54 protein-coding genes, 1 pseudogene, 1 riboswitch and 1 other annotated feature (1 of these 57 running past the window's edge) are annotated in these 57,671 nt (G+C 39.7%); of the genes and pseudogenes, 51 read left to right on the top strand and 4 right to left on the bottom strand.

Annotated features, from left to right (window positions below; translation table 11 throughout):
* From BM102_RS11800 to BM102_RS11765, 8 genes are all read left to right on the top strand, one after another.
* Positions 1–84, top strand: partial view of an HU family DNA-binding protein gene (locus BM102_RS11800; protein WP_044936413.1) — the 3' end only. 189 nt of this gene lie to the left of the window's left edge; 84 of the gene's 273 nt are visible here — the last part of the coding sequence; its start codon lies beyond the left edge, outside the window; its stop codon occupies positions 82–84.
* A gap of 74 nt (positions 85–158) precedes the next feature.
* Positions 159–398 carry an RNA-binding S4 domain-containing protein gene (locus tag BM102_RS11795; protein ID WP_033152845.1) on the top strand — a complete coding sequence of 80 codons (240 nt, stop codon included), beginning with the start codon at positions 159–161 and terminating at the stop codon, positions 396–398.
* Between the two features lie 21 nt (positions 399–419).
* A complete protein-coding gene (locus tag BM102_RS11790) occupies positions 420–728 on the top strand; it encodes a septum formation initiator family protein (RefSeq protein ID WP_033152846.1) in 309 nt (102 codons plus the stop codon).
* Complete coding sequence (gene tilS / locus BM102_RS11785; RefSeq protein ID WP_090482215.1) at positions 691–2,049, top strand: tRNA lysidine(34) synthetase TilS; 1,359 nt, start codon at positions 691–693, stop codon at positions 2,047–2,049. The genes BM102_RS11790 and tilS overlap by 38 nt, the downstream gene beginning before the upstream one ends.
* 4 nt (positions 2,050–2,053) lie before the next feature.
* A complete protein-coding gene (gene hpt, locus BM102_RS11780) occupies positions 2,054–2,578 on the top strand; it encodes a hypoxanthine phosphoribosyltransferase (RefSeq protein WP_044936405.1) in 525 nt (174 codons plus the stop codon).
* A 33-nt stretch (positions 2,579–2,611) separates the two neighbouring features.
* Entirely contained in the window at positions 2,612–4,447 is a 1,836-nt protein-coding gene (gene ftsH, locus BM102_RS11775) for an ATP-dependent zinc metalloprotease FtsH (RefSeq protein WP_090482226.1), read from the top strand.
* Positions 4,448–4,649: 202 nt separating this feature from the next.
* Positions 4,650–6,674 carry a glycoside hydrolase family 13 protein gene (locus tag BM102_RS11770; RefSeq protein ID WP_090482212.1) on the top strand — a complete coding sequence of 675 codons (2,025 nt, stop codon included), beginning with the start codon at positions 4,650–4,652 and terminating at the stop codon, positions 6,672–6,674.
* Between the two features lie 106 nt (positions 6,675–6,780).
* The gene (locus BM102_RS11765) at positions 6,781–7,230 is read left to right on the top strand and encodes a J domain-containing protein (protein ID WP_044936401.1); all 450 of its coding nucleotides are present in this window, start codon (positions 6,781–6,783) and stop codon (positions 7,228–7,230) included.
* On the opposite strand, the gene BM102_RS11760 is transcribed toward BM102_RS11765, so the two are convergent.
* Both BM102_RS11760 and BM102_RS11755 read right to left on the bottom strand, forming a co-directional pair.
* Positions 7,221–8,108, bottom strand: a complete 888-nt coding sequence (locus BM102_RS11760; protein WP_090482209.1) for an RluA family pseudouridine synthase — start codon at positions 8,106–8,108, stop codon at positions 7,221–7,223. The genes BM102_RS11765 and BM102_RS11760 overlap by 10 nt on opposite strands.
* A gap of 119 nt (positions 8,109–8,227) precedes the next feature.
* Complete coding sequence (locus BM102_RS11755; protein ID WP_090482206.1) at positions 8,228–10,663, bottom strand: glycoside hydrolase family 94 protein; 2,436 nt, start codon at positions 10,661–10,663, stop codon at positions 8,228–8,230.
* Positions 10,664–10,983: 320 nt separating this feature from the next.
* Here BM102_RS11755 and BM102_RS11750 point away from each other — a divergent pair, with 320 nt between their 5' ends.
* The 25 genes from BM102_RS11750 (at position 10,984) to BM102_RS11635 (ending at position 38,776) form a co-directional block, all read left to right on the top strand.
* Positions 10,984–11,997: a LacI family DNA-binding transcriptional regulator gene (locus BM102_RS11750; protein WP_044936394.1), complete on the top strand. Its 1,014-nt coding sequence runs from the start codon at positions 10,984–10,986 to the stop codon at positions 11,995–11,997.
* Between the two features lie 119 nt (positions 11,998–12,116).
* Entirely contained in the window at positions 12,117–13,514 is a 1,398-nt protein-coding gene (locus BM102_RS11745) for an ABC transporter substrate-binding protein (protein WP_090482203.1), read from the top strand.
* Positions 13,515–13,603: 89 nt separating this feature from the next.
* A complete protein-coding gene (locus tag BM102_RS11740; protein ID WP_044936390.1) occupies positions 13,604–14,512 on the top strand; it encodes a carbohydrate ABC transporter permease in 909 nt (302 codons plus the stop codon).
* Positions 14,513–14,551: 39 nt separating this feature from the next.
* Complete coding sequence (locus tag BM102_RS11735; RefSeq protein WP_044936387.1) at positions 14,552–15,412, top strand: carbohydrate ABC transporter permease; 861 nt, start codon at positions 14,552–14,554, stop codon at positions 15,410–15,412.
* Positions 15,413–15,580: 168 nt separating this feature from the next.
* Entirely contained in the window at positions 15,581–15,730 is a 150-nt protein-coding gene (gene rpmG, locus BM102_RS11730) for a 50S ribosomal protein L33 (RefSeq protein ID WP_028234592.1), read from the top strand.
* 18 nt (positions 15,731–15,748) lie between these two features.
* On the top strand, positions 15,749–15,946 hold the full coding sequence (secE, locus tag BM102_RS11725) for a preprotein translocase subunit SecE (protein WP_033152863.1): 198 nt from the start codon (positions 15,749–15,751) through the stop codon (positions 15,944–15,946).
* Positions 15,947–15,960: 14 nt separating this feature from the next.
* Entirely contained in the window at positions 15,961–16,491 is a 531-nt protein-coding gene (gene nusG, locus BM102_RS11720) for a transcription termination/antitermination protein NusG (RefSeq protein WP_033152865.1), read from the top strand.
* Positions 16,492–16,501: 10 nt separating this feature from the next.
* A complete protein-coding gene (rplK, locus tag BM102_RS11715; RefSeq protein ID WP_028234589.1) occupies positions 16,502–16,927 on the top strand; it encodes a 50S ribosomal protein L11 in 426 nt (141 codons plus the stop codon).
* A gap of 83 nt (positions 16,928–17,010) precedes the next feature.
* Positions 17,011–17,706 (top strand): 50S ribosomal protein L1, encoded by a 696-nt coding sequence (gene rplA, locus BM102_RS11710; protein ID WP_044936385.1) that lies wholly within the window; start codon positions 17,011–17,013, stop codon positions 17,704–17,706.
* Positions 17,707–17,735: 29 nt separating this feature from the next.
* Positions 17,736–17,870 (top strand) — a sequence feature (ribosomal protein L10 leader region).
* 39 nt (positions 17,871–17,909) lie between these two features.
* Positions 17,910–18,464, top strand: coding sequence for a 50S ribosomal protein L10 (gene rplJ / locus BM102_RS11705; protein ID WP_044936382.1), 555 nt, complete (start codon positions 17,910–17,912; stop codon positions 18,462–18,464).
* 41 nt (positions 18,465–18,505) lie between these two features.
* Entirely contained in the window at positions 18,506–18,880 is a 375-nt protein-coding gene (gene rplL, locus BM102_RS11700; RefSeq protein WP_028234586.1) for a 50S ribosomal protein L7/L12, read from the top strand.
* A gap of 225 nt (positions 18,881–19,105) precedes the next feature.
* Positions 19,106–23,011, top strand: a complete 3,906-nt coding sequence (gene rpoB / locus BM102_RS11695) for a DNA-directed RNA polymerase subunit beta (protein WP_090482198.1) — start codon at positions 19,106–19,108, stop codon at positions 23,009–23,011.
* Positions 23,012–23,030: 19 nt separating this feature from the next.
* Positions 23,031–26,702 carry a DNA-directed RNA polymerase subunit beta' gene (gene rpoC / locus BM102_RS11690; protein WP_090482195.1) on the top strand — a complete coding sequence of 1,224 codons (3,672 nt, stop codon included), beginning with the start codon at positions 23,031–23,033 and terminating at the stop codon, positions 26,700–26,702.
* A gap of 156 nt (positions 26,703–26,858) precedes the next feature.
* Positions 26,859–27,278, top strand: a complete 420-nt coding sequence (gene rpsL, locus BM102_RS11685; RefSeq protein ID WP_028234583.1) for a 30S ribosomal protein S12 — start codon at positions 26,859–26,861, stop codon at positions 27,276–27,278.
* Between the two features lie 149 nt (positions 27,279–27,427).
* Positions 27,428–27,898, top strand: a complete 471-nt coding sequence (rpsG, locus tag BM102_RS11680; protein ID WP_033152875.1) for a 30S ribosomal protein S7 — start codon at positions 27,428–27,430, stop codon at positions 27,896–27,898.
* A 15-nt stretch (positions 27,899–27,913) separates the two neighbouring features.
* Positions 27,914–30,031 (top strand): elongation factor G, encoded by a 2,118-nt coding sequence (fusA, locus tag BM102_RS11675; protein WP_044936376.1) that lies wholly within the window; start codon positions 27,914–27,916, stop codon positions 30,029–30,031.
* 108 nt (positions 30,032–30,139) lie between these two features.
* Positions 30,140–31,327 carry an elongation factor Tu gene (tuf, locus tag BM102_RS11670; RefSeq protein ID WP_015548549.1) on the top strand — a complete coding sequence of 396 codons (1,188 nt, stop codon included), beginning with the start codon at positions 30,140–30,142 and terminating at the stop codon, positions 31,325–31,327.
* 473 nt (positions 31,328–31,800) lie between these two features.
* A complete protein-coding gene (locus tag BM102_RS11665) occupies positions 31,801–32,304 on the top strand; it encodes a GrpB family protein (RefSeq protein ID WP_090482191.1) in 504 nt (167 codons plus the stop codon).
* A 152-nt stretch (positions 32,305–32,456) separates the two neighbouring features.
* Positions 32,457–32,594 carry a hypothetical protein gene (locus BM102_RS14360; protein WP_177194964.1) on the top strand — a complete coding sequence of 46 codons (138 nt, stop codon included), beginning with the start codon at positions 32,457–32,459 and terminating at the stop codon, positions 32,592–32,594.
* A 314-nt stretch (positions 32,595–32,908) separates the two neighbouring features.
* Positions 32,909–33,463 carry a hypothetical protein gene (locus BM102_RS11660; protein WP_143085490.1) on the top strand — a complete coding sequence of 185 codons (555 nt, stop codon included), beginning with the start codon at positions 32,909–32,911 and terminating at the stop codon, positions 33,461–33,463.
* Between the two features lie 16 nt (positions 33,464–33,479).
* Positions 33,480–33,995, top strand: a complete 516-nt coding sequence (locus tag BM102_RS11655) for a hypothetical protein (protein WP_090482186.1) — start codon at positions 33,480–33,482, stop codon at positions 33,993–33,995.
* Positions 33,996–34,219: 224 nt separating this feature from the next.
* Positions 34,220–36,211: a methyl-accepting chemotaxis protein gene (locus tag BM102_RS11650; RefSeq protein WP_090482183.1), complete on the top strand. Its 1,992-nt coding sequence runs from the start codon at positions 34,220–34,222 to the stop codon at positions 36,209–36,211.
* A gap of 14 nt (positions 36,212–36,225) precedes the next feature.
* The gene (locus BM102_RS11645) at positions 36,226–37,209 is read left to right on the top strand and encodes a sugar ABC transporter substrate-binding protein (RefSeq protein WP_090482180.1); all 984 of its coding nucleotides are present in this window, start codon (positions 36,226–36,228) and stop codon (positions 37,207–37,209) included.
* 141 nt (positions 37,210–37,350) lie between these two features.
* Positions 37,351–37,842 (top strand): GNAT family N-acetyltransferase, encoded by a 492-nt coding sequence (locus tag BM102_RS11640; RefSeq protein ID WP_090482177.1) that lies wholly within the window; start codon positions 37,351–37,353, stop codon positions 37,840–37,842.
* 43 nt (positions 37,843–37,885) lie between these two features.
* The gene (locus BM102_RS11635) at positions 37,886–38,776 is read left to right on the top strand and encodes a hypothetical protein (RefSeq protein ID WP_090482174.1); all 891 of its coding nucleotides are present in this window, start codon (positions 37,886–37,888) and stop codon (positions 38,774–38,776) included.
* Positions 38,777–38,829: 53 nt separating this feature from the next.
* Here BM102_RS11635 and sstT read toward each other — a convergent pair whose 3' ends face one another.
* Positions 38,830–40,083 (bottom strand): serine/threonine transporter SstT, encoded by a 1,254-nt coding sequence (gene sstT, locus BM102_RS11630; RefSeq protein WP_074790919.1) that lies wholly within the window; start codon positions 40,081–40,083, stop codon positions 38,830–38,832.
* 217 nt (positions 40,084–40,300) lie between these two features.
* Here sstT and BM102_RS11625 point away from each other — a divergent pair, with 217 nt between their 5' ends.
* From BM102_RS11625 to BM102_RS11540, 18 genes are all read left to right on the top strand, one after another.
* Positions 40,301–41,131 (top strand): hypothetical protein, encoded by an 831-nt coding sequence (locus tag BM102_RS11625; RefSeq protein WP_090482171.1) that lies wholly within the window; start codon positions 40,301–40,303, stop codon positions 41,129–41,131.
* A gap of 92 nt (positions 41,132–41,223) precedes the next feature.
* Positions 41,224–41,685, top strand: coding sequence for a LytTR family DNA-binding domain-containing protein (locus tag BM102_RS11620; RefSeq protein ID WP_044936362.1), 462 nt, complete (start codon positions 41,224–41,226; stop codon positions 41,683–41,685).
* The gene (locus tag BM102_RS11615) at positions 41,682–42,401 is read left to right on the top strand and encodes a LiaF transmembrane domain-containing protein (RefSeq protein WP_044936360.1); all 720 of its coding nucleotides are present in this window, start codon (positions 41,682–41,684) and stop codon (positions 42,399–42,401) included. Before BM102_RS11620 ends, BM102_RS11615 begins: the two co-directional genes overlap by 4 nt.
* Position 42,402: 1 nt before the next feature.
* Positions 42,403–44,346, top strand: coding sequence for an ATP-dependent helicase (locus BM102_RS11610; RefSeq protein ID WP_090482169.1), 1,944 nt, complete (start codon positions 42,403–42,405; stop codon positions 44,344–44,346).
* 17 nt (positions 44,347–44,363) lie between these two features.
* On the top strand, positions 44,364–45,929 hold the full coding sequence (locus BM102_RS11605; RefSeq protein ID WP_044936358.1) for an ABC-F family ATP-binding cassette domain-containing protein: 1,566 nt from the start codon (positions 44,364–44,366) through the stop codon (positions 45,927–45,929).
* Between the two features lie 147 nt (positions 45,930–46,076).
* Positions 46,077–47,495, top strand: a complete 1,419-nt coding sequence (locus BM102_RS11600; protein ID WP_044936356.1) for an amino acid permease — start codon at positions 46,077–46,079, stop codon at positions 47,493–47,495.
* A gap of 193 nt (positions 47,496–47,688) precedes the next feature.
* Complete coding sequence (locus BM102_RS11595) at positions 47,689–48,429, top strand: ABC transporter ATP-binding protein (RefSeq protein ID WP_090482166.1); 741 nt, start codon at positions 47,689–47,691, stop codon at positions 48,427–48,429.
* Positions 48,429–49,352, top strand: a complete 924-nt coding sequence (locus tag BM102_RS11590; protein ID WP_090482163.1) for a SufB/SufD family protein — start codon at positions 48,429–48,431, stop codon at positions 49,350–49,352. Before BM102_RS11595 ends, BM102_RS11590 begins: the two co-directional genes overlap by 1 nt.
* Before the next feature lie 143 nt (positions 49,353–49,495).
* Positions 49,496–49,855 (top strand): hypothetical protein, encoded by a 360-nt coding sequence (locus BM102_RS11585; protein WP_044936351.1) that lies wholly within the window; start codon positions 49,496–49,498, stop codon positions 49,853–49,855.
* Positions 49,856–49,955: 100 nt separating this feature from the next.
* Positions 49,956–50,507 carry a DJ-1 family glyoxalase III gene (locus BM102_RS11580; protein ID WP_044936349.1) on the top strand — a complete coding sequence of 184 codons (552 nt, stop codon included), beginning with the start codon at positions 49,956–49,958 and terminating at the stop codon, positions 50,505–50,507.
* A gap of 13 nt (positions 50,508–50,520) precedes the next feature.
* A complete protein-coding gene (locus BM102_RS11575) occupies positions 50,521–50,982 on the top strand; it encodes an S-ribosylhomocysteine lyase (protein ID WP_090482160.1) in 462 nt (153 codons plus the stop codon).
* A gap of 113 nt (positions 50,983–51,095) precedes the next feature.
* Positions 51,096–51,782 (top strand): 5'-methylthioadenosine/adenosylhomocysteine nucleosidase, encoded by a 687-nt coding sequence (locus tag BM102_RS11570; protein ID WP_033152898.1) that lies wholly within the window; start codon positions 51,096–51,098, stop codon positions 51,780–51,782.
* Between the two features lie 105 nt (positions 51,783–51,887).
* A riboswitch (THF riboswitch) is annotated at positions 51,888–51,983 on the top strand.
* 64 nt (positions 51,984–52,047) lie between these two features.
* Positions 52,048–52,566 carry a folate family ECF transporter S component gene (locus BM102_RS11565; RefSeq protein ID WP_033152900.1) on the top strand — a complete coding sequence of 173 codons (519 nt, stop codon included), beginning with the start codon at positions 52,048–52,050 and terminating at the stop codon, positions 52,564–52,566.
* Complete coding sequence (locus tag BM102_RS11560) at positions 52,566–53,849, top strand: bifunctional folylpolyglutamate synthase/dihydrofolate synthase (RefSeq protein ID WP_090482157.1); 1,284 nt, start codon at positions 52,566–52,568, stop codon at positions 53,847–53,849. The genes BM102_RS11565 and BM102_RS11560 overlap by 1 nt, the downstream gene beginning before the upstream one ends.
* A gap of 71 nt (positions 53,850–53,920) precedes the next feature.
* Complete coding sequence (locus BM102_RS11555; protein ID WP_090394786.1) at positions 53,921–55,603, top strand: phospho-sugar mutase; 1,683 nt, start codon at positions 53,921–53,923, stop codon at positions 55,601–55,603.
* Positions 55,604–55,743: 140 nt separating this feature from the next.
* Positions 55,744–56,478, top strand: a complete 735-nt coding sequence (locus BM102_RS11550) for a nucleoside/nucleotide kinase family protein (RefSeq protein WP_090482154.1) — start codon at positions 55,744–55,746, stop codon at positions 56,476–56,478.
* A gap of 170 nt (positions 56,479–56,648) precedes the next feature.
* Positions 56,649–57,125 carry a DUF2975 domain-containing protein gene (locus BM102_RS11545; protein ID WP_242942691.1) on the top strand — a complete coding sequence of 159 codons (477 nt, stop codon included), beginning with the start codon at positions 56,649–56,651 and terminating at the stop codon, positions 57,123–57,125.
* Positions 57,126–57,142: 17 nt separating this feature from the next.
* A complete protein-coding gene (locus BM102_RS11540) occupies positions 57,143–57,379 on the top strand; it encodes a helix-turn-helix domain-containing protein (RefSeq protein WP_090482151.1) in 237 nt (78 codons plus the stop codon).
* Positions 57,380–57,491: 112 nt separating this feature from the next.
* Here BM102_RS11540 and BM102_RS14540 read toward each other — a convergent pair.
* Positions 57,492–57,671 (bottom strand): annotated as a pseudogene (locus tag BM102_RS14540) (IS110 family transposase); the annotation flags it as partial.

The following is a 57,671-nucleotide window of genomic DNA, read 5'->3' as shown; positions in this document are numbered from 1 at the left end:
CAGACAGGCGCAGAGATGAAGATTCCTGCATCTAAGGCTCCTAAGTTTAAGGCTGGTAAGGCTCTTAAGGATTCTATCAACTAATTGAATGTATATTTTATTTAGATGATGGTTAGGGTTCGGTTATGCCGGGCCCTATTTTTTAATGAGGTGATGTAATGAGACTTGATAAATATTTAAAAGTTAGTAGACTTATAAAGCGTCGTACTGTTGCCAATGAAGCATGTGACAGCGGTAGAGTTCAAATCAATGGAAAAATTGCGAAAGCGTCCACCGATGTTAAAATTGGTGATATAATAGAAATAGCATTTGGAAACAAAAATGTTAAAGTGGAAGTTTTGGATATTCAGGACACCACAAAAAAGGATGCGGCAGCAGACTTATTTAAGTATATTTAATATCAGTTATCGAGGTATTTGATGGCAAGAGCTAGAAGAGTTAAAAGACGAAAGAAAACCTCAACAGGTAGAATATATGTTGCAGTTATCATGCTGTTCATGATTTGCGTTATGACTGTCCAGATGGTTCGTTTATACGATAAAAATCAGGACTTAAAGAAGCAGGAGGAATCTCTCCAAAGCCAAGTAGATGAAGCGAACGAAAAAAGTGAGCAGTTGAAGGAATACGAGGAATACGTTGGTACTGACGAATATATAGAAAGTGAAGCATCACAGAAACTTGGATTGACACATGACAATTGGATTATTTTTAAAGAAAAAGAAGATTAAAGAATATATTGAAAAATATAATATGCTAAACAAAGGCGATGGAGTCGTCCTAGGTCTATCAGGTGGACCTGACTCTGTGTGCCTTTTTTTTGTACTGTTGGCACTTAAAGAAGAATACAATCTGACTATATCAGCAGTTCATATAAATCATATGATTAGAGGCAAGGATGCAGACGAGGATCAGGAATATGTGGAAAGCTTATGCAAGGAATTCAATGTTCCTTTAAATGCGCTTAGAATCGATATTCCTGCGCTTGCAAAGGCATCAGGCCGTTCTATCGAAGAAGAGGCGAGAATTGCCAGATATGACGCTTTTGAGGAAGCTGCAGCAGCTTTTGAGGAGAAAGGGATACCAGCAAAGATCGCGGTGGCCCATAATGCTGATGACAATGCTGAAACTGTGCTTTTCCACATGGCACGAGGCACAGGATTGGATGGGGTCTGCGGAATCGCACCAAAGCGTGATAAAATCATCCGCCCACTGCTTACAGTTCCCAAGAAGGATATTTTAGAACTCCTCAATGAAAATGAAGTGGCATACTGCATTGACGGGACAAATGCCGAGATCGATTACGACCGCAATCGAATCAGACACAACATCATGCCTGAATTAGCCAAAATAAATGATAGAGCCCTGGAGCATATTTCAGATATGACAGCGCGACTATCTGAAATCGCGGATTATATCAGCCTGGAGTCCAATGGATTGCTTCAGATGGCTAAGCTTGATGGCGATAAGCTTAGAAAAAGAACTATTGCAACTGCACCACGTGTAATCGCCAGCCAGGCTATAAAGGATTATTTAAGCAAGTATATGCCATATCAGAAGGATGTGGCTGCTGTCCATGTGGATTCTATCCTGGACCTATTAAACGAAGATGGAGAGCGTCAAATTCAGCTTCCATACAAAAAGACCCTTATCATATCCTATGAAGAAATATACGTAATCGATACAGCGAATGAGGATAATCAAAAACAGATTAATCCTACTTTTAACTATCGAGAATTTGATTACAAAGAGGGCATGAAATACCCTACTGAAACCTATACGAAATGGTTTGATTGTGATAGAATAGGGGCTAATATTGTAATAAGAACCCGTGCAGAGGGTGACTATCTATGCATCGATTCAGATGGAAATCGCAAATCTATACAGGATTATTTTGTAGATGAAAAAATTCCACGACATTTAAGAGATGAGGTGCCACTTGTATGTGATGGAAATCATGTAATGTGGGTGGTCGGTCACCGAGTCAGCGAGTATTACAAAATTTCAAAAAATACCACTCGAGTATTAGAGATTAGTTATACGGAGGAATAGTAAAATGAGTGAGAACATCAGAGTTCTTTTGCCTGAAGAAGAATTGGCAGCACGTATTTCAGAATTAGGAGCACAAATCAGCAAGGATTATGAAGGAGAATCGGTATTTCTCGTTTGCATCTTAAAGGGCGCAGCATTCTTTGCTTGTGAGTTGGCAAAAAGAATCACGGTTCCAGTAATTATCGATTTTATGGCTACATCAAGCTACGGTAGCGGCACAGTTTCTTCTGGTGTAGTTAAGATTAAAAAGGATTTGGATTTAGATCCAACAGGCCAGAATGTTATCATCGTTGAAGATATCATTGATAGTGGAAATACATTAAACTACCTTGGTCAGCTTTTCAAAGATCGTGGAGCTAAGTCAGTTCGCATGGTTACAATGCTTGATAAGCCAGATCGTCGTGAGGTAGATGTGCATGTTGATTACACTGGGTTTACTATTCCAGATCAGTTCGTAGTTGGTTACGGCCTTGATTACGACCAGAAGTATCGTAACCTTCCATACATTGGCGTTGTAGAGCTAGACTAGGAGGCGGATTTGAAGAAAAACAGAGCTTCAGGAATGATTATCTATGCTTTGTTTGTAGTTGTTGTGTTAGCTATACTTTACACAAGCATGGGTAAATCAACTACCACATACACCCGAAAAGAATTTGACAAGGCCTTGGCAAGAGATGAGGTGAAATCAGTCAATATTACTCAGAATGAAGAGGTGCCAACTGGCGCAGCAGAAATCACTCTTACTGATGGTACAGAGGCTACTCTTTATGTTTCGGATGTTAACGAAATTCAGGAAGAATTAAAAGAAGCAAAGGTTGCCTATACTATTTCAGATATTCCACATGACAGTTGGATTTCTGAATTGTTACCAATGCTCATTGTCTTAGGCGCAGTATTCATTCTCTTTATGATTATGATGAATGCACAGGGCGCTGGTGGTGGCGGTGCCAATGCTAGAATGATGAATTTTGGCAAGAGCAGAGCTAAGCTTACAAACAAAGAAGATATCAACACTACTTTCGATAATGTAGCTGGATTAAAAGAAGAAAAAGAAGAAGTTGAAGAACTTGTTGATTTCTTAAAAGATCCTGCTAAATATACAAAAATCGGTGCTAGAATCCCTAAGGGCGTTATCTTAGTAGGCCCTCCAGGAACAGGTAAGACACTTCTTGCAAAGGCTATCGCTGGAGAGGCAGGAGTACCATTCTTCTCAATCTCTGGTTCGGATTTTGTTGAGATGTTTGTTGGTGTTGGTGCTTCTCGTGTCCGTGATTTGTTCCAGGAAGCAAAGCAGAATGCACCATGTATCGTTTTTATTGACGAGATTGATGCGGTAGCTAGACGCCGTGGTACAGGTATGGGCGGCGGCCATGATGAGCGTGAGCAGACACTGAATCAGCTCCTTGTAGAGATGGATGGTTTTGGTGTTAACGAAGGCATCATTGTTATGGCGGCTACAAACCGTGTAGATATTTTGGATCAGGCTATTATGCGTCCAGGACGTTTTGATAGAAAGGTTTATGTTGGCAGTCCTGATGTGAAGGGACGCGAGGAAATCCTCAAGGTACACGCTAGCAACAAGGCGTTGGCAGAGGATGTTGATTTGAAACAGGTTGCTCAGGCAACAGTTGGTTTCACAGGAGCAGATTTAGAGAATCTTCTCAACGAAGCGGCTATTCTTGCAGCAGGTGAAAAAAGACAGTACATCCTTCAGGAAGACATCAAAAGATCTTTCGTAAAGGTTGGAATTGGTAAAGAAAAGAAGAGCAAGATTGTTTCAGATAAAGAAAAGAAGATTACAGCATACCACGAGGCTGGACATGCAATTCTTTTCCATGTACTTCCAGATGTAGGGCCTGTATATTCAGTGTCAATCATTCCTACAGGTGCAAGTGCAGCAGGCTATACAATGCCTATAAATGAAAATGACGAAATCTTTAATACAAAAGGCAAGATGACCCAGGATATCATTGTTTCCTTGGGTGGACGTGTTGCCGAGGAACTTATATTTGACGATGTTACCACTGGCGCTTCTAATGACATCAAACAGGCTACAAAGATGGCAAGAAACATGGTAACAAAGTATGGATTCTCAAAAAATATAGGTATGATTCACTACGGTGATGACGATGAAGAAGTATTCATCGGCCGTGATTTGGCTCATACAAAAGGCTTTTCAGAAGCAACAGCTAAAGCTATCGATGAGGAAGTTAAACGCATCATTGATGAATGTTATGAAAAAGCTGTGAAAATTTTGCGAGAAAACGAACAGATACTACACAAATGTGCTAATCTATTATTAGAAAAAGAAAAGATAGGACGAAGCGAGTTTGAGGCCCTATTTGAATCTTCAGGTACGAATGAGACCGCTGTAGAGGGTATAAACTGGGGAGAATAGTGCAACATGCACAAAAAGCTTAGTTAGTATTTGTTATATTTGTGCACACTTAAGTATTGTGAGGTCATATAATAAACATCGTAAAAACCCCCCAATACATTATATAATTTTTACTAACCCCATAGTAAAAATACCTTCTCCTAAAAAGACAGCGATCGTTGCTGTCTTTTTTACTATCTAAAAATATCTAAGGGGAGTTGGAATGAACATCCAAGCTATTTACTCGGACGGTACAGCTGAATATAGAACTCCTATGGAACCGGAGCCTTTTGACTTAGTAACTATCAGACTGCGCGTTTACCATCAGGAAGACCTGGAGGCCTTTTTAGTATTTGGTGATAAGAATATAAGAATGCATCTAGAGAGAGCTCGTGGAGAGTTTGATTACTATGCATGCGACGTTAAGCTCGAAGATAAAGAGTTTAGATATCACTTTGAAATAGTCGGCGACTATGGCCTTTATTATTACGATAGAGTAGGTCTCTGGCGTGATCATAGAGAACATTATGAGTTTTCTATTATGCCAGGTTTTTCCACACCTTCCTGGTCGAAGGGTGCAGTTATGTACCAAATCCTTGTGGATAGATTCTATAAGGGCGACCCAAGCACAGATGTAGAAACAAATGAATATCATTATGTAGGAGCACCAGTTGAGCGTGTTGATAACTGGGATGCTATACCTGCAAATCTTGATATAGGAAGATTCTACGGCGGAGACCTAGAGGGAGTTAGACAGAAGCTCCATTATCTCAGAAGCTTGGGGGTTGAAGTAATATATTTCAATCCGTTGTTTGTTTCCCCTTCTAACCATAAATACGATACCTCTGATTATGACTATATAGACCCTCACCTCACCGTAATTAAAAAGGATGGGGGAGAGTGTTTAAAGGACGGGGATTATGATAATTCCCATGCCACTAAATACAAGCTTAGAGTGACCAATAAGGAAAACCTCGAGGCAAGTAACCAATTCTTTGCAGACTTTGTTAGAGAGGCCCATGAGAAGGGAATACGAGTGATTATTGATGGTGTATTTAATCACTGCGGCTCTTTCAACAAATGGCTCAACAGAGAAAAGATTTATTCAAAGGAAGAGGGATATGCTCCTGGAGCTTATGAAAGCAAGGACAGCCCATATCACAATTTCTTTTACTTTTATGAGGATACATGGCCAGACAACAAATCATATGATGGCTGGTGGAGTCATGATACGTTGCCAAAGCTAAATTATGAGGAGTCACCTGAACTGTGTCAGTATGTCCTCAATATAGGCAAAAAATGGGTTAGTGAGCCATATAATTGCGATGGATGGAGGCTTGATGTAGCTGCTGATTTAGGTCATTCAGAAGAGTTTAATCATAAATTTTGGCATGATTTTAGAGACGCAGTAAAATCGGCAAATCCAAACGCAATTATACTTGCAGAGCATTATGGTAATCCTACTGCCTGGCTGGCTGGTGACCAGTGGGATACGGTTATGAACTATGATGCTTTTATGGAGCCACTTACCTTCTTTTTGACAGGAATGGAGAAGCATTCTGATGAATTCCAGCCTAGTGCTATTGGCGATGGTGAAAGATTCAAAAACACAATGCTACACTTCATGGCAAGGCTGAAAACTCCATCACTGTATTGCGCAATGAATCAGCTGTCCAACCATGACCATTCCAGATTTTTGACAAGAACAAACCATACGGTAGGAAGACTCGCCACAAAAGGGGCTAAGGCTGCTGAGGATGGTGTAAGTGTTCCTGTTATGAAGCTAGCTGAAATGGTACAGATGACTTGGCCGGGTGCGCCAACATTGTATTATGGTGATGAAGCTGGCGTATGTGGATTTACGGACCCAGATAGCCGTAGAACATATCCATGGGGCCACTGCAACTATGATCTTATCGATTACACTAGAGATATGATTATGGTTCATAAATTAAGTCCAGCCATTAAGCAGGGCTCGTTTAGATTTTTAAATTGTGGACAGGGATTTATTAGCTATGCCAGATTCACAGCCAATGAGCAAGTTATCGTAGTTATCAACAGCAATGGCAATGGCATAGAAGTGGATATACCAGTTTGGATAGCTGGCGTTCCACTAAATTGCAATTTGGAAAGAGTAATTATGACCAATGAGGTTGGCTATTCAATAATGCCTACCGATATAATTGTTGAAGGAGGAAACCTTCACGTCAGCCTTCAACCATATACCGGCATAGTGTACAAAAGATAGAATGGATATTTTATTTTACAAGCATGCACAACATATAGTATAATCATTACAAGTTTTGGGAAAGTTCCACAATACCTAGAATGTAATACTATACGGGAGAGTTATTATGGCAAAGGATCTCACATGTCAAGGCAAGATCGACATGCAAGCACTTGAGGACCGACATAAAGAGTTAGAAAAAGCATGGAATGATTTGCTAAAAGAAAGAAGAGAGTTTGAAGCAAGGATTCATACTCTAGAGCAGCAGGAAAAACAGTTTGAGTTGAAATGGGAATTATTAATCCAGGAGACTCAGAAGCTTGCTGACGATAAATTACAATTTGAGAGAAAGAAGAAATTCTTTGATCAAGTACAGGCTCACTCTGTGGAGCCTTACGTAGCTGAGGATAACATCGTCCACGGGGAGATGTTCTTTTCTGGTGTCACCACACCAAAGGCCCTTAAAAAACGTTATAAGGACCTTATTAAGATTTACCATCCTGATGGAGAATCTGGCGACACAGCTACCGTGGCAGAGATAAATCGTGAGTACGAGGATCTCAAAAATCAAATGTAAATGAAATTCATATCATCAGGCAATGGGGCGATAAACTCCATTGCCTTTTTTGTTATAGGGTGAACAAAACTGATTTTGTGTGAATGCAATGCTTGTCTTGTCATATATTCAAAATCAGGATTATACAAATGGTCTCCAATCAGTGGGTGACCAATATATTTAAAATGGACACGGATTTGATGGGTACGGCCTGTCTCAAGATGGATTGAGATTAGGCTGTGCCCTTTTTTCTCGTCTATCACTTTATAGTGAGTGACTGCGCGCTCGCCATTTTCAAAATCTACCTGTCTTGTAATGATAGAATCGTCTACTCGACCTATAGGTGCATCTATTGTGCCTTCAGGCTCATCAAGATGACCACGGACGATGGCATAGTATTCTCTGTGAAATTCACGGTTTTTTACCATTGTAGATAAGATATTGCCAGAAACTAAATGCTTGGCAATGACAGTAAGTCCAGAGGTGTTCTTATCTAGTCGATTAGCACATCTAAATATAAAAGGCTTGTCCTGAGCCTCGTAATAATATGCCAGACCGTTTGCTAAGGAATCTTCGTAGTGATTTAAACTTGGATGAATTGGAAGTCCTGCAGGCTTATTGATAACGATAATATCATCATCCTCATAAACGATATCCAAATCAATTTTTACTGGTGGAATCTTTTCTGATGAATTATCCTCGGAGATATTTACGGTTAAAATCTCGCCGGCTTGGAGTTTGCGATTCATATGTACCCACTCACCATCGATAACCACATTATTAGGCATCTTTTTGATTGCGGCGATATTGGCGCTGGAATAGCCCTGGGATTTCAGATATTTGTCAATAGAATACCCTGCATATTCAGAATTGATTTCATAAGTTAATGTTCTGTTCATAGCTATAATTTATCTGTATATAGATAAAAAGTCAAAAATAAAGAGCTCATACTGGGGCGTATGAGCTCTTATTGAAGAAGGAGAATTGGTTAAATGAAGAAAGTAAAGCTATTACTCTTTTACTTCATTGTAGCAACCACGCTAACTGTTTTTTTAGAAGAATCGAATGGGATGACGTTTCCTTCGATTTCCTTGCCATCAACAGTAAGGCTAGCAACACCCTTTTGAACCTGGTTAGGATTCTTTATTTCGATGTTGTATATTACACCTCTGTATTCGCGAGTGATTTTGAAATCACCAAATGCAGCAGGTGTACATGGATTTACAGATAATCCCTCTAAGGTTGGGTAGATTCCTAAGATATACTGGGAAATATTTGTAAATGTCCAAGCAGCAGTACCTGTGAGCCAGCTGTTCTTAGCCTCACCGTGGAATCTGGCATCTGCGCCAGCAACCATCTGTGAGTAAACGTATGGCTCAGTTCTATGAATTTCTGAAATGTCCTCAATGTATGAAGGACAGGTCTTTTTGTAAACTTCAAATGCTCTGTCACCACGGCCGATGCATGTTTCAGCAATTGAAATCCATGGATTATTGTGACAGAAGATACCAGCATTCTCTTTGTATCCTGGTGGATAAGATGTAATCTCGCCAAGCTCAAGATGATATCTTGTATAAGCAGGCTGTAAAATCATTACGCCGTACTTTGTATCAAGCTTTTCTTTTACAGAATCAAGGGCTTTCTTTGCGTTACCATCATCAACGCCAACACCGGCCATTACGCACATACCTTGTGGCTCGATGTAGATCTGTCCCTCATCACATTCCTTTGAACCAACTTTGTGGCTGTAAGCGTCGTAAGCTCTTACGAACCAATCGCCGTCCCAACCATCTTTTTCGATTGCAGCAGTCATCTTATCTACTTCTGCAAGAACACGAGCTTCTTCAGCAGTGTCTCCCATAAGCTTTGCAAGAGCGGCATATTCACGACCATATTTTACAAACATACCAGCAATAAATACTGATTCTGCAACAGGGCCTTCGCTAGGTCCGAAGCACTGGAAACTTTCACCTGGATGCTCTGAGAAGCAGTTAAGGTTGAGGCAGTCGTTCCAGTCGGCGCGACCAATAAGTGGAAGGTCATGTGGACCCTTGTGATTTACAATGTAATCAAATGAGCGCTTTAAGTGCTCCATAAGTGTTGTAGCAACTGACATATCATTATCGTAAGGGACCATTTCCTTAAGAATTGATGTGTCTCCTGTTTCGCGGATGTAAGCGCTTGTTCCAGCGATGAGCCAAAGTGGATCATCATTAAAGCCAGAACCAATATCAGAATTACCCTTCTTTGTAAGAGGCTGATACTGGTGATATGCTGAACCATCCTGGAACTGAGTTGAAGCGATATCAATGATTCTTTCACGAGCTCTGTCTGGAATCAGATGTACGAATCCAAGTAAATCCTGACAAGAATCTCTGAATCCCATTCCACGGCCAATACCTGTCTCATAGTAAGAAGCTGAACGAGACATGTTGAATGTAACCATACACTGATACTGGTTCCAGATATTTACCATACGGTTTACATGCTCATCCTTAGATTCAACATGGAACTTGTTGAGAAGTCCATCCCAGTATGTATTAAGCTTTGCAAGAGCGTTGTCAAAATCTTCAGTAGTCTGATACTTAGCAAGAAGGGCATTAGCTCTCTTTTTATTAATGATACCTGGCTTTTCCCACTTTTCATCTTCAGGGTTTTCCACATATCCTAAAGCGAATACGAAAGTTTTGCACTCTCCAGCATCAAGTGAAAGATTAATCTGATGTGAAGCGATTGGATACCATCCTGAAGCGATAGTATTGTGAAGCTTTCCTTCAATTACAGCTGCAGGTCTATCTGGACCATTGTAAGCGCCTCTAAATTCATCGCGGCTTGTCTCGAAACCATCAATCTTAGTATTAACTGAATATACAGCGTAGTGATTACGACGCTCGCGATATTCTGTCTTGTGATAAATAGTAGAATCAATAACTTCAACCTCACCGATTGAAAGGTTACGCTGATAATTCTTCATATCATCATCAGCATTCCATAAACACCATTCTACATATGAGAAAAGTTGAATATCTTTGTGTGCTGAGCTGTTATTTGTAATTGTTACCTTTGTTAATTCAACTGGATCACCAATTGGAACAAAAGTAATAAGCTCTGCTTTTACATCATTTTTAACACCAGTAAACTTGCTGTAGCCAATACCATGACGGCATTCATAGGAATCTAATTCAGTCTTTGTTGGCTGCCAGCCAGGATTCCAAATTGTATCTCCATCCTTAATATAGAAATACTTACCATTTGTATCTGGAGTTGTGTCGTTATAGCGATAACGAGTCATACGTAAAAGCTTTGCATCTTTATAGAAAGTGTAGCCACCGCATGTGTTTGAGATCAAAGAAAAGAAATCGGTACAACCCAAGTAGTTAATCCATGGTAATGGAGTCTTTGGAGTTGTGATTACATATTCTTTGTTTTGATCGTCGAAATGTCCGAACTTCATATATTCCTCCCTAAAACTAAGAAACAATTATTCATACAGAAAACGATTAAGTGAATAATCTGAGAGAAAATCGGTCAATTTAAAGAAAACGAAGCGTAAACGTTTAAGTTAAAAGATATAATTTCTCGGCATTAGAATACCATAATTATCCTAAAATGCAATTAGGCTGTTAAATATTTGGCGATATTTCACTAAAACGGGTTACGAAACTTTAACGAAAAGACAAATTTTCGAAAAACTATTGTACATTTCGTGAAAAGGGGCTATATTGAAATTACGAAAACGATTAAGCAAATGTTTAACACACTAGGGAGAGAGTGATGGTTTCATTAAAAGATATTGCCGGTCGATGCGGTGTATCAGTTGCTACAGTTAGTAAAGCGCTGAATGATCACAGTGACATCGGCGCAGAAACAAAGGAAAGAATCAGAAAAGTTGCTAATGAATTAGGATATGTTCCTAATGCAGCAGCAAAATCCATGAAAACAAATCGTACACATAATATAGGAGTTCTTTTCATGGATGATGCCAACAGTGGTTTACAGCATGACTTTTTCGCAAGTGTTCTTGAAGGCTTTAAAAGAGAAGTTGAAAAAGAGGGATATGATATAACCTTTATTTCAAATGACAGATCAAGGCCTGGAAGAGATTCTTATCTTACACATGCAAGATATAGAAGATTTGATGGTGTAATTATTGCAAATGTTCACTTCGGAGATCCTGAAGTAGTTGAACTAGTAAAAAGTGATATACCAGTTGTAACAATTGATCATATTTATAATGATACAACAACAATCCTTTCAGATAATGTTGGAGGCATGACTGAGCTGGTTGATTTTGCAGTAGCTTCTGGCCATAGAAAAATCGCTTACATACACGGTGCTGATTCTTCGGTAACACGCACAAGATTAGTTACCTTCCATAAAAAGATGGAAGAATATGGAATAGAAACTCCAGATGAGTACTTAATGGAATCTCCATATAGAGATACACATGGTGCTTATGAATGCACATTAAAGCTGTTGGAATTAGAAAACAGACCAACCTGCATTTTCTATCCTGATGATTATGCATCTTATGGTGGTATGAGGGCAATATCAGAAAAAGGGTTAAAGGTTCCTGATGATGTATCAGTAGTTGGATTTGATGGAATCAAAGTAGCAAGACATATTAGGCCACGTCTTACTACTTATAGACAGGATACAGAAGAGTTAGGAAGACAGGCAGGAAAGAATCTTATCGATTTAATTGAAAGACCAAAAACTACATTAGTACAACGAGTTGTAGTAAAAGGAAGATTGCTTGAAGGAGATACCCTAAAGAAACTAAATTAGGCATTGGGTTGAGAAATCAACTTATATAAATGCAAACAAATTAATGTAGATATGATGTTGATGTGTTATCAGCATCAAAGGACGAAAGTCCAGGAAAAATATTTTGGGAGGAACACACAATGAAAAAAAGATTAGTTAGTTTGCTCGCGATGGCAACAATGACAGCAACAATGTTTGCTGGATGTGGAAGCTCAGAAACAGCTTCTACAGAAGAAGCAGCAGCTCCAGCATCAAAAGAGGAGATTGATGCTGAGGCAGAAGCAGTAGAACTTCCTGAGGACACAGGTAAAGTTCTTAACATCTATTGTTGGAACGATGAGTGGCAGACACGTGTAAAGGATTTCTATCCTGGATACGAAGAGGTAGATGCTACTCACGGTAAGATTGGCGATGTTGAAGTAGTTTGGAACATTACACCATCTACAGACAATGCATATCAGAACAACCTTGATGAGGCTCTTATCGCTCAGCCAGACGCAGCTGCAGATGATAAGGTAGATTTATTCTTGGTAGAAGCTGATTACGCTCTTAAGTATGTTGACGAGGATGTAACAATGCCATTATCTGACCTCGGCATTACATCTGATGTTCTTTCAGATCAGTACACATATACACAGAGCATCGTAACAGATAGCAATGGTAGACTTAAAGGCTCTTCATGGCAGGCATGCTCAGCTGGTCTTATCTACAACAGAGATGCTGCAAAGGAAGTACTTGGAACAGATGATCCAGAAGAAGTTCAGGCAGCAGTAGCTGATTGGGATAAGTACAATGAGACAGCTAAGAAGGTAGCTGATGCTGGTTACACAATGTGCTCAGTAAACGATACATACAGAACATATGCTAACAATGTATCTGGACAGTGGGTACAGGATGGCAAGCTTGTAATTGACCCTAACGTTGATAAGTGGGTAGATGATTCTATGGCACTTATTGAAGCAGGCGCTGAAGATACAGATGATCTTTGGAGCGATGACTGGGCAAAGGGTAAGAGACCAGAAGGAAAGGTATTCTGCTACTTTGGACCAGCTTGGTTCTTCAACTTCTGTCTTGATGCAGATCAGGATGGCACAATCGCTAACCAGGGTGGTTGGGGATATTGCGAAGGTCCTCAGTCTTACTACTGGGGTGGTACATGGGTATGTGCTGCAACAGGTACAGACAATGCTAACCTTGTAAAAGATATCATTGTTACTATGACAACAGATAAGGGAGTTCTTAAGGATATAGCTACAACATACGCTGACTGCGTAAACAGCAAGGAAGTTCTTTCAGAGCTTGCATCATCAGATGAAGGTAACCTTGACCTTCTCGGTGGTCAGAATCCATACGAGCAGCTTGCAGCAGGCGCTGAGACAGTAGATCTTTCAAACCTTTCTAAGTATGATCAGGGATGTACAGAAGAGTTCCAGAAGGCAATGAAGAACTACTTCACAGGAAATGCAACAAAGGACGAGGCTCTCGATATGTTCAAGACAGCAGTTCATGAGAAGTATCCAGATGTTTCAGTTGACTAATTCTAACTGCAACTAATCAGTGAAATGATTTGGGGCGCGTGGGGATTGGCTCTATGCGCCCTATTTAAAAGAACTAAAAGGGAGCATTTATGAACAAGAAGAGCAAAGTTGTTAGATATAATAAGTGGGGTTATATCTTTCTAATACCTTTTACAGTAATATTTTTAATATTCCAGTTGATCCCACTGGTTTCAACTATATACAATTCATTCTTTGAAAATTACCGTTCAGGCCTTACTCAGATTGGACCTAACTTTGTAGGTCTTGCAAACTATGCAACAATTGTAACTAACGGTGATTTACCAACATATTTTGCGAATACAATGATTATGTGGGTGTTAGGATTTATCCCACAGATTATCCTTTCATTATTATTAGGAGCTTGGTTTACAGATCCATCTCTTAGATTGAAAGGTCAGACATTCTTTAAAACGGTAATCTATTTACCAAACTTGATTATGGCATCAGCTTTTGCGATGTTGTTCTTTACATTATTTGCAGATAGCGGACCAATTAACTCATTGTTAATTCAAATTGGCGTATTCAAGGAAGCATTCTCATTTATGGATCACGCTGCAAGTGTTCGTGGATTGGTAGCTACAATGAACTGCCTTATGTGGTTTGGAAATACGACAATTCTTCTGATGGCAGGTATGCTTGGAATTGATCCATCTCTTTTTGAGGCTGCTCAGGTTGATGGTGCAACTGCTAATCAGATTTTCTATAAAATAACATTGCCTTTACTTAGACCAATTCTTGTATTTGTTATGATTACATCGCTCATTGGTGGTTTACAGATGTTTGATGTACCTCAGATCTTAACAAATGGTACAGGTAATCCAATGCGTTCATCTATGACTTTGATTATGTACTTGAACAAGCATTTATATAGTAAGAACTTTGGACTTGCAGGTGCACTTTCAGTATTTATGTTTGTAATAACAGCCATTTTAAGCTTGATAGTTTATAAGTTTACTAACGTTCAGGAACAGAAATAAAATCATTGAAATTAAGTAAAATAGATGAGGAGAATAAAAATGGCAAATAACACAAGCAACAGCCAAGGCGGCGGAGTTCATGCTAGAAGAATAGTTTCTTATATAGTATTGATTTTAATTTCATTCTTGTGCTTATTCTGGTTCTATGTATTATTTATCAATTCTACTAGAAGCAATTCAGAATTGAGCGCAGGTTTCACTCCATTTCCAAGTGTCCATCTTATTGAGAACTGGACAAACTTGAAAAATGGAACATTACCTATTGTAAGTGGTATGATTAACTCACTTATAATCGCTGTACTTACAGCTACACTTGCAACATATTTTTCAACAATGACAGCTTATGCAATCCATGCATATGACTTCAAATTAAAGAAGTTTATGTTTACCTTCATATTAATGATTATGATGATTCCAACACAGGTAACTGTACTTGGTTTCTTACAGCTCATTGACAAGATGCATTTAGATAATAGTGCTATCCCACTTATTATTCCTGCAATTGCATCTCCTGCTGTATTCTTTTATATGAAGCAATACATGGATTCTACATTACCTCTTTCCTTAATCGAGGCTGCCAGAATTGATGGTTCCGGCGAATTTAGAACATTTAACCAGATTGTAGTACCCCTTATGAAGCCAGCAATTGCTGTACAGGCAATATTCAGCTTTGTAGGTAGCTGGAATAATTACTTCACTCCAGCTCTTGTTCTTCACGATGATACAAAGAAGACACTTCCTATATTAATTGCTCAGCTTCGTAATGCAGACTGGTTAAAGTTTGATATGGGACAGGTTTATATTATGATTGCATTCTCAATCTTCCCTGTTATAATTGTTTACCTAATACTTTCTAGATACATTGTTGGTGGAGTAACACTTGGCGGTGTAAAGGGCTAAACATAATAATGAAAAAGACTTGACAGTTCTTGCGTCGTGTGCTAAATTTAGCTAGCGACTAAGAAAAGCAGGTCTTTTTTTTATGCTCTTTTTTCGCCTTGTCAAATTGTTCGCTATGACAAGTGAGTATAAGTAGACCAAAGTAGAAATTTAACGGAGGTGGAAGTTGTGCGCACAAAGATAACATTAGCTTGCACAGAGTGCCAGCAGCGTAATTACAACATGACAAAAGACAAGAAGACACACCCTGACAGAATGGAAACAAAGAAGTATTGCAGATTCTGCAAGAAGCACACAATGCACAAAGAGACTAAATAGTCATCCGGGAGGTGCAAAATGGCAGAGGAAAAGAAAACCAAGTCAGGACGTTTTGCGGGTCTTAAGACAGAATTCGGAAAGATTGTCTGGGCAGATCCAAAGGACGTGTCAAAACAGACAACAGCAGTTGTTGCTGTGTCAGTAGTTGTAGCAGTGATCATCATCGTTTTAGATGCAGTGATCAACAAGGGTGTAAATATCCTAGTTAATTTATAATGGAGGCATCGCATATGGCAGAGGCAAAGTGGTATGTAGTTCATACTTACTCAGGCTATGAGAACAAAGTCAAGACAAACATTGAAAAGGCTATCGAGACACAACATCTCGAGGAGCAGATTCTTGATGTTAGAGTACCAATGGTTGAGGTTACCGAAACTAGGGACGGCGTCAAGAAGCAAGTTTCAAAGAAGATGTACCCTGGTTACGTTCTTATTGAGATGATTATGAATGACGAGACCTGGTACGTTGTCAGAAATACTAGAGGTGTTACAGGCTTCGTTGGACCAGGAAGTAAACCAGTGCCATTGTCAGAGGCTGAAGTTAAAGCATACTTACTAGGCGAAAGCACTGAAAGAGTCAACGTTGAGGTTGACTTCGAAGTCGGAGATACTCTTAGTGTCGTAGACGGTACCTGGAAAGATACTGTGGGCGTTGTTAAGTCTATCAATGCTAAGAAGCAGACAGTAACCATCAGCGTTGAAATGTTCGGACGTGAAACACCAGTAGAAATTGATTTCACAGACGTACGCAAGATGGATTAGGAGGAATATCATGGCAAAGAAAATTGAAGGCTATATCAAGTTGCAGATTCCAGCAGGCAAGGCTACACCAGCCCCACCAGTTGGTCCAGCACTTGGTCAGCATGGTGTAAACATCGTGGAGTTTACAAAGCAGTTTAACGCAAAGACAGCAGATATGGGAGATACAATTGTTCCTACAATTATCACTGTTTATGCAGATAGAAGCTTCAGCTTCATCACAAAGACTCCACCAGCAGCAGTTCTTATTAAGAAGGCTTGCAAGCTTCAGAAGGCTTCAGGCACACCTAACAAGACAAAGGTTGCAAAGATTACAAAGGCTCAGGTTCAGGAAATCGCAGAGACAAAGATGCCTGACCTTAACGCAGCATCACTTGAGGCTGCTATGAGCATGATCGAAGGAACATGTAGATCAATGGGCGTTGAGGTTGTTGAATAATTCACAGCTTAGCGAAAACAACGTTCTTACTATTAAAGATTTGAGTGGGAGAGCATTAGCTCGATAAACCACAGGAGGTAAACATGAAAAGAGGAAAGAAATACGTTGCAGCTGTTAGCTCATACGATAAGTCAGCTGCATTCGATCCAGCAGAAGCAATCGCACAGGTAAAGAAGAATGCTACTGCAAAATTTGATGAGACAATTGAAGCTCATATCAGAACTGGTTGTGACGGACGTCACGCTGAGCAGCAGATTCGTGGTGCTGTAGTACTTCCACACGGTACAGGTAAGACTGTTCGAGTTTTAGTATTCGCTAAGGGTGCTAAGCTTGATGAGGCACAGGCTGCAGGCGCTGATTTCGTAGGCGGCGAGGAACTCATCCCTAAGATCCAGAACGAAGGTTGGGCAGAGTTCGATTCAGTAGTTGCTACTCCAGACATGATGGGTGTTGTTGGTCGTCTTGGTCGTGTACTTGGACCTAGAGGACTTATGCCAAACCCTAAGGCTGGTACAGTAACAATGGATGTTGCTAAGGCTGTTGAAGAAATCAAAGCTGGTAAGATTGAGTATAGACTTGATAAGACAAACATTATCCATGTACCTATCGGAAAGGCTTCTTTCACAGAGGAGCAGTTAGCGGACAACTTCCAGACTCTTATGGACGCTATCAACAAGGCTAAGCCAGCAAGCTTAAAGGGTCAGTACATTAAGAGCATTTCACTTGCTCCTACAATGGGACCTGGCGTTAAGCTTAATGTTGCAAAGGTTTCTAACTAATTGTTGACAGCCCAATATACATGATGATATAATGCATAAAGTTGTTGCCGAAGACAGCAGGTGGCGTTAGCCGTAAAGATTTTATCTACCAGCCGAGGACGATTAAGTATTTATCGATTAATCACCCTCTATGTCTTTGACATAGAGGGTTTTACTTTATCCTCATATAAGCAACAAACAAATATTATAAGGAGGAAAAATTCGTGGCAAAAGTTGAATTAAAGCAGCCAATAGTTGACGAGATCTCAGAGCAGATTAAGGATGCAGCTTCAGTAGTAGTTGTTGACGCTCGTGGACTTACAGTTGCAGAAGACACACAGTTACGTAAGCAGCTTCGCGAGGCTGGTGTTACTTACAAGGTATACAAGAACACACTTATGAAGCGTGCTTTCGAGGGAACAGATTTTGCATCACTTGATGATGTTCTTGAAGGACCAAGTGCAATCGCTGTTTCAAAGGATGATGCTACAGCTCCAGCAAGAATTCTTGCTAAATTTGCTAAGACAGCTACAAACCTTGAGATCAAGGCTGGTGTCGTAGAAGGTACATTCTATGATGCTAATGGTATGTCAGCAGTTGCAGCTGTACCAAGCAGAGAGGAACTTCTTTCAAAGTTACTTGGAAGCTTACAGTCACCAATCACAAACTTCGCTCGCGTTCTCAACCAGATCGCAGAGCAGGGTGGTGCATCTACAGAGGCACCAGCTGCAGAGGCAGAGGCTCCAGCAGAGGAAGCACCTGCAACAGAAGCAGAGTAATTTAATTGATTTTTATTATTATTTAATGGAGGAAAATAATCATGGCAAAGATGACAACAGAAGAGTTTATCGCAGCTATCAAAGAGCTTAGCGTATTAGAGTTAAATGACCTTGTAAAGGCATGTGAGGAAGAGTTCGGCGTTTCTGCAGCAGCAGGCGTTGTAGTTGCAGCAGCAGCTGGCGATGCAGCAGCAGCTGAGGAGAAGGACGAGTTCGACGTAGAGCTTACAGAAGTAGGTTCTGAGAAGGTTAAGGTTATCAAGGTTGTTCGTGAGGCTACTGGTCTTGGACTTAAGGAAGCTAAGGAACTCGTTGATGGCGCACCAAAGGTTATCAAGGAAGCAGCTGACAAGGCTACAGCAGAGTCAATCAAGGCTCAGCTTGAGGAGATCGGTGCAAAGGTTACTCTTAAGTAAGTTAAACTCGATTGCTTTATATTTAGCAGGTTCAAATGAACCTGCTAAATTTTTTTGAAAATATCTAATTTAATACTTGACTTTGTTATTGACTTTGGCATAGAATGTAGTTTGCACTATTGTGGTGCAGTGTGTATTTCTATGCTTATTTTTATGCACAGATTTTCACACATTTTATTTGATAAGATTTATCCAAATTTAAATATTATGAGAGGTGGAACGTCAATGGAGAAAAACAGAATACGTCCAGTGAAAGCTGGAAAGAACTTGCGTATGAGTTACTCGAGACAAAAAGAGGTACTTGAAATGCCTAATTTAATCGAGGTCCAGAAGAACAGTTATGACTGGTTCGTTAAGGACGGATTAAAAGAAGCATTTGCTGATATCTCTCCTATTCAGGATAGGGGTAATCAGCTTGAGTTGCACTTTGTTGACTTTACATTGTGCAAGGATGAAGTTAAGTACACCATCCCACAGTGCAAGGAAAGAGATGCAACATACGCAGCACCTTTGAAAGTAAAGGTACGCCTTGTAAACAAGGAGTCCGGAGACATGCAGGAGCATGAAATTTTCATGGGTGATTTACCACTTATGACAGAGACTGGCACATTCGTTATTAATGGAGCAGAGCGTGTTATCGTCAGTCAGCTTGTTCGTTCACCAGGTATCTACTATGCTATCGGTCACGACAAGATTGGTAAGGAGCTCTATTCATGTACAGTAATACCTAACCGAGGTGCATGGTTAGAGTATGAGACAGATTCCAATGACGTTTTCTATGTTCGTGTAGACCGTAACAGAAAAGTACCTGTTACAGTACTTATTCGTGCTCTTGGTTTAGGTACAAACCAGGAAATTATTGATGTATTTGGCGAAGAGCCAAAGATTCTTGCTACATTCGCAAAGGATCCTTCTATTACTGAGAAGAATCCTCAGGGTAGCTACGAAGGAGGCTTACTTGAGTTATATCGTAAGCTTCGTCCAGGCGAGCCACTTGCAAAGGATAGCGCCGAGTCATTAATTCACGGTATGTTCTTTGATCCAAGACGTTACGATCTTGCAAAGGTAGGACGTTATAAATTCAATAAGAAGCTTATGCTTCGCAACCGTATTGCAGGTCAGATTCTTGCAGAGGATGTAGTTGACACTACAACTGGCGAGATTATTGCAAAGGCTGGAGATAAGATTACACTTGAGAAGGCTGATGAGATCCAGAACGCAGCTGTTACTCATGTATTCATCCAGACTGAAACACGCAATGTAAAGGTTCTTTCAAACATGATGGTTGATATCACAAAGTTTGTTGATATCGATGCAGAAGCTCTTGGTATTACTGAGCTTGTATACTATCCAGTATTAGAGAGAATTCTTTCAGAAAACACAACAAAAGAAGATATTGAGGATGCTATTGAGCGTTCAGTAGCTGATTTGATTCCAAAGCACATTACAGTTGAGGATGTATTTGCATCAATCAACTACAATATGCATCTTGAGTACGGCATTGGTAAGGATGACGATATCGATCACCTTGGTAACCGTCGTATTCGTGCTGTTGGTGAGCTTTTACAGAACCAGTACAGAATCGGTTTATCACGTCTCGAGAAGGTTGTACGTGAGCGTATGACAACTCGTGACCTTGAGGATATTTCTCCACAGAACCTCATCAACATCAAGCCTGTTACAGCTGCAATCAAAGAGTTCTTTGGTTCATCACAGTTGTCACAGTTCATGGATCAGAACAACCCACTTGGTGAGTTGACACATAAGAGACGTCTTTCTGCCCTTGGTCCTGGTGGTCTTTCAAGAGATCGTGCCGGATTCGAGGTTCGAGACGTACACTACTCTCACTATGGACGTATGTGCCCTATCGAGACACCTGAAGGACCTAACATCGGTCTTATCAACTCTCTCGCAAGCTATGCTCGTATCAATGAGTATGGTTTTATTGAGGCGCCATACAGACGTATTGATAAAACAGACCCAGAGAATCCTCGCGTAACAGACGAGGTTATCTATATGACAGCAGACGAAGAGGATAACTATCATGTAGCACAGGCTAACGTCAAGCTTGACGCAGAAGGCCACTTCATGAGAAAGAACGTATCTGGTCGTTTCCGTGAGGAGACACAGGAGTACGATAAGACTATGTTTGATTACATGGACGTATCTCCTAAGATGGTATTCTCAGTTGCTACAGCCCTTATTCCATTCCTTCAGAACGATGACCCTACACGTGCCCTCATGGGATCAAACATGCAGCGTCAGGCAGTACCTCTTCTTACTACAGAGGCTCCAGTTGTTGGTACAGGTATGGAACCAAAGACAGCTGTCGATTCAGGTGTCTGCGTAGTTGCTAAGCGCGCTGGTATCGTAGAGATGTCAGAGACAAAGCGTATTATCATCAAGGCTGACGAAGACGGAACAAGAGATGAGTATGATCTTCTTAAGTTCACACGTTCAAACCAGTCTAACTGCTACAATCAGCGTCCAATCGTATTCAAGGGTGACCATGTAGAAGCAGGCGAGGTTATCGCTGATGGTCCTTCTACAAAGAATGGTGAGCTTGCCCTTGGTAAGAACCCTCTTATCGGTTTCATGACATGGGAAGGTTACAACTACGAGGATGCGGTTCTCCTTTCAGAGAGACTTGTACAGGATGATGTTTATACATCTATTCATATTGAAGAGTACGAAATCGATGCTCGTGATACAAAGCTTGGACCAGAGGAAATCACACGTGATGTTGCTGGTGTAGGTGATGACGCACTTAAGGATCTTGACGAGAGCGGTATTATCCGTATCGGTGCTGAGGTTCGTGCAGGTGATATCCTTGTTGGTAAGGTTACACCTAAGGGAGAGACAGAGCGTACTCCAGAAGAAAGACTTCTTCTTGCAATCTTCGGTGAGAAGGCAAGAGAGGTTCGTGATACATCACTTCGTGTTCCACACGGTGCTTATGGTATCGTTGTTGACGCAAAGGTATTTACTCGTGAGAACGGCGATGAGCTTTCTCCAGGTGTTAATAAATCAGTACGTATCTACATCGCTCAGAAGAGAAAAATCGGTGTAGGTGATAAGATGGCTGGTCGTCATGGTAACAAGGGTGTAGTTTCCCGCGTACTTCCAGTAGAAGATATGCCATATCTTCCAAACGGTCGTCCACTTGATATAGTACTTAACCCATTGGGCGTTCCTTCACGTATGAATATCGGTCAGGTCCTTGAGATTCACCTTTCACTTGCTGCAAAGGCACTTGGATTTGACATTGAAACACCAGTATTTGATGGTGCAAATGAAATTGATATCCAGGATACACTTGAGCTTGCAAATGACTATGTTAATATGCCATTTGACAAGGAAGAAGCTACAAACGGCGAAGAGACATTCTACGACAAGTACGTTGATATTCTTCGCGACGATGTTATGGAGTATCTTTCTACAAACCGTGCACATCGTGCACTTTGGAAGGGTGTTCCAATCTCTCGTGATGGTAAGGTACAGCTTCGCGATGGCCGTACAGGTGAGCCATTTGATGGTCCTGTAACAATCGGACACATGCATTACCTTAAGCTTCACCACCTTGTTGATGATAAGATCCATGCTCGTTCAACTGGTCCTTACTCACTTGTTACACAGCAGCCACTCGGTGGTAAAGCACAGTTCGGTGGACAGCGTTTCGGTGAGATGGAAGTTTGGGCTCTTGAGGCTTATGGTGCATCATACACACTTCAGGAAATCCTTACAATGAAGTCTGATGATGTTATCGGTCGTGTTAAGACATACGAAGCTATCATCAAGGGTGAAAACATCCCTGAGCCAGGTATCCCTGAGTCATTCAAGGTATTACTTAAGGAATTACAGTCACTTGGTCTTGATGTTCGTGTTCTCGATGAAAATCGTGAAGAAGTTGAACTTATGGAAACAAGTGAATATGGAAATACAGACCTCAATGCAATCATCGCTGGAAGCGATAGAAACTTTGCCTTCGAGGATGACAATTCATTCGCACAGGCAGGATTCTCTACAAAGAAGTTTGATTCTGATGGAGATCTTGTTGATGATGAAGATGATGCAGCATTTGAAGAAGATGATGATTTTGCAGATGTAGCAGATGATTTTGATGAGGAATAAATAGGAAGGGAGCTAGAAAATGCCAGAGAATAAAGAAGCGACATATCAACCAATAGCATTTGACGCAATACAGATTGGATTGGCTTCACCTGAAAAGATCAGACAGTGGTCTCGTGGCGAAGTTAAAAAGCCAGAGACAATCAACTATCGTACACTGAAGCCTGAAAAGGATGGTCTTTTCTGCGAAAAGATTTTTGGACCTAGCAAGGACTGGGAATGTCACTGCGGAAAGTACAAGAAGATTCGTTATAAGGGTGTAGTTTGTGATCGTTGTGGTGTTGAAATCACAAAGGCAAGCGTTCGTCGTGAGCGTATGGGTCACATTGAACTTGCTGCACCAGTTTCACATATTTGGTATTTCAAGGGTATTCCTTCACGTATGGGACTTATTCTTGATCTTTCACCAAAGACACTTGAGAAGGTTCTCTACTTTGCATCATACATCGTTCTTGATGCAGGAGAGACAGCTCTCATGTATAAGCAGGTTCTTACAGAAGCTGAGTACCAGGAAGCTAGAGAGCAGTATGGTAACGGCTTCAGAGTAGGAATGGGTGCTGAAGCTATCCAGGAGCTTCTCAAGGACATTGACCTTGATGAAGAGGCTACAAAGCTTCAGATTGAATTAGATAACGCTACAGGCCAGAAGCGTTCACGTATCATCAAGAGACTCGAGGTTGTTGAGGCATTCCGTGAGTCAGGAAACAGACCTGAATGGATGATTATGACAGTTATCCCTGTTATTCCACCAGATCTTCGTCCTATGGTACAGCTTGATGGTGGCCGTTTTGCTACATCTGATCTTAACGACTTATATCGTCGTATTATCAATAGAAATAACCGACTTCGTCGACTCTTAGAGCTTGGTGCTCCTGATATCATCGTACGTAACGAAAAGCGTATGCTTCAGGAAGCTGTTGATGCTCTTATCGATAACGGTCGTCGTGGTCGTCCTGTTACAGGTCCTGGTAACAGACCTCTTAAGTCTCTTTCAGACATGCTTAAGGGTAAGTCTGGTCGATTCAGACAGAACCTTCTTGGTAAGCGTGTTGACTACTCAGGTCGTTCAGTTATCGTCGTAGGACCAGAGCTTAAGATTTACCAGTGTGGTCTTCCAAAGGAGATGGCACTTGAGCTCTTCAAGCCTTTCGTTATGAAGGAGCTCGTTGGTAATGGAATGGCTCACAACATTAAATATGCTAAGAAAATGGTAGAGAAGTTTGAGCCAGAGGTTTGGGACATCCTTGAAGATGTCATTAAAGAGCATCCAGTTATGCTTAACCGTGCTCCTACACTTCATAGACTTGGTATTCAGGCTTTCGAGCCAATCCTTGTAGAAGGTAGAGCTATCAAGCTTCATCCACTTGTATGTACAGCTTTCAACGCCGATTTCGATGGTGACCAGATGGCTGTTCACCTTCCACTTACTCAGGAGGCACAGGCTGAATGTAGATTCATGCTTCTTTCACCTAACAACCTCTTGAAGCCTTCAGATGGTGGTCCTGTTGCCGTTCCTTCACAGGATATGGTACTTGGTATTTACTACCTCACACAGGAGCGTGGTAAGTCTGTAGGTGATACTAGAGAAGAGCTTGGCGAAGGCAAAATCTTCAAGAACCTTAGCGAGGCAATTCTTGCATACGAGAACGATGCATTAACAATGCATGCACGTATCACAGTTCGTGTTTCAAAGCAGCATGCTGACGGAACTGTTGTTACAGGTAATGTTTCATCAACACTTGGTAGACTTCTCTTCAACGAGATCATTCCACAGGATCTTGGCTATGTAGATAGAACAAATCCTGAGAACGAGCTTTTGCCAGAGGTAGACTTCCATGTTGGTAAGAAGCAGTTAAAGCAGATTCTTGAAAAAGTTATTAATACACACGGAGCTACAAAGACAGCAGAAGTTCTTGATGATATCAAGGCAATGGGTTACCACTACTCAACAATTGCTGCCATGACAGTTTCAATTTCAGATATGACAGTACCTGCTCAGAAGCCAGAGCTTATTGCTAAGGCTGAGGAGACAGTTGATAAGATTACACGTCAGTATAAGCGTGGTCTTATTACAGAAGAAGAGCGTTATCGTGAAGTAGTTGATACTTGGAAAGAGACTGATGATGAGCTTACTAAGGACCTTCTTGATGGTCTTGATAAGTACAACAACATCTTCATGATGGCTGATTCAGGTGCCCGTGGTTCTGAAAAGCAGATCAAGCAGCTTGCTGGTATGCGTGGTTTGATGGCTGATACAACAGGTAAGACTATCGAGCTTCCTATTAAGTCAAACTTCCGTGAAGGTCTTGATGTACTTGAGTACTTCATGTCAGCTCACGGTGCTCGTAAGGGTCTTTCTGATACAGCTCTTCGTACAGCCGATTCAGGATACTTGACACGTCGAATGGTTGACGTTGCTCAGGAACTTATCGTTCGTGAATCTGACTGTGTTGCTGGTACAAATCGCGAGATTCCAGGTATGTGGGTATACGCATTCATGGATGGTCGTGAAGAAATCGAGTCACTTAAGGATCGTATTACTGGTAGATTCTCATGCTACACAATCTGCGATGCTAAGGGCGAGGTTATCGTTAAGGCTAACCACATGATCACACCTAAGCGTGCAGCTGCAATCATCGAAAAGGGTGTTGATGATAAGGGCAACCCAATCAAGAAAGTTAAGATCAGAAACGTACTTAACTGTCGTTCACACGTTGGTGTTTGTGCTAAGTGCTACGGTGCTAACATGGCATCAGGACGTGCTGTACAGGTTGGTGAAGCAATCGGTATCATCGCTGCTCAGTCAATCGGTGAGCCAGGTACACAGCTTACTATGAGAACATTCCATACTGGTGGTGTTGCTGGTAACGATATTACACAGGGTCTTCCTCGTGTCGAGGAGCTTTTCGAGGCGAGAAAGCCTAAGGGACTTGCAATCATCACAGAGATTGCTGGTACAGTTTCTATCGAAGAAGATTCTAAGACAAAGAAGAGAGAAGTTGTTGTTACAAACTCTGAAACAGGTGATGTAGAGAAGTACTTAATTCCTTACGGATCACGTATCAAGGTTATTTCAGGTCAGGAACTTGAAGCTGGTGATGAGCTTACAGAAGGTTCTGTAAACCCACACGATATCCTTGCAATCAAGGGTAAGTCAGCTGTTCAGGATTACCTCATCCGTGAAGTACAGCGTGTTTACCGTTTACAGGGTGTTGATATCAACGATAAGCATATCGAAGTTCTTTGCCGTCAGATGTTGAAGCGTATCAGAGTTGACGAGGCTGGTGATACAGGATTTATGCCTGGTTCACTTGTAGATTGGCTTGACTTTGAAGAAGCTAACGAGCAGATGGAGGCAGAAGGTAAGGAAGTTGCTACTGGTACACAGGAACTCCTTGGTATCACAAAGGCAGCCCTTGCTACTAACTCATTCCTTTCAGCAGCTTCATTCCAGGAGACAACAAAGGTTCTTACTGATGCAGCTATTAAGGGTAAGGTTGATCCACTTAACGGACTTAAAGAGAACGTTATTATCGGTCGCTTAATCCCTGCTGGTACAGGTATGAAGAGATATTCAAACATTCCTCTTTCAACAGACAATCAGCTTGCAGATGCAGCAATGTCTACAGAAGAGTTCGAAGGCGAAGCTAATGGTGCAGAAGCACTTTCAGATGAGCTTGTAGATGTAGAATAATCAAAATATATAAAAGACCTTGGCATTGCCAGGGTCTTTTTTTCACATTTTTAACCTTGACATAATGAAATTAAGGAAATATAATGTTCTAGCATGCGCTAATAGGATATTTATGCCTATTTTTGCGTAAAGAAATAAATTAGGAGGTAAAAAAGAATGCCAACATTCAACCAGCTAGTTAGAAAAGGTCGTCAGACATCTGTAAAGAAGTCTACAGCACCAGCACTTCAGAGAGGTTATAACTCTCTTAAGAAGAAGCCTACTAACACTTCTTCTCCACAGAAGCGTGGTGTATGTACAGCTGTTAAGACAGCTACACCTAAGAAGCCTAACTCAGCTCTTCGTAAGATTGCCAGAGTTCGTCTTTCAAATGGAATCGAAGTAACATCATACATTCCAGGCGAAGGTCACAATCTTCAGGAGCATAGCGTTGTTTTGATTCGTGGTGGTCGTGTTAAGGATTTACCTGGTACACGTTATCACGTAATCAGAGGTACTCTTGATACAGCCGGCGTTGCAAACCGCAAGCAGGGACGTTCAAAGTACGGCGCTAAGAGACCTAAGGATGCTAAGTAAAATAGCGTAAAGGCTTAGGAAATTTATTGTATATCACAAAAATTTGGTTAATGTTGTTATTTTTTCTCTATAGAATAAATAATGCATGAACACAAGTAAATTTGTGAGTACCGTTGATCTAACAAATTTTAGTTAAGGAGGGAAGTATCGTGCCAAGAAAAGGACATACTCAAAAAAGAGACGTTTTGGCAGATCCTATATACAATAGCAAAGTAGTTACAAAGCTTATCAACAACATCATGCTTGATGGTAAGAAGGGTGTAGCTCAGAAGATTGTATATGGTGCATTTGGCAAAGTCGAGGAAAAGACTGGAAGACCTGCACTTGAGGTTTTCGAGGAAGCTATGAACAACGTTATGCCTGTACTTGAGGTAAAGGCTAGACGTATCGGTGGTGCTACATATCAGGTACCTATCGAAGTAAGACCAGATCGTCGTCAGGCCCTTGGCCTTAGATGGCTCACAATGTTCTCACGTACACGTACAGAGAAGACAATGGAAGAGCGTCTTGCAAACGAGATCATGGATGCAGCTGGAAACACAGGTTCAGCTGTTAAGAGAAAAGAAGAAATGCATAGAATGGCAGAAGCTAATAAGGCATTTGCTCATTACAGATTCTAATAGGAGGGACAAACAGTGGCAGGAAGAGAATATCCACTTGAGCGTACCAGAAATATTGGTATTATGGCTCATATCGATGCCGGAAAGACTACACTTACAGAGCGTATTCTTTACTATACTGGTGTTAACTACAAGATCGGTGATACTCACGAAGGTACTGCAACCATGGACTGGATGGAGCAGGAAGCTGAGAGAGGTATCACAATTACTTCAGCTGCTACAACATGTCACTGGACTGAGCAGGAAAACTGCAAGCCTAAGAAGGGTGCTCTTGAGCACCGTATCAACATCATTGATACACCAGGCCACGTAGACTTTACTGTTGAGGTTGAGCGTTCCCTTCGTGTACTTGATGGCGCCGTTGGTGTCTTCTGTGCAAAGGGTGGCGTTGAGCCACAGTCAGAGAATGTTTGGAGACAGGCTGACACATATAACGTACCAAGAATGGCTTTCATCAATAAGATGGATATCCTTGGTGCAAACTTCTACGGAGCTGTTGATCAGATCCGTGATAGACTTAAGAAGAACGCTATCGTTCTTCAGCTTCCAATCGGTAAGGAAGATGATTTCAAGGGAATTATCGATCTTTTCGAGATGAAAGCATACATCTATAACGATGATAAGGGTGATGATATTTCTATCACAGACATCCCAGCTGATATGGCTGATGATGCTGAGCTTTATCACACAGAACTCGTTGAGAAGATCTGTGAGTTAGATGATGATCTTATGATGGCTTATCTTGAGGGTGAGGAGCCTTCTATCGATGAGCTTAAGGCTGTACTTCGTAAGGCAACTTGCGAATGTAAGGCTATCCCAGTATGCTGTGGATCTGCATATAGAAACAAGGGTGTTCAGAAGCTTCTTGATGCTATCCTTGAGTTCATGCCAGCTCCTACAGACGTACCAGCTATTCAGGGTACAGACTTAGATGGTAACCCAGTTGAGAAGCACTCATCAGATGATGAGCCATTCGCAGCTTTAGCTTTCAAGATTATGGCTGATCCATTCGTTGGAAAGCTCGCATTTATCCGTGTATACTCAGGTACATTGAACTCAGGTTCATACTGCCTTAACGCTACAAAGGATAAGAAGGAGCGTGTTGGTCGTATTCTTCAGATGCACGCTAACAAGCGTACAGAGTTAGACAAGGTTTACTCTGGTGATATCGCAGCTGTTGTAGGTCTTAAGTTTACAACAACTGGTGATACAATCTGCGATGAGCAGCATCCAGTAATCCTTGAGTCTATGGAATTCCCAGAGCCAGTTATCGAGCTTGCTATCGAGCCTAAGACTAAGGCTGGACAGCAGAAGATGGGCGAAGCTCTTGCAAAGCTTGCTGAAGAGGATCCTACATTCCGTCAGCATACTGATCAGGAGACAGGCCAGACAATCATCGCTGGTATGGGTGAGCTTCACCTTGAAATCATCGTTGATCGTCTTCTTAGAGAGTTCAAGGTTGAGGCTAACGTTGGTGCACCTCAGGTTGCATACAAGGAAACATTTACAAAGGCAGTTGATCAGGAATACAAGTATGCTAAGCAGTCTGGTGGACGTGGTCAGTACGGTCATTGTAAGGTTAGATTTACTCCAATGGATGCTAACGCTGAAGAGACATTCAGATTTAAGTCTTCAGTAGTTGGTGGTGCTATTCCTAAGGAATACATCCCATCTGTTGGTGAGGGTATCGAGGAAGCAGCTAAGGCTGGTATCCTTTGCGGATTCCCTGTTCTTGGTGTAGAAGCAGACGTTTACGATGGTTCTTACCATGAAGTCGATTCATCAGAAATGGCATTCCACATTGCAGGTTCAATGTGCTTCAAGGAAGCTATGGCTAAGGCCGCTCCAGTTCTTCTTGAGCCAATCATGAAGGTTGAAGTAACAATGCCTGAGGAATACATGGGTGATGTAATCGGATCACTTAACGCAAAGCGTGGTCAGATCCAGTCAATGGATGACCTTGGCGGCGGCAAGATTGTTAGAGCACTTGTTCCACTTGCAGAGATGTTCGGATACTCAACAGAGCTTCGTTCATCTACACAGGGACGTGGTAACTACTCAATGTTCTTCGAGAAGTATGAGCCAGTACCAAAGAACGTTCAGGAGCAGATCATCTCTAACCACGCAAAATAAAACATAAATAGTTGAAAACTCTCAGTATTTTCGATATAATCGAGATACTGAGAGTATAGAACTAACTTTGCCCAAATAGGGGCAGTATATTAAGGAGGATTTTTAAAAATGGCAAAAGAGCATTTTGACAGAACCAAACCACATTGTAACATCGGTACTATCGGACACGTAGATCACGGTAAAACAACTCTTACAGCAGCTATCACAAAGGTACTTGCTGAGCGTGTTGCTGGTAACGCTAAGGTAGATTTCGAGAACATCGATAAGGCTCCAGAAGAGCGTGAAAGAGGTATCACAATTTCTACAGCTCACGTTGAGTACCAGACAGAGAAGAGACACTATGCACACGTTGACTGCCCAGGCCATGCTGATTATGTAAAGAACATGATCACAGGTGCTGCTCAGATGGATGGCGCTATCCTTGTAGTTGCTGCAACTGATGGTGTTATGGCTCAGACAAAGGAGCACATCCTTCTTTCACGTCAGGTAGGTGTACCTTACATCGTTGTATTCCTTAACAAGTGTGATATGGTTGATGATGAGGAGCTTATCGAGCTCGTAGAGATGGAAGTTACAGAGCAGCTTGAGGAGTATGACTTCAATGATTGTCCAATCATTAAGGGTTCAGCTCTTAAGGCTCTTGAAGATCCAAACGGCGAGTGGGGCGACAAGATCATGGAACTTATGGATACTGTTGATTCTTACATCCCAGATCCACAGCGTGAGACAGATAAGCCATTCCTTATGCCAGTAGAGGACGTATTCACAATCACAGGTCGTGGTACTGTTGCTACAGGTAGAGTAGAGCGTGGTGTTCTTCACCTTAACGACGAACTTGAAATCATCGGTATCAAGGAAGATACACAGAAGACTGTTGTAACTGGTATCGAGATGTTCCGTAAGCTTCTTGATGAGGCTCAGGCTGGTGATAACATCGGTGCACTTCTTCGTGGTGTTAACCGTGACCAGATCCAGCGTGGACAGGTACTTGCTAAGCCAGGTACTGTAACATGCCACACAAAGTTTACAGCTCAGGTTTACGTTCTTACAAAGGATGAAGGTGGTCGTCATACTCCATTCTTCAACAACTATCGTCCACAGTTCTACTTCAGAACAACAGACGTTACAGGTGTTTGCGAGCTTCCAGCAGGTACAGAGATGTGCATGCCTGGCGATAACGTAGAGATGACAATCGAGCTCATCCACCCAATCGCTATGGAGCAGGGTCTTACATTCGCTATCCGTGAGGGTGGTAGAACAGTAGGTTCTGGTCGTGTTGCTACAATCATCGAATAGTCGCGAGTGACGAGAAGCAAATTCTTGATGAAATAACTAAAATGCTCAGCACAAGCTTGCTTGGAGCTGAGCATTTTTTATTTCATAAATGTTTGCGGCGACAGACGCGAACATGAAGATTGCGAAGCAATCTGAATTTGCGAGCGAACGAGCGCTATACTTCTATATTTAGGAGATAAAATGAAAAAATCAATTAAGAATATTAATTGAACAGCCCAACCCAAATAGTAAAATCAAGGCTTCCGAGGATTTCCTCGGGAGCCTTTTTTCATGTGATAATATATTAAATTTCAGATATCGAATGATTGCAGACAATTACAATGAACAGCTAGGAAGCAAAGTTAAAATATATTGAAAAATGAATTGAATGTCTGTATATTATAGACAATGGATGAGCTGTGGAAGCTCGACTCGAGATGCCCACAGTCCAGAGAGTTCATGCGTGAGCTCTCTTTTATAATAAAGGACGAAATATGAGAACAGAGCATGTGATAGTGCTTCCGTATGATAAAAAATGGAAGCAAGATTTTGAAGAAATAAAGAAGGAAATATCAGAGGTTATTGGTTCTTTAGCAATTGCAATAGAGCATGTAGGTAGTACATCTGTTGAAGGGCTAGCAGCGAAGCCAATTATAGATATTGATATAGTGGTTAAGTCTGATGATATTAAAAGAGCAATTGATGGATTAAAAAGTATTGGTTATGTTCATGAAGGTAACTTAGGAATTGAAGGACGTGAGGCATTTACATATGATGGGAAGGAACATCTGCAGATGCATCACTTATATGTATGTCCAGAGGATTCGCCAGAGCTAAAAAGACATCTTGCATTTAGAGATTATTTAAGACGACATAAGGATGCTAGAGTAAAATATGGAAATGCTAAATTGGAGGCAGCAAGTCTATATCCAAATGATATTGATAGATACATTGAGTACAAGTCACCCATAATCGAAGAAATTTATTCAGTAATGTGAATCTATGATGCTATATTGATTCTAAAATATGTAAAAACAAAGATATTAAAATCAAAAACATTGAGAGAATTAAAAAAAGGATTCCTAGATTTTCCTCGGCGGTTATTTTTGTGCCTTGGTAGAATATTTGCATGTCTATGGGAGAAATAGATATGGCAGGTACAATTATTTATTTAGCAATATCATTTTTTGTTTCGCTGATATTTATTATATTGGGGATTCAGCAGTACAAGAGTAAAAAGCCAGTATCAATAAACACTGGAGAAAAACACCAAGCGAAGATGAATTAACTAGTGTCACAGAATGGAATCATAGGCCTGGAAGAAACTTCCTTTCTATGGCTGCATGCTATTTATTTCACTGTTTATGTTTTGTGTTCTTATAAATCAAGATAGTAGTGGTGTGCTTCAAGTTGTTTTTTAATGATAATGTATTTGCAGAGGTAGCTTGGCTAGAGATTGAACATATCATTATGAAAAAGAAAATGATAAAGAAATAAAGTTATATGTTGTATAATAGAAATGCTAGTTTATAGAAAAATCATTAAATATATACATTTGTAAAGTATATAATTCCACATTAATTATTTGAGAAAGGTATGTTGATGGAAGAAAATGATTATATGGTAGCTAATAAAGAAATAGAAGACAAAATTGATAGATATGCAGTTATAGCAAAAGCTGCCCCTTGGATTGGTTTATTTGTGCCAGTGACTATAGTGAGTTTAGTGTGCCCAGATCGTAGTGTACAGTCGATGACTGCAATAGTAGGCTCTCTTATTGGATTAGCTATTTCATATATTGTACGTGTACAAGCAAAATTATATCTAAAAAAAGAATTAACTTTGGAAAATAGTATAAGAAGAGTTATAAATGATGAAGCGGAAGTATTATTTACAATAATTTGTACTCAATATTATTTTGAGAATGGTTTAAAGGAATTAAAGATGCCAAATGTGGTTCTTATAGATTGGGAAATGTTTTGCAAGCAATATGCAGAAAAAAAGCTATCAGATCATGCAAACGCTATTTATAATGAAATCATGTTATCTCCTGGTGCAATGATGGAAATAGTAAAATTATGTTTGAGAAGACGAAAAAATGTTTATTATAGTTATGAGATAACAGAGGAATATAAAAATATTAGTCCTTATTATTGATAAAAGGTAATTGGTCATGGTTATAGTTTATATTTATATAGGCTTAATGGGGCTTGCATTTTTTACTGTTATTTTACAGAATATACAAAAAATAACGGATAAAAGACCCATCGGAAATGATAATATGAATCTGAATAAGATAATGAAAAAATATTATCGTTTTATGATATTGTCTTCTGCTGTAGAAAATAACGATTACTATATTGTGAAGGCGGAGCGGATAATTGCGAAATACAGTAATATCTATGAATACAATGTAATACATGAATTATTAAAATACTATGCAAAACAATATCATTTAAGTGATGGTGAGATAAGAACGATTTCAGATGATTTATTTTTTTATAATCTAAACAAAGCTGCTTTGGAATATGTAAGAAGTCGTAAAGATAATATGAAAGAAGCTTATAAGATGATTCCGTCAGAAATTGCTAGAAGAGAATATGAAGACTTTGATTATATGATGCGTACAGGTTGTACAGATGTTGAAAAATTGTATTATACTTTTTCAATGATTATGAATTCATTGTAAGTTAAAGATAGTTAATGGTACTGTTTTGGTACCCCAAATTATAAAGTTATGCCCTTCGAGGAATTTTCCTCGGAGGGCTTTTTTTATTGATAAATATACATATTTACATCAAAGAGACACAGAAAATTAATAATATTTGTGTATCATAAGAACTAGAATCAAGGAATATGCAATATCATTATTAAATATATTGTGATATAAGAATAATTTTGAAGGAGGGGGCAATGGAAGGGCTTAAAAAAACAAAACGAAGAGGTTCCATCAAGTTTAATCTTCTAGTTATTATTATTCCAATAGTAGCGGTTATGATGATTGGCTTAGTGTTAATCTCATATCAGATTTCTTCTAATAGTTTAAGGAAGGAAGCTGAGGAATTATTACAGACATCCATTAGAAGCCAGAAAAGCGATATTGAGGCATGGATGAAGGATAATTTGGATTCTTTCAAAATCTTTAAAAACACAATAGAAAGTACTACTCCAGATGAGGAAAGATTAAAACTGATATTGGATGGTACAGTGGGCTATAACAGTACTTTTGCTGACGGATTCTATATTGGAACAAGCGATGGCCGTTTAATCACTGGTGCCGGCTCATCAAAGACAGAAAGTAACGTCAGAGAATCTAACTGGTACAAGGAAGGTTCTACGCGAATCAACATGGCATATGGCGAACCATATGTTAATAATGATGGCGTAAATGTAATAAGTGCTACAGGTATGCTTAATTTTGGAGAAGGAATTAGTGTACTTGGCGCTGATGTAACATTGGATAGAATAACAGTTATTGTAAATTCCAACGTTGAAATGGAAAACGCTGAGACATTCCTGGTAGAGTCAACAACTGGAACAATTATCAGTAATAGAGATTCAACAAAGGTAGGCGCAAATATCGCAGACTATAGCTCGGATAAGTTCTATAGTGGTGTAGCTGATTCGATTAATTCTGCAGATTTATCTACAAAAGAAATCAATGGAAATATGACAGCATTTTGTGAGGTAAGTGGTACAGATTGGATCCTTGTTTCCTTTGTCCCTTCAAATACTATTCTGAACGATGTTAGAACATTAGGAAAAATACTTGCAGTTCTGGCAGCTGTTGGAATAATTGTATTGATTGTATTAATCGAGAGAACAGTACATATCTTAATTAATCCTGTAAATAAGCTTTCAGGAGTAATCAATACAATGACAAATGGTGACTTCACAATGGAAGTTGAAGTCAAAGGAAATAATGAAATTACATCAATGTCAGAGGGAATCAGAGATTTCGCTGGAACTATGCAGGGTCTGATAAGCAAGATTGGAAATATTGCAGTTAATCTTAATAATCAGGCAGATGAAAGTAATTCAGTATCAAGAGAAATGTATGATGCTTCCAAATTGCAAGAAACATCTATGCAGGGCTTGAATGAAACTGTTGATGGATTGGCAAGCTCAATCAATGAAATCGCCAACAGTGCAACAACTCTTGCAATGGTTGTAACAGATACTAGAACAAATGGCGAAAGCGTAAGCGAGCAAATGACAGAAACTGTATCTGTAGCAAACAAGGGTCAGAAGGACATGGAAAAAGTCAGTGATGCAATGAGCAATATCATTTCATCAATTAATGACTTGCAGAATGCTATTAACGACGTAGGAACAGCATCTAATGAAATTACAGAAATTGTTAAATTAATTGGTAGTATCGCGGAAGAGACAAATCTTCTTTCATTAAACGCATCTATTGAAGCAGCTAGAGCTGGTGAAACAGGAAAAGGATTTGCAGTTGTTGCAAACGAAATTGGTAAGCTAGCTCAGACAAGTACAAATTCAGTTCAGCAGATTACAGAACTTGTTTACGGAATTGATAATCTTGTAAAAGATGCTGAAAAGAAGGCAGAAGAAAGTGTTAAGAGTATTGATGAGAGTAGCGAATATATTAACAATGCCGTTGATACATTCTCATTAATTTACCAGAACATTCAGCAGACTAATGAAATGGTTGCTGACATGATAGAGAAAGTAGGTGAAGTAGATGCAGTAGCAACTGATGTAGCTGCAATTTCAGAGGAGCAGGCAGCAAGTGCCGATATTATCCTATCTACATCAGAAGAAATTGTTAAACAGTCATCTAAGCTGACAAGCAACAGTGAGAAGGTCGCTAAGGAATCTGAGATGCTAGCATCAACCTCAGTTGAATTAGACAAACAAGTACACCAGTTTAAGATTTAATGGAGGTAATCGAGATGAGAAAGAAAATATTATCACTAATTTTGTTAGTTACAGTATGCATCTCTGGTTGTGGATTATCTTCTTCAAAAGGCAGTTCATCTGGCGGTGGTGGTGTAAAAATACTGTTTACATATTCGCAGGAAGAAGGAAATGCATTTAGAGATACATTAGCTGAAGGAGCCCAGGAATATGCATCGAGCGTTGGTGCTACAGTAGATTGTGATTATGCAGAGAATTCTCTGGAGAAGCAGATAGAATCTATAAAGTCGGCCCAAAGCAATGGTTATGATGCAATAATGTGTATAGCAGAGGATGCAACTACTGCTAGACAATTAGAGGCAGCAGCTGGGGACTTACCTATCATCTTCTGTAATAATGCACCTGATGATGCCACTTTAAAAGAGGATAAGTATATTTATTGCGCTTCAGATGAAGGTGTAGCCGGACAGCTTCAGGCAGAGTATATCTTAAATATGTTTTCATCAAAGGATGAAATCAATGTATTATTATTGAAGGGCCTTGATGGACATTCTGCAACAGTAGGAAGAACTAAAACATTAAAGGAAGGCCTTAATGCCAGTGGTAAAAAGATAAACTATGTATTCGAAGACTTTGCTGATTTTGATACAAATACTGCAAGACAATATGTAAACTTTGCAGTAAGCAAAGGCATACAATTTGACATAATAGTTTGCAATAATGATGCCATGGCAAGAGGTGCAATCCAAGCGTGTCAGGATAATAATATTAATCTTAGTGATATGCCAATTTTAGGTGTTGATGCTACACAGGATGGTTGCCAGGCTATTATAGACGGAGAGATGGTATTTACAGTATATCAGCCAGCAGCACCACAGGGAGCTGAGGCAGCAAAGGCGGCAATAGAACTTGCAAATGGCGGATCCATTAGTGATTTTGATACAATTTCAAGCGATAAATTACATCTTTGGGTTCCATTTGAAAGTGTTGATGCATCGAATGCAAAAGACTATCTATAAATATTAGGAAAAAGCTTGACTATTCAAGGATATAGATGTATACTTCCACAAAATAGTAAAGGTGTCTGCTAATAAGGCGGACACCTTTATTTCATATCATTTGATATGACAATATTATATTTACAACAGGAGGATACACTTATGGAACTAATTAGAGTACAGGATTCAGACTACAAAAAGTCTTACGAGTTGTTTATGACATTTGAGGCAGATGAGAATGGCTTCTTGAATCCGGTATATGGCTACGATTATGACAAATTCCTTGAATGGATAGAGATAAAAAGAGACTGGTCCATGGGAAAGAATCTTCCTGAAGGATTTGTGCCAGATACTACATTTGTTTTAGAGGATGAGGATAAGTATGTGGCAATCTTTAACCTTAGACATTGTTTGAACGATGCTCTTAGGGAAGGCCCAGGCCACATTGGTTATGGCGTAGGAAGAGCATATAGAGGCAAGGGATATGCTACAAAGGGATTAAAGCTAGCCCTTGAGGAAGCTAGAAAGAAGGATATACAAGAGGTTTATTTATCAGTAAACAAAGACAACACACCAAGTCTTAAAGCACAGCTTGCAAACGGAGCATATATACATCATGAAGATGATACAAAATATTACACAAGAATAAGCTAAATAAATGATATAATTGCCATAGAAAATCATGTTAGGAGCAAGAATGAAAGCATATTATCATTTACCAGGCTTGTTTGAGTTTTATGAATTCTACAAGGTTCTTTTACCACTCTTCAAAAATCATAGAGAGTATTTTTATGACTGGTGTGAAATAGGCTCAATCTATGGTGCTCCAGCAGATTGCCTATGGGGCGGCGGCCGTGTTGGATTTGGAGACGAACAGGCTACTGATGTAATCAAGCTGCTTAGAGAATATGGCATATCGGCAAGACTGACCTTTAGCAATTCACTAATCAGAGAAGAGCATCTAGATGACAAGCGATGCAACAGGCTGTGTGAGCTATTTGAAAAGACTGGTACCCAAAACGGTATTATCATATACTCAGATTTACTTATGGATTACATAAAGCAAAACTATCCAGAGTATTATTTTGTGTCATCAACTACAAAAGTTCTAACAGATTTTAAAGATTTAGAAGCAGAACTTAATAGAGATGAATTCAAATATGTTGTTCCAGACTTTCGTTTGAACAAGTCCTTTGAAAAACTGGAGCAGTTATCCACAATTCAGAAAGACAAAGTGGAATTTCTGTGCAATGAATGCTGTTCATTTGGCTGCACAGATAGAAAAGAATGCTATGAGAATGTTAGCAGAAAAAGTCTTGGAGAGGATTGCGAGGATCATATATGCCAATCTCCTCAGGCAAAAAGAGGCTATCGATTCTCAGATGCCATGAAAAATCCAGGCTTTATTAGTATTGAGGATATCCAAAACACATATATGCCGATGGGATTTTCAAATTATAAAATAGAAGGACGAAGCCTTGGAAGTGCAATAGTATTAGAATTCATTCTCTATTACATGGTTAAGCCAGAATATCAGCTTGTAGTCAGAGAAGAAATCTATTTAGACAGTTCGTTAGATTTATTTTAAAAGCAAAAAGCTCACCTCATAAAGGGGTGAGCTTTTAATATATCTAGACAGAATTAGATATCAACTTTAGTAGTTCCACCAAGGAATGTTGGAAGAGATTTACCATCACGCTTCCACTGTGAGTATTCTGCAGTAGCCGCAAACATTACATCGCCTGAAGAGTTAAGAGCAGTTTCAACAGAATCCTGAACTACACCAATGATGAAGCCTACGGCAACAACCTGCATTGCAACATCTGCGTTAACTCCGAATAATGAGCAAGCCATTGGTATAAGGAGTAATGAACCACCAGCAACACCAGAGGCACCGCAAGCTGCAAGAGTAGCAATGAATGCAAGGATAAGAGCTGTTGCAAATGATACGTGGATACCAACAGTATTGGCAGCAGCAAGGGACATAACAGCGATAGTGATAGCTGCACCGTCCATGTTGATTGTAGCGCCAAGAGGAATTGATACAGCATACATTTCTTTGTCCATGCCAAGTGCTTCGCAAAGCTCCATATTTACAGGAATGTTTGCAGCAGAGCTTCTAGTAAAGAAAGCAGTCACACCTGATTCCTTAAGGCATCTGAATACAAGTGGATAAGGATTTGTGCGAAGTACGATAGCAGCAAGAAGTGGATCAATTACAAGTGCAACAACAAGCATGCATCCAACTAAAAGAGCTAACAGCTTTCCGTAGTCAGTAAAGATTGCAAGTCCATTTGTTGAAACATTTGAATAAACAAGTCCCATGATACCAAATGGAGCAAGATTGATAATCCATTTAACAGCAAGTGAAACGATGTTTGCAAAATCTTCCATTACCTTCTTTGTGTTGTCACTGGCAACTCTCTTAGAGGCAAGACCAAGAACAACAGCCCAGAAAAGGATACCGATGTAACGACCATCTACAATAGCACCGATAGGATTTCCAACCATGTTTACAAGAAGATTTGAAAGAACCTCGCCAACGCCTGTTGGAACAGTGTCTGCTTCGGCAGCTTCACTAAGCATGATTGTCTGTGGGAATACATAGCTTCCGACAACAGCAACCACTGATGCTAAAAATGTGCTGGCCATGTAAAGAATGATAACAAGTCCAAATCTTCTATCAAGCTTGTCATTTCCCTGAGCGAGGGCAGATACAACAAGCACGAATACAAGTACAGGTGCAACAGCCTTCAAAGCGCCAACAAAAATAGTACCTAAAAGTGAAACAACCTGGAGATTATCAAAAAGTAGTCCGAGGACTGCACCAATCAATAATCCGCATAAAATCCTAATAATAAGACTTACGCTATTATACGCTTTTACTAGTTTCATATAAGAACTCCCTATTAGTTTATTTACCTTATACCAAGGCATTAATTAAGTGATATTTTAACGCTTTAACTCGTTGAAGTAAATAGAGTATAAAAAATTAAAGCATAAATTGAATTATTTCTAACAATAAGTAACATTTAAAAATAGGTAGAGGTTTGATAAAATTTAAAATGTTTGAAACGTAATATGAGTTATTTGTAAATAATGGAGGCTGAATATGAGTTACGCAGAATATGTAAAGCATTATTTTACATTACCAGATTGTATTATTTTCTTAGTATTAGCATTGGTATTACTAGCAGTTGTATATGCTGTATTTTATATTTACTCAAAGGGACGCTTCAAAAATCCTCGTAAGATGCAGCATGAGTTTTTCTCTTTGACAGAAAGGTTCTATGAGCTGATTTTTTCAGGCGGAAGCATCATAGGATTTATGGCAGCATATTATCTTATCAATAGATTCGTAACCGCAGGACCTTTTTTTGTATTTTGGTCTAGCTATAAGGATTATTTATTGTTAGTTTTCATGATAATATCAATCCTTTTGAATACATTTTGCGACCATGTCTTGGTGAAGCTGAAACGTCTTAATAAAAGTGAGATGGCGTCTATTCGACTTACAGGAATGCTCTATATGATTATCATCTTCTGCTATATTAAGTTTATATATGAAGATAATAATTATGATATGTTCATAACCTATTTCTTAACCTTGATGATAGGCCGATTTGTATATTTTGATGCCAGCTTCAAAGATTTTTTGAACTGCATAAAAGATGCTGCTAAGAATATACCCATCATGATTATGGGACTTACATTCCTCGGACTACTTTGCCTATGGGGATATTCATCAGCTTATTTGTTAAAGCATAATGGAGTTATTACAAATATCTTCTTCTGCCACCTATACATTATAGTCGCAATCTTTATTTTGCACTTCGTGGTAGAGGCTTATTTTAGCAAAAGAAAACCAAAGAAAACTAAAAAGAAACCAATCGAAAATAATGAGATATTTGTTGATGAGGTTACAGATCTCGAAGATTTTTAACTCGTCATAAACAATATTTCACCTCTTATCCCAAATTGTTGTTTTGAAGTATCAGATATGTAGAATATAAACCATAGGAGGCGCCAATAGTTATGAAGATAAATATTGACGTAGATGATTCTTTACAGCAGGATATGATAACCATTCACTGCCGTGAGATAACAGATGAGATATTAGAGCTGCAGCGACTGTTGTCAAACAAGCAGACTGGGGGACAGAAAATATCAGCCTATATTGATGACACGGAGTATTATGTGGAAGTCAAAACAATATTATTCATGGAGGCTGATGGCAACTACATATCAATCCACACGGGGAAATCCATCTACAGGATTAGACAAAAACTATATGAGCTTGAAGAAATGCTCCCGAGATATTTTTTAAGGGTGTCTAAATCAACTATCGTAAATACGGAGTTGATTTCATCAATTAAGAAGAATATCACCGGAGCAAGTGAGATTTCATTTAGAAATGCCACTAAAAAAGCTTATGCATCAAGAAACTACATTAAAGCACTGTTAGAAATCATGGATGAAAAGAGGATAAAAAGATGAAAGATTATAGAATTAAAGCTATAGCAAGAGGTCTTGCAATAATTGCATTTGCTGTTTGTTTATTACTTAGCAAAACAGGAGCGTTTACAGCGTTTCCACTGGTTAAAATAGGAATGTGCATTATACTTGCACTAGTTGTTATCGAAGCACTTATGGAAAAAAGCTTCTTTGGTGTATTCTTCCCAATGGGTATAGCAGCATGTTTATTCCAAAAAGAGCTTGGCCTTGAAAATGTTAGTTATATTGTCATTATTTTAGCATTTGTTTTGATTGGTATCGGTTTTTCTTTGATATTCGATAAAAAGCCAAAGATTAGTGTTATTAAAGATAAGTGCCATGAAGCCGTAGATGGTTCTATGAGTGATGAATATTCAGAAGGCGACGGCACATTTGATTTGGATAACAATATGGGGTCAAAGAGTCAGTATGTAAATGTACAAAATCTTAAATGCGGTAATATTGACAATGCTCTTGGACAGCTCACAGTATATCTCAATAACTGTACAATTGATCCAGAAGGAGCAATACTTAATATCGATAATGGCTTAGGTGCCCTTACAATATACATGCCAAAGGACTTTAGAGTAAGTTTCAATTGTGATAATGGCATGGGCAAGATTAATATGCATGGAGAATGTTCTAATGATACATCATTGCCACTTGTTACAGCCAATGTAGACAATGGCATGGGAACAATAGATTTTTATTTTGAGTAATATGACAGAAAAAGAGTTTTTAGATAGATACACAAAACAATTAAATCCTGCACAATTAGAAGCAGTACAGACAGTAGAAGGGCCTGTGCTGCTTCTTGCTGTGCCAGGAAGTGGAAAAACCACAGTTTTGGTAAACAGACTGGGGTATATGATTTATTGCAAGAACATTGCACCGGAAAATATCTTAACCCTTACTTACACCGTGGCAGCCACAAAGGATATGTCTGAAAGATTTATAAGTATATTCGGTCCAGAGCTAGCTGACAGGCTAGAGTTTAGAACCATCAATGGTATATGTGCAAAGATAATTGCGTATTATGGTCGAATGATTGGAAAAGATCCATTTGAATTATGTACCGATGAAAAGTTCACAGGACAGCTTCTGACAAATATATATGTAAATGTAGTTGGAGAATACCCAACAGACAGTGATATCAAAGGAGTTAGAACCCTTATCACATATTGCAAAAATATGTACCTTTCTGATGAGGAGATTAAGAAGCTTGGTAAAGATGAGGGGATTGATTTAATAAAGATATACAAGACCTATAATAATGAGCTTAAGCAGCGCAATATGATGGACTACGATGACCAGATGATGTACGCATATAGAATGCTTAAGAGCTCGCCAGTGGTACTTAATCATTTTCAGGAAATCTACAGATACATTTGTGTAGACGAAGCTCAGGATACATCAAAAATTCAGCATATGATTATTGCACTTTTGGAAGGTGCAAAGGGCAATCTTTTTATGGTAGGAGATGAGGACCAAAGTATCTATGGCTTCAGAGCGGCATATCCTGACGCACTTCTTAACTTTGAAAACGAGCATCCAGGAGCAAAGGTTCTTGTGATGGATAAAAATTATCGTTCTAACGCAAGAATAGTAGAGGCGGCGGATATTTTCATCCAGCACAACAAAGACAGACATAAAAAGCACATCTGTGCAACTAAAGCGGCATCAACAGATATTGAGTTCGTAAAACTTGGACGTGAGAAGCAGTATTCTTATTTACTTAGCTTGGCAAAAGAAATAAAACGAAAGACAGCTGTTTTATACAGAGATAATGAAAGTGTTTTACCACTTGTAGATTTGTTGGAAAGAGAAGGCGTTCCATACAACATAAAAAATGCGGATATGGCCTTCTTCACAAATCGAGTGGTGATAGATATAGTAAACATGCTCAGGTTTGCATTTGTTCCTATGGATGAAGAAATATTTATGAAGATATATTTCAAATTCCAGACTTACCTTAGTAAGAAAGATGCAATTGAAATGTGTCAGCTTGCAGAGAGAAATCATTCAGGAATACTAGATGCAGCAGAGCTTCTAAATCTTAATGGACATGTGCTTGGAAATTGCAGATCCCTTAGAACTCATTTTAAGAACATGGCCAGTGAGAACCCATATAAGGCCATAAATCGAATCGAAAAGTTTATGGGCTACGGGGAATACCTCATTTCCAATAACATAGATAACAACAAAGTCTTTATATTAAAGATGATAGCAAAGCAGGAAAAGGATATTCCATCATTCCTGAATAGATTGAATGAGCTCAGAATGATTCTTCAGGAAAAGCAATATACACCAGGCGCCAAATTCATTCTTTCAACGATTCATTCCAGCAAAGGTTTGGAATATGAGAATGTTATTCTAATAGATGCAATAAATGGAGTTTTCCCTAATAAGGTCATTAGGGCTAATTCAAGGGCAACAGCTCAAGACAAGAAAAACTTTGAAGAAGAGCGTAGAATCTTTTATGTAGGAATAACAAGAGCAAAAGAAAAGCTCACAATCTTCAAATACACTGATAAGCAATCAGTATTTATAAATGAGCTGAGGCCGCAAAAAGAAGAAACAATAAAGGCAGAGGTAAAAGCGCCAGCCGGTTCTTATGCGGCAGCCGCCTCATCATATTTAAGTAGAATGCGTAAGCAGGGTTAGAGATAGAAAGGTTTTTTATGAGTATTTTAAACGTTGAACACTTATCCCATGGTTTTGGAGATAGAGCCATTTTTGAAGATGTTTCATTTAGATTATTGAAGGGCGAGCATATCGGTCTTGTTGGAGCAAACGGTGAAGGTAAGTCTACATTCATGAACATCATCACAGGAAAGCTTCAGCCAGACGAGGGAAAAATCGAATGGTCGAAGAAGGTTCGTGTTGGATATTTGGACCAGCACACAGTACTTGAAAAGGGCATGACAATTGGCAGCGTGCTTCACTCAGCATTTGACTTCCTCTACGAGATGGAACAGGAGATGAATGATATCTACGCTAGCCTTGGCGAGGTCACAGACGATGACGAGATGAATAAGCGCATGGAAGAGGCAGGAACTATCGCTGATCTTCTTACAATGCATGATTTTTACATGATTGATTCAAAGGTTGAAGAGGTTGCAAGAGCCCTTGGAGTTTTGGAGCTAGGCCTTGATAAAGATGTTACTGAGCTTTCAGGTGGACAGCGTACAAAGGTGCTTATGGCAAAGCTTCTTTTGGAAAAGCCAGATATCCTTCTTCTGGACGAGCCTACAAACTATTTAGATGTGGAGCACATTGAATGGCTTAAGAGATATTTGAACGACTATGAGAATGCGTTTATTCTTATCTCCCATGATGTGCCATTCCTTAACTCTGTAATCAATCTTATTTATCACATGGATAATAAGCAGCTTAACCGTTATGTTGGTGATTACGATAAATTCCAGGAAGTATATGCTATGAAGCAAAGTCAGCTTCAGGCTGCATACAACCGTCAGCAGAAAGAAATTGCAGAGCTTAAGGATTTCGTTGCAAGAAATAAAGCAAATGTTGCCACAAGAAATATGGCTATGTCCCGTCAGAAGAAGCTTGATAAGATGGATGTCATTGAGCTTGCAGCAGAAAAGCCAAAGCCAGAGTTTTATTTTAAAGAGGCAAGAACACCAAGCCGTGTAATCTTCTCTACAAAGGATTTGATTATTGGCTACGATAAAAATGAACCACTTTCAAAGCCTCTTAATCTGGAAATGCAGCGTAAGCAAAAGATTGTACTTACCGGTGCAAATGGTATAGGAAAAACCACTCTGTTAAAAAGTATTCTTGGTTTGATTCCACCTCTTTCTGGAACAGTTTATCAGGGAGAGTTTTTGGAGATTGGATATTTTGAGCAGGAGATGGATCAGCACATTTCCACAACATGCATAGAGGAAATCTGGAACGAATTCCCATCATATAATCAAAATGAAGTTCGTTCGGCACTTGCAAAATGTGGTCTTACAACAAAGCATATTGAAAGCTTGTGTAGAGTTCTTTCAGGAGGAGAGCAGGCTAAGGTTCGTCTTTGCAAGCTTTTAAATCGCGAGACAAATCTTCTCCTTTTGGACGAGCCTACAAACCATTTGGATGTAGATGCAAAGGATGAATTAAAGCGTGCCCTTAAGGAATACAACGGAAGCATCCTTATGGTTTGCCATGAGCCGGAGTTTTATGAGGGCCTTGCCACAGATGTTTGGGATTGCAGTCAGTGGACTACAAAAACTATATAATTACAATTTAATAAATAGATGAGCCGTTTAAAGTACTAAAGCGAATTGTCTGAATATTTAATTCTTGATTTAATTCTTTAAAGAGATGCTGTATAATACTGATATTCGCTTTAAACCGATAAAGAAAAAAGGGAGGACATTTAATTAATGGATTCAAAAAAAATCAAGTGGTCTACACTTGCGTTTATGGCGTTTTCTACTGTATGGGGATTCGGAAACGTTTTAAACGGATTTATCTACTTTAACGGCATCCAGAGCATCTTTAGCTGGATTCTTATGTTTGCACTCTACTTCGTGCCATACGCACTTATGGTAGGTGAGCTTGGTTCAGCATTCAAGACATCAGGCGGAGGTGTCAGCTCATGGATTTTCGGAACAACTGGTGCAAAGGCAGCTTACTATGCAGGTTGGACATACTGGGCATGCCACATCACTTACATCGCTTCTAAGTCATCAGGTGGCTTAAAGGCTCTTAGCTGGGCAATCTTCAGAAATGGTGAAACTTATGATAGCTTCCCAACACTTGCAGTTCAGCTTGTAACTTTCGCTATTTTGATTTTATTCTGCTACGTAGCATCTCGTGGTCTTAACCCACTTAAGAAGCTTGCTACAATCGCAGGTACATCAATGTTTGTTATGTCAATTCTTTACATCATCATGATGTTTGCTGCACCTGCAATCAATCCTCATGCTGATTATGTATCAATGGAATTTACAAGACAGACACTTATTCCACAGTTTAATGTTAAGTACTTCACATCACTTTCAATCCTTGTATTTGCAGTAGGTGGATGTGAGAAGATTTCCCCATATGTTAACAAGGTAGAGAACCCTTCAAAGGGATTCCCTAAGGCAATGATTACACTTGCTGTCATGGTTATGGTATGTGCTATTCTTGGTACTATCGCTATGGGAATGATGTTTGATCCAGCTGAAATCAATGCAAACTTTGATGCATACAATTCAAACGGTTCATACTGGGCATTCCAGAAGCTTGGTCAGTACTATCATGTTGGAAATTCAATCATGATTATATATGCACTTTGCAATGCTATCGGTCAGCTTTCAACACTTGTTATTTCAATTGATGCTCCACTTCGTATGCTTCTTGACAATGAGGATGCTAGAGAGTTCATCCCATCTAAGCTTCTCAAGAAGAACGATGCAGGTGCTTATGTAAATGGTATCAAGATGGTTGCAGTTCTTTCAGGTGCTATCATCCTTATCCAGTCATTCGTTCCTGGTGCAGCAGTAGTTCTTAAGCAGCTTACAAAGCTTAACTCAGTATGTATGCCACTTCGTTACCTTTGGGTATTCTTCGCATACATCATGCTCCGTAAGGCTGGTGAGAAATTCAATCCTGAGTACAAGTTTGTTAAGAATCAGGGCGTTGCAATCTTTGCTGGATGCTGGTGCTTCTTTGTAACAGCAGCTAGTTGCTTACTTGGTATGTATGTTGAGGGAGATTTATTCAACACATTCCTTAACATCCTTACACCAATCGTGCTTGCAGCACTTGGCGTAATCTTACCAATGATTGCTAAAAAGGAAAAAGCGAACAATTAATTAGTTAATGAAAAATGTAGGGCTACTGAGAATGTTTCTCAGTAGCCCTTTATTAATAAATTTTTAATAAAAAAACAGAGCAAAACGTGGTAATATAATAAGGCTCGATTAATTTTGTGCAATCGAATTAGTTGTGCCTAACTGCTACTGGCATAGTAGTTAGGGAGAGTTTTATAGAGTTAGGAGTAGAAATATGCTAGAAATCAAAAACCTGTGTTACAAGGTTGAAGATGAGGGTGACACTACCAAAGAAATCATTGATAATCTTAATCTCACAGTAGAGGATGGAAAGTTTATCGTCATCACAGGACCAAACGGTGGCGGTAAGTCAACACTTGCAAAGCTTATTATGGGTGTAAATGAACTTACATCAGGACAGATCATTCTTGATGGTGAGGACATTTCACAGAAGAATATTACTGAAAGAGCTAAGCGTGGAATTAGTTTTGCATTCCAGGCACCTGTTCATTTCAAAGGAATTAGAGTAATTGATTTATTACGTCTTGCAGCAGGAGAAAACATTTCAGTTGCTGCAGCTTGTGAATATCTTTCACGAGTAGGCCTTTGCGCAAAGGACTATGTTGAGCGCGAGGTTAATGGCTCACTTTCAGGTGGAGAGCTTAAGCGTATCGAAATCGCCACAGTTCTTGCACGTGGTACAAAGCTTTCAATTTTCGATGAGCCAGAGGCTGGTATCGATTTATGGAGTTTCCAGAACCTTATCAAGGTTTTCGAGAACATGCGTAAGACAATCAACGGAACAATCATTGTTATTTCTCATCAGGAGCGTATTTTAAATATCGCCGATGAAATCGTTGTTATCGAAAATGGTAAGGTTAAGAAGCAGGGACCAAGGGATGAAATCCTTCCTGAACTTTTAGGTACATCTGCAGCAGCAAATATTGCTTGCGAAAAGTTAGGAGGTGACCAGTAATGGCTTTAGATGCAATTCAAAAGAACATTTTACATGAGGTCGCTGATTTAGATGGTATTCCACAGGGCGCATACAACATCCGTGCAAACGGTACAAGCGCAGGTAGAAATACAACAGCAAATATCGACATCGTTACAAAAGAAGATAAGCCAGGTATTGATATCATTATCAAGCCAGGTACAAAGGGCGAAAGCGTTCACATCCCTGTAGTTCTTACAGAGAGTGGACTTAAGGATATGGTATACAACGATTTCTATGTTGGAGAGGGAGCTGATGTTACTATCGTAGCAGGATGCGGTATTTCCAACTGCGGAGATCAGGACTCACAGCACGATGGTATTCACACATTCCACGTTGGTAAAAACGCCAAGGTTAAATACGTAGAAAAGCACTATGGCGAAGGCGATGGAAATGGTGCAAGAATTCTTAATCCAGTTACTACTGTTTACCAGGAAGAAGGTAGCTATGTAGAAATGGAGATGGTTCAGATTAAGGGTGTTGATTCAACAGTTCGAACAAACTATGCTGAACTTGCTGATGGAGCTACACTTCTTATTCATGAGGCTCTTATGACACATGGTAAGCAGCAGGCCACATCTGACTATAAGGTTGTTCTTAATGGTGAAAACTCTAGCGCAGATGTTGTTTCTCGTTCTGTTGCAAAGGATGATTCTGAGCAGATTTTCGAGGTGGCAATCGAAGGAAACACAGCATGTAACGGTCATGCAGCTTGTGATGCAATCATCATGGGTAATGCACACGTAGTAGCTATTCCACGTCTTGATGCAAAGAATGTGGATGCTGCACTTATCCATGAGGCAGCCATCGGAAAGATTGCTGGAGACCAGCTTATTAAGCTTATGTCACTAGGACTTACAGAAGAAGAGGCAGAAGAACAAATTGTGGCAGGATTCCTTAGATAAAAGCGAAAGTAGATACTTTCAGCTACATATTTTGGCATCATGTGTATCAATGAATTCTCTGTGATTTTACTTTATAAAGATTGTGATTTTTGGTTTTGAAAAACATAATCATGATATTATGAAAAAGCACGGAGGGAATGAGTATGGCAATTTCACCAATTATGGGAATAGGTTCATATGGAAATGTAGCATCTGTTCAGCCAATGAATTATGCAGTTGATAATGATGCAGATTTTTCCGATGTTTACAATACTGAGTCTACCAAGCAAAGTGGAGTGGTGAATGGGGCATCTCCTGTTCAGTACCCTAATGCCCAGGTACAGGATGTAGACGACCAGGCGATTCAGATTGATCCACTGGAGAGACAAAAGAAAACCCTTCAGGTTTCAAATGAATTTAATAACATAGCAATGCAGTTCTCATCAAACAATACTAGCTACAGTATGAAAGGTGTAGGCGCTAGCTATGGAATGGCGGGAAGCCGATTTGATGCATACGCATAAATTTAATATTAAATAGATGATAAAAGAAGCCGAGAAATTCGGCTTCTTTTGTGTTATCATAGATTTTAGTTGATATGATAATAGCAGGGAGGTAACGGATATGAGCAAAGTTCTTATATTTATGGCGGAAGGCCACGAGGAAATAGAAGCACTTACAGTTGTTGATATTCTGAGACGTGCTGATATTGAAATAGACATGGTTTCTATCACAGGCAACAAAAAGGTTCCTGGAGCTCATGGAATCACAACATACTGTGATAAGCTGATAGAAAATACTGACTTTGAAAAAGCAGATATGATAGTGCTTCCAGGCGGAATGCCAGGTACATTAAATCTTGGGCTTTGTGAGCCTCTCATGGATCAGATACATGGATTTAACACTTCAAAGAAGGGGCTTGCAGCTATTTGCGCAGCGCCAACAGTTTTTGGCAAGGCAGGACTTCTTGAAGGAAAGAAAGCTACATGCTATCCAGGAATGGAAGGGGATTTGTTAGGGGCAAATGTTTCAACTGACAGTGTTTGCCACGATGGTCACATCATTACCAGCCGTGGTATGGGAACAGCAATTCCATTCGCACTTGAGATTGTAAAGACATTCAAGGGTGAGGATGTTGCAAATAAGCTGGCACAGGCTATTGTGTATAATAATTAAAACGAGGTTTAAAATGGAAAAGATTAAAAGTTTTACAATTAACCATAATGTACTTACTCCAGGCTTCTACATTTCACGTGTAGATGATGGAGATATAATCACATACGATTTACGCACTCGTAAGCCAAACGCAGGTGATTATATGGATAATGCGACTATGCATTCAGTGGAGCATATGATTGCAACATATATGCGTAACTCAGAAATCGCAGACCATGTAATTTACTTTGGACCAATGGGATGCCAGACTGGATTCTATCTTGTAATTAAGGGAGTAGATTCTAAAAAGACATTCGAAGTAGTTAAAAAAGTTTTCAAGCAGACAGTAGACCACGAGGGAGACGTATTCGGAAAGAGTGCAATTGAGTGTGGCCACTATGAGAATCTGGATATTCAGCTCGCTAAAACAGAGTGCCAGCGTTACTTGGACGTGCTTAATTCATGGTCAAATATGGAATTCACATACCCAGAGTAAAAATAGGCAGTAAGCAGCAAGCTCTTAGATTTCTCAAGCGAGACATGTAGTCGAGCGGAGAAATAATAAGGCTTGTAGCTGTAACTGCCGAGAGAAATACTAGGAGGATAGAGATGAAATTAGGAATTATCGGTGCTATGCAGATTGAGATTGAGAATCTCAAGCCAAGCATTAAGAATCAAAAGACATCAACAATCAGTGGTGTAAACTTTATTGAAGGTGAAGTTAACGGCGTGCCTGTAGTTGCAGCAGTTAGTGGAATCGGTAAGGTATTCGCTGCTATTTGTACAGAGATTATGGTGCTTCATTTTGGAGTAGACCATGTAATCAATATCGGAGTAGCAGGTTCACTTGTACCTACACTTAAGGTACTCGATGTAGCAGTTGCAGAGTCAGCTGTTCAGCATGATATGAACACAACAGCAGTAGGTGATCCATTAGGACTCATCTCTGGTATCAATGTAATCAACTTTGAAGCAGATGCCGATCTTAGAAAGAATGTTACAGATGTACTTTCTGCAAGAGGCATCAATTACGAGGTTGGTGTTATTGCTTCAGGAGATTTATTTGTAGATACAAACAAGCAGCGTGAGACAATCAGAAACAGATTTGACGCAATCGCAGCAGATATGGAAGGCGCAAGCATTGCTCAAACATGCTACGTAAACAAAGTACCATTTACACTTATCCGTTCTATTTCAGATGCAGATGGAAGTGCAATGGATTACAATACATTTGCAGGTAAAGCTGCAGAGCAGTCAATTGCAATCGTTTTGGATGTAATTGAGAAATTAAAATAATATTGGCTATAATTTATACCTATTACGGGAAAGAGATTTTTTCTGTAATAGGTATTGCTATTTATGTGGAATACACATATAATCTAGGCAACTATTAACAAGAAATGCAGAGTAGACTGTAAAGCGTTAAGTGCCGTTTGCACAGGGAGTTGGCAGATGGACGAAGGATTATCCGCGGTTTTATGGTCGCATCCCGCTGCTACATACGAGGTTACATACACCTTCATTGTAGACAAAAGGAGACTGCAAAGGAGGTGTATTTTTTATGAAGAAACTAACTAACACAAAAACACTTACAGCTGCAGCCATGTTATCAGCACTAGGAATTGTACTGGGATTTTTCAAAATACCAATCAATCAGCTGATAGAAATCAGATTTGGCGCTTTGCCAATTGAGATGGCTGGACAGCTCTTTGGCCCTGCTGTAGCAGGAGTTGTAGGAGGAATTACAGATATCGGAGGATATCTTGTAAAGCCAACTGGTCCATTCTTCCCAGGATTCACATTTAGCAGTATAGTTGGTGGTATTATCTTTGGACTAATGCTACACAACAAAAAGATTACATTTGCAAGAGTGTTGGCAACTCAGGTTGTTTACACTATAGTAGTTGGAATTATATTAAACAGCTACTGGCTGGACGTTTTATATTTCCAGAACGGTTATTTTGCAACAATCATGGCACGACTTCCAAAGGAACTTATCATGATTCCTATTATGTCAGTGATTTATTATTCAATCGTCAAAGCATTTGGCAGAACAAGAATAGGAGAATTCGCAAGATAATGAAGGAATATAGTTATTCTCAGGCAATAGACTTTTTCAAAAACATGCCCCATTTTATTCCACCCAAGGGTGGAGGAGCCAAGAAGGATTATTTCTCTTTAGATGCAGAATTAATGCTTTTGGAAAAACTAGACAAGCCTCAGAATAAACTAAAATATGTCCATATAGCTGGAACAAATGGAAAAGGTTCCACAACATCTTATTTAGCAAGTATTTTAAATGAGGCATCCGTTGTTACGGGTGCCTTTACTTCACCGTTTTTATATAGATATAACGAAATGTTCAAGGTAAATGGCATCGATATTTCTGATGAAGAATTTGCTAAGGTGTTCTCAGAGGTAAAGCCAGCCTACGATGAACTTGCAGCAGATGGAGTCTTTGTTAGCGAATACGAATTTTTGACTGTTATGGCATTTATGTATTTCCTGAAAAAGGGTTGTGAGATTGTGCTCTTAGAAGTAAGCATGGGTGGCAGAATGGATACAACAAATGTAATACTGGCTCCACTTGTTTCTATCATCACCCCTATCAGCTACGACCATATGACTATACTTGGAAATACGTTAACGGAAATAGCTACTGAAAAAGCTGGAATCATAAAGCCTGGTACAGCAGTTGTAAGTGCTACCCAGGAGCCTGAGGTTCAGAAGGTGCTAAGAGATACCTGCCAATCAGTAAATGCACCGTTGGACTTTGTAGAACCAGCGCAGATTATTTCAAGAGATATCCATGGTCAGCGCTTTGGTGTATCAGAGGGACTCCAATATGAAACTACAATGCTTGGGACATATCAGATAGATAATGCCGCAGTGGCAATTGTAGCAGCAAGAAAGCTTATGGAGACGGGATGCCATATTACTGAGGAGTCCATAAGAAAAGGTATCGCAAATACGAAGTGGTTTGGCCGTTTCACATTGCTATCAGACAAACCGCCTGTGGTGATTGATGGCGGGCATAATCGCCAGGGAGCAAAGGTTTTGCGAGAATCCTTGGAAACTTATTTTCCAGGTAAAAAGATAACGTTTGTACTTGGAATACTTGCAGATAAAGAAGTGGATGTGATACTAGATACTCTTGCGCCTATTATGAAGAAGTGTTACACGGTGGCGGTGCCAAATCCAAGGACTATGGAGCCACAGGCGCTGGCGGGGATGATACAGGAAAGAGGAATTGAAGCCGAGCCTCTAGATTCAAAATCTACCATTGAAGATATAAAAAATCAGTCTGATGTTGTATGCTTAGCAGGTTCACTATATCTAATCTCCTTATTTGACAAAGCCTAAGGTTAGGTTGACACCACTAACCGGAAAACTTAAAATTATAACAGTTAAGGACATATGGAGGAGAAATAATTATGTACAATGATGAATATAAGCGTTGGCTTGCAGCTGATCTTGATGATCCAGATTTAAAGCCAGAATTATTAAAAATTGAGGGGAATGACGAAGAAATCAAAGACAGATTTGCAGTAGCACTTGCTTTTGGTACAGCAGGCCTTCGTGGTGTACTTGGCGCAGGTACAAACCGTATGAACGTATACGTAGTTCGTCAGGCTACACAGGGACTTGCAAACTGGGTTAAGACTCAGGGTGGCAACCAGACAGTAGCAATTAGTTATGACTCTCGTATCAAGAGTGATGTTTTTGCAAAGACTGCAGCAGGTGTTCTTGCAGCTAATGGTATTAATGTTCGTATTTACGATGCACTTATGCCAGTTCCTGCACTTTCATTTGCTACACGTTACTACAAATGCAATGCAGGTATTATGGTTACAGCATCTCATAACCCTGCTAAATATAATGGTTACAAGGCATACGGCCCAGACGGATGCCAGATGACAGACGATGCAGCAGCTATCGTTTATGCAGAGATTCAAAAGACAGATATTCTTAATGGCGTTAAATACATGTCATTTGCAGAGGGCGTTGAGAAGGGACTTATTAAGTTCGTAGGTGATGACTGCAAGGATGCATTCTATGCAGCAATCGAAGACAGACAGGTTCGTCCAGGCCTTTGCAAGACAGCTGGCCTCAAGCTTGTTTACAGTCCACTTAATGGCTCAGGCTTAGTTCCAGTTACACGCGTACTTAACGATATCGGTATTACAGATATCACAATCGTTCCAGAGCAGGAATATCCAAATGGATACTTCACAACATGTAGCTATCCTAACCCAGAAATCTTTGAAGCACTTGAGCTTGGTCTTGAGCTTGCAAAGAAAGAGGGAGCAGATTTAATGCTTGCTACTGATCCAGATGCAGACCGTGTTGGTATTGCTATGAAGTGCCCAGACGGAAGCTATGAGCTTGTTTCTGGTAATGAAGTTGGTGTACTTCTTCTTGACTACATTGCAGCAGGACGTATCGAAAAGGGCACAATGCCAAAGAACCCTGTAGCAGTTAAGTCTATTGTTTCAACACCACTTGCTGATGCAGTTGCAGAGCACTATGGTGTAGAGCTTCGCTCAGTTCTTACAGGTTTCAAGTGGATTGGTGATCAGATTGCCGGTCTTGAAGCTGACGGAGAAGTAGATAGATTTATCTTCGGTTTCGAGGAGTCATACGGATACCTTGCAGGTCCTTATGTTCGTGATAAGGATGCAGTTATCGGTTCAATGCTTATCTGCGAAATGGCTGCTTACTACCGCAGCATCGGAAGCTCTATCAAGCAGCGTCTTGAGGAGATTTATGCTGAGTATGGTCGTTACCTCAACAAGGTAGATTCATTTGAGTTCCCAGGCCTTTCAGGTATGGACACAATGGCTGGTATCATGACATCACTTCGTGAGAATCCACCAAAGGATATCGCAGGTATCGCTGTTACAAAGGTTACAGACTACAAGAACACAGCAGAGACAGGACTTCCTTCTTCAAATGTTCTTATCTATGGCCTTGAGAATGGATGCACAGTTGTTGTTCGCCCTTCAGGTACAGAGCCAAAGATTAAGACTTACTTCACAACAAAAGGAAAAGATCTCGCTGAAGCACAGGCAATGAAAGACAAGCTTGCTGAAGCTTTAAAACCTTTATTTAAATAAAACTTACGAAAGTTCAAGTTACGACTACAAGCCTAATGATTTCTCCGCTCGGCAACACGCCTCGCTTGAGAAATATTAGAGCTTGATGTCTACTTGAACTTTCTTACTCTTTGGGAAACAAAATAGGAGATTCAATATCTATGAATTATTCAGCTACGATCAACGGTTATGAGGTTGAGGCGTACTACAGCGAAGATAATGTCAACGAGATATTTATACCTCTGCTACGAAAGCTTACGGCTATGCAGCAGGATAAGGGGCGGAGGATACTTGTGATGCTTGCAGCGCCGCCTGGTGCCGGCAAGAGTACGCTTCTTGATTTTCTGGAGTATTTGTCTAAGAATACAGATGGAGTGAAGGAAATCCAGACAATTGGAATGGATGGATTTCATCATTATCAGGACTACTTACTTAGTCATGAAACTGTCAGAGATGGAAAGACAATCAAAATGGTGGAGATAAAGGGCGCGCCAATTACCTTTGATTTGGATGCTCTTTCAAAGCGCGTACAGCTAGTGGCCAGTGGCGAAAAATGTGGCTGGCCAACCTACGACAGAAATCTCCACAATCCCGTGGAAGACACAATCCAGATTGACTCAGATATAGTGCTTCTGGAAGGCAATTATCTGCTTTTGGATGAAGATGGTTGGAAGGACATTTCAAGTATGGCAGACTACACTATTTTCATTTCCGCAGATGAGGATATGCTTCGAAGCAGATTGGTGGAGCGCAAAGCAAAGAACACTCCATTGGAAGCTGCAAAGAAGTTTGTAGAATACTCAGATATGCGCAATGCCCTAGAGGTTTTACGCCATTCCAAGAAAGCAGACTTAAATCTGGAAATCCTGGAAAACAATGAGTATAAAGTAATTTAATAATTGAGTTTTTAGCTCATCCCTTATAAAAGGGGATGAGCTTTTTTATGTTTGGAACAAATGTAAAACGAAAAATATTTATCGCAAATCGATAAAAAGTTGTTGCAAAACAAAAATAAGAGTGATATAACAAAATTAAGTTAAGAAAAGAAATGCATTGGAGGCATACAATGAACAATAAATTAAATGTATTTGTAAAAAGGATTTTGGACATATGCTTTTTCATAGGAGCAGTGATGGAAGTGGCCGTTCCATTTGGTCTGAAATATGCAGTAAATCTTACAATTAAGATTCTTGGTGAGACAACAGAGTATGCAAAGATTTTAGAGCATTATCCATATGCAGTTGTTTCCATTATGGTAGCTGGCGGCTCAGCACTTTTGATTCTGTTTGAGCTTAGAAAGATGATGAAAACTGTTATAGAGGATGATTGCTTTGTAATGCAAAATGTTACTAGTCTTTACAAGATGGGAACATACGCATTTGTAATCACAGGAGTGAAGCTACTTCGTTGCTTCGTATATTTCACACCTTCGGCTGTTGTAGTGGCAGGAGTATTCTTCTTTGCAGGATTATTCAGTAAGGTTTTAGCTCGAGTGTTTGAAAGAGCTGTTAGTTACAAGCAGGAAAATGATTTAACTATATAGAAAGCTCAGGTGAAAATATGATTGTAATAAATTTAGATGTCATGATGGCAAAAAGAAAAATTGGATTGACTGAGCTGGCAGGAATAGTTGGAATCACAAATGCCAATCTTTCAATTCTAAAGAACAATAAAGCAAAGGCAGTTAGGCTGGAAACCTTGGATGCCATATGTAAAGCACTTGATTGCCAGCCGGGAGACATATTGGAATACGTTGTGGATGAGTCCAGCGGTGTGATGTCAAGTGAAGAAGAATAAAAATTCTTTTATTTTTTGATATATTTCACGAAAAGAAAAAACGACCACCTAAGCCCTGTCGACCATATTTTTAAATGAGCAGGGCGTACTCATCAGCAAGTAGGTGATACTACTATGCTGGACGATATAGACGATTGTCTTTCAGCAGTCGAAAGACTAATCGCACAAGTTTACGGGCAGTTAATGCGAGTGCACGTTTATGTTGGTATCTGTTTACCTCTTTGTATTTGAGGTGATAGAAGTCGTTGTATTCCTTGTCGCATCTTACAAGAGATAATGCAGCTTCACACAG

The organism is Pseudobutyrivibrio sp. JW11, from assembly GCF_900115355.1.
Lineage (GTDB): Bacteria > Bacillota > Clostridia > Lachnospirales > Lachnospiraceae > Pseudobutyrivibrio > Pseudobutyrivibrio ruminis.
The sequence above is the reverse complement of the archived record's forward strand: the minus strand, read 5'-3'. Positions and strand labels throughout refer to the sequence as shown.

What these genes read in the sequence shown, in the direction of transcription:
- BM102_RS11795 (WP_033152845.1), top strand. Translation starts at nt 159, where the DNA reads ATGAGACTTGATAAATATTTAAAAGTTAGTAGACTTATAAAGCGTCGT.
- BM102_RS11790 (WP_033152846.1), top strand. Translation starts at nt 420, where the DNA reads ATGGCAAGAGCTAGAAGAGTTAAAAGACGAAAGAAAACCTCAACAGGT.
- tilS (WP_090482215.1), top strand. Translation starts at nt 691, where the DNA reads ATGACAATTGGATTATTTTTAAAGAAAAAGAAGATTAAAGAATATATT.
- hpt (WP_044936405.1), top strand. Translation starts at nt 2,054, where the DNA reads ATGAGTGAGAACATCAGAGTTCTTTTGCCTGAAGAAGAATTGGCAGCA.
- ftsH (WP_090482226.1), top strand. Translation starts at nt 2,612, where the DNA reads ATGATTATCTATGCTTTGTTTGTAGTTGTTGTGTTAGCTATACTTTAC.
- BM102_RS11770 (WP_090482212.1), top strand. Translation starts at nt 4,650, where the DNA reads ATGAACATCCAAGCTATTTACTCGGACGGTACAGCTGAATATAGAACT.
- BM102_RS11765 (WP_044936401.1), top strand. Translation starts at nt 6,781, where the DNA reads ATGGCAAAGGATCTCACATGTCAAGGCAAGATCGACATGCAAGCACTT.
- BM102_RS11760 (WP_090482209.1), bottom strand. Translation starts at nt 8,108, where the DNA reads ATGAACAGAACATTAACTTATGAAATCAATTCTGAATATGCAGGGTAT.
- BM102_RS11755 (WP_090482206.1), bottom strand. Translation starts at nt 10,663, where the DNA reads ATGAAGTTCGGACATTTCGACGATCAAAACAAAGAATATGTAATCACA.
- BM102_RS11750 (WP_044936394.1), top strand. Translation starts at nt 10,984, where the DNA reads ATGGTTTCATTAAAAGATATTGCCGGTCGATGCGGTGTATCAGTTGCT.
- BM102_RS11745 (WP_090482203.1), top strand. Translation starts at nt 12,117, where the DNA reads ATGAAAAAAAGATTAGTTAGTTTGCTCGCGATGGCAACAATGACAGCA.
- BM102_RS11740 (WP_044936390.1), top strand. Translation starts at nt 13,604, where the DNA reads ATGAACAAGAAGAGCAAAGTTGTTAGATATAATAAGTGGGGTTATATC.
- BM102_RS11735 (WP_044936387.1), top strand. Translation starts at nt 14,552, where the DNA reads ATGGCAAATAACACAAGCAACAGCCAAGGCGGCGGAGTTCATGCTAGA.
- secE (WP_033152863.1), top strand. Translation starts at nt 15,749, where the DNA reads ATGGCAGAGGAAAAGAAAACCAAGTCAGGACGTTTTGCGGGTCTTAAG.
- nusG (WP_033152865.1), top strand. Translation starts at nt 15,961, where the DNA reads ATGGCAGAGGCAAAGTGGTATGTAGTTCATACTTACTCAGGCTATGAG.
- rplK (WP_028234589.1), top strand. Translation starts at nt 16,502, where the DNA reads ATGGCAAAGAAAATTGAAGGCTATATCAAGTTGCAGATTCCAGCAGGC.
- rplA (WP_044936385.1), top strand. Translation starts at nt 17,011, where the DNA reads ATGAAAAGAGGAAAGAAATACGTTGCAGCTGTTAGCTCATACGATAAG.
- rplL (WP_028234586.1), top strand. Translation starts at nt 18,506, where the DNA reads ATGGCAAAGATGACAACAGAAGAGTTTATCGCAGCTATCAAAGAGCTT.
- rpoB (WP_090482198.1), top strand. Translation starts at nt 19,106, where the DNA reads ATGGAGAAAAACAGAATACGTCCAGTGAAAGCTGGAAAGAACTTGCGT.
- rpoC (WP_090482195.1), top strand. Translation starts at nt 23,031, where the DNA reads ATGCCAGAGAATAAAGAAGCGACATATCAACCAATAGCATTTGACGCA.
- rpsL (WP_028234583.1), top strand. Translation starts at nt 26,859, where the DNA reads ATGCCAACATTCAACCAGCTAGTTAGAAAAGGTCGTCAGACATCTGTA.
- tuf (WP_015548549.1), top strand. Translation starts at nt 30,140, where the DNA reads ATGGCAAAAGAGCATTTTGACAGAACCAAACCACATTGTAACATCGGT.
- BM102_RS11665 (WP_090482191.1), top strand. Translation starts at nt 31,801, where the DNA reads ATGAGAACAGAGCATGTGATAGTGCTTCCGTATGATAAAAAATGGAAG.
- BM102_RS14360 (WP_177194964.1), top strand. Translation starts at nt 32,457, where the DNA reads ATGGCAGGTACAATTATTTATTTAGCAATATCATTTTTTGTTTCGCTG.
- BM102_RS11660 (WP_143085490.1), top strand. Translation starts at nt 32,909, where the DNA reads ATGGAAGAAAATGATTATATGGTAGCTAATAAAGAAATAGAAGACAAA.
- BM102_RS11655 (WP_090482186.1), top strand. Translation starts at nt 33,480, where the DNA reads ATGGTTATAGTTTATATTTATATAGGCTTAATGGGGCTTGCATTTTTT.
- BM102_RS11650 (WP_090482183.1), top strand. Translation starts at nt 34,220, where the DNA reads ATGGAAGGGCTTAAAAAAACAAAACGAAGAGGTTCCATCAAGTTTAAT.
- BM102_RS11645 (WP_090482180.1), top strand. Translation starts at nt 36,226, where the DNA reads ATGAGAAAGAAAATATTATCACTAATTTTGTTAGTTACAGTATGCATC.
- BM102_RS11640 (WP_090482177.1), top strand. Translation starts at nt 37,351, where the DNA reads ATGGAACTAATTAGAGTACAGGATTCAGACTACAAAAAGTCTTACGAG.
- BM102_RS11635 (WP_090482174.1), top strand. Translation starts at nt 37,886, where the DNA reads ATGAAAGCATATTATCATTTACCAGGCTTGTTTGAGTTTTATGAATTC.
- sstT (WP_074790919.1), bottom strand. Translation starts at nt 40,083, where the DNA reads ATGAAACTAGTAAAAGCGTATAATAGCGTAAGTCTTATTATTAGGATT.
- BM102_RS11625 (WP_090482171.1), top strand. Translation starts at nt 40,301, where the DNA reads ATGAGTTACGCAGAATATGTAAAGCATTATTTTACATTACCAGATTGT.
- BM102_RS11620 (WP_044936362.1), top strand. Translation starts at nt 41,224, where the DNA reads ATGAAGATAAATATTGACGTAGATGATTCTTTACAGCAGGATATGATA.
- BM102_RS11615 (WP_044936360.1), top strand. Translation starts at nt 41,682, where the DNA reads ATGAAAGATTATAGAATTAAAGCTATAGCAAGAGGTCTTGCAATAATT.
- BM102_RS11610 (WP_090482169.1), top strand. Translation starts at nt 42,403, where the DNA reads ATGACAGAAAAAGAGTTTTTAGATAGATACACAAAACAATTAAATCCT.
- BM102_RS11605 (WP_044936358.1), top strand. Translation starts at nt 44,364, where the DNA reads ATGAGTATTTTAAACGTTGAACACTTATCCCATGGTTTTGGAGATAGA.
- BM102_RS11600 (WP_044936356.1), top strand. Translation starts at nt 46,077, where the DNA reads ATGGATTCAAAAAAAATCAAGTGGTCTACACTTGCGTTTATGGCGTTT.
- BM102_RS11595 (WP_090482166.1), top strand. Translation starts at nt 47,689, where the DNA reads ATGCTAGAAATCAAAAACCTGTGTTACAAGGTTGAAGATGAGGGTGAC.
- BM102_RS11590 (WP_090482163.1), top strand. Translation starts at nt 48,429, where the DNA reads ATGGCTTTAGATGCAATTCAAAAGAACATTTTACATGAGGTCGCTGAT.
- BM102_RS11585 (WP_044936351.1), top strand. Translation starts at nt 49,496, where the DNA reads ATGGCAATTTCACCAATTATGGGAATAGGTTCATATGGAAATGTAGCA.
- BM102_RS11580 (WP_044936349.1), top strand. Translation starts at nt 49,956, where the DNA reads ATGAGCAAAGTTCTTATATTTATGGCGGAAGGCCACGAGGAAATAGAA.
- BM102_RS11575 (WP_090482160.1), top strand. Translation starts at nt 50,521, where the DNA reads ATGGAAAAGATTAAAAGTTTTACAATTAACCATAATGTACTTACTCCA.
- BM102_RS11570 (WP_033152898.1), top strand. Translation starts at nt 51,096, where the DNA reads ATGAAATTAGGAATTATCGGTGCTATGCAGATTGAGATTGAGAATCTC.
- BM102_RS11565 (WP_033152900.1), top strand. Translation starts at nt 52,048, where the DNA reads ATGAAGAAACTAACTAACACAAAAACACTTACAGCTGCAGCCATGTTA.
- BM102_RS11560 (WP_090482157.1), top strand. Translation starts at nt 52,566, where the DNA reads ATGAAGGAATATAGTTATTCTCAGGCAATAGACTTTTTCAAAAACATG.
- BM102_RS11555 (WP_090394786.1), top strand. Translation starts at nt 53,921, where the DNA reads ATGTACAATGATGAATATAAGCGTTGGCTTGCAGCTGATCTTGATGAT.
- BM102_RS11550 (WP_090482154.1), top strand. Translation starts at nt 55,744, where the DNA reads ATGAATTATTCAGCTACGATCAACGGTTATGAGGTTGAGGCGTACTAC.
- BM102_RS11545 (WP_242942691.1), top strand. Translation starts at nt 56,649, where the DNA reads ATGAACAATAAATTAAATGTATTTGTAAAAAGGATTTTGGACATATGC.
- BM102_RS11540 (WP_090482151.1), top strand. Translation starts at nt 57,143, where the DNA reads ATGATTGTAATAAATTTAGATGTCATGATGGCAAAAAGAAAAATTGGA.